Genomic DNA, 57,671 nt, shown 5'->3' with positions numbered 1-57,671 from the left:
GCTATACGGAGAAGCTTGCCACTCCGGACGTTTCCGTTGCAGATTTGATCGGAGACGTAGACCCCATCAAAGCTGCTACCCTGAAGCTGTCTTACAACGAAGAGCGTGTCATCCACTTTGGGTTGGTGCCCAGATCTCATCGGTCCATTTTTGTGATCAACGAACTGCCCGACTTACAGGCAAGGATCCAGGTAGCCCTTTTTAACATCCTTCAGGAAGGGGATATACAGATCCGGGGATTTAAGCTCCGGTTGCCCTTGGATATACAATTTGTATTTACTGCCAACCCGGAGGACTATACCAACCGGGGCAGTATCGTGACACCACTGAAAGACAGAATTGAAAGTCAGATCATTACCCATTATCCAAAGACCATCGCGATCGGTCGGAAAATTACGGAACAGGAAGCGCGCCTGAGTCACCGACCTATGGATCGCATCCACGTGCCCGAGTTGATGAAGGATCTCATAGAACAGATTGCAGTCGAAGCGCGTAGTAGTGAATTTGTAGATGAGAAAAGTGGGGTGTCTGCTCGACTGACCATATCTGCTTACGAAAATTTGATTTCCACGGCGGAGCGTAGGCTTTACCGAAACGGAGAAACAGATACCGTGGTTCGCATCGTGGATTTGATTGGCGTGATTCCCGCTATCACCGGCAAGGTGGAGTTGGTATACGAAGGGGAGCAAGAGGGTGCCGGCCTAGTGGCGTATAACCTGATCGGCAAGGCCATCAGATCCCTTTTTGTGTCCTATTTTCCCTCACCCGAGCAAATAAAGAAAGCCAAGGAAGGAAACCCCTATGTGCTTCCCTTATCCTGGTTTGGAGAAGGAAATACGCTGGATCTTTTGGCCACAGACTCTGACAAGGAATACAAAACAGCCCTTCAGGGCGTGCCCGGTTTGGAGAAAGTGGTGACGGATAATGTCAAGCAATTGCCGGAACGGGAAAAAGAGTTTTTCATGGAATTTGCGCTCCACGGCTTGGCCGAGTATAGCCAACTGAGCAAAAAACTGGTGGATACCGGGATGCAGTTTAAGGACCTTTTCAGCAGCATGTTTGACATGGGTGCTGGAGGAGATATGGAAGAAGACGAGGACGAGGAGGGTTTCAATTGACGAAAGAGTGGTTTCTTCCAGCACTCGTTTTGCGCGACTTTGATATTGTCAATGAGTTGACTATATTGGTGTTATGAATCAAAAAGATCCATTTAAGTCCATGGATACGGTCGAAGGAAACCGAAAGGAGGACTCCCCGTCGGTGGCAAAGGAACCCTTTACCGAGTACGGTACGTATTCGTATGCCGATTACCTTTCCTGGGAAATGGAGGAAATGGTAGAATTGATCAAGGGAAAGGTTTTTCGTGCTGCGGCCGCACCCCGCAGAGTCCACCAAGAAGTATTTGGAAATGTGTTCTCCAAATTGCATAACTACCTGTCAGGACATCCCTGCATGGTCTATGGAGCGCCCTTTGATGTGCGCCTGCCAGTCCGGTCCAGAAAGCATGAAGATATAGACACGGTGGTGCAGCCGGATATCTGTGTAGTCTGCGACAGGGGTAAATTGGACGAGCTAGGTTGTGTGGGAGCACCGGATCTGATTGTGGAAATACTTTCTCCCGGAAACAACCGAAAGGAACTACGGAACAAATACGAGGTATACGAGGAGTCCGGGGTGAAGGAATACTGGATCATCCACCCCAACGAGCAAACCCTGCTGGTCTACTTTCTGGAACAGGGGAAGTATGTGCCATCCAGACTTTTTACCGTTGGTGACGTAGTGGCCTCAAGGGCTGTAAGTGGGTTTGAGATCTCCTTGACGGAGGTATTTGAGGGTTTGGTTTAAAAGAACCGTATGCCGACCGTGGGAATAATCGTTTTGGCATTCTCAGTAAAAATTAGGCCAGCGTTTAGTTGGATATTCCCTCTAACATGGGATCGATAGGCAATTCTGAATGTATTGTCCGAGAATATGGGACCAGCGCTTTTTAGCAAGTAACCTGCTTGAATAGTGCTTTTGGCTCTTTTGTATGGATTTATATCAAATTCCGCATTGATGAAAGGGTTATGGTGAACGATCACCCCTCCTTCAGGTTTTTCAGTAAAGAAGTTCGTATTTGTAATGGAGGCCCCTACACCGAACTTCTTCAAGCCAGCCACTATTCGAAGACCCATCTCGGGAGCGAGTCTGCCCCCCACGAAATCTAAACCAACGGGTATACCCAACGTGTACCCGACTTTATGCACAGCATACTTTTGGTTTATATCATTGGTAACATAGTCCAATTGGCTCTCCCAAAAATTTGGATTCAGGTAGTAGTTTCTGACTTCGTTGTCTGATATTTTAACCGCATGTTTGAGTGATTCGGACATTTTACTCTCGATCACATCTGACTGAAAGTCCTGTGGATTAAAATATACCATTACTGTTGCCGCATTTGGAAGAATGAACTCCAGCGTGTCGCTAAAGTACTGGGGGTTATACTCTACAAAACGCTTGAATGCATTTATATAGTTGGGCGTGTTACTTTTGATTTGTGCGTGTGTAATTTGTGTTGTGGTACATAGGAGGACAAGAGTAAGTAGTTTCTTCATTAGATATGTTTTTTGTTGTTGAACAATCCCCTTAGGTACGAATAAATGGTTCCTACTAGTATTTTTCATAAAGCCGTGCGGTTATTGAATTTACTTGAATGCTGAGTTTGCCTTTTTTTCTGTTCTCAAATTCTTGGATAGCCGACAGTTCCTTTTCAGACAGTTCGATTTCAAATCCTTCAATTTTTACCTTCCGAATGGGTTCATCCCACTGGACTATTACGGTTTTCTTACTTCCAAACAAGGGTTCCTTCCTGTTTTCAGGTACCACTGTTTTGGGTTCTTCCAACTTTATGCTGTCAAAACTTATATTTGGAATTTCAATTTCTAAGTGCAATTCCAAGGCCTTAGGTGTTTTGTCGGGAACGGGCACGGGTTTCACGTCATTTTGTTGCGTCAAAGATTGCCTGGGGTCTGGCGAGACCAATTGACGCGTAAGGGGCATTGGGGCAATAGTTTGGTCGCTGGAAAGTTGAGTTACCAGAAAATCCTCCCAGTTGGAAGTCTTCCGATTTGAAAGCCATCCGATTCCCCAAATCCCGAATATCAACAGTGCGGCAGCCGATATTCGGACAAATGCTACGAATCGTTTTTTTCGCACAAGTTCTTTTTGAATTCCTAACCAAAGGCCCTCTTTGGGTTGATGCATGGGCAACTTCTCTTTTAGAAGAGAGATTTGCTTTTGCATGGACCTGGTCTCCAATATGCGTTCCCAATTCTTTTCATCCGGAAGGTGCTTCGGCAGGAGGTTTTGCCATGGAATGTTTTTAGGGTCCTTCATTTGAAGTAATAATTTTTGCTAAGACTTTTTTGTAGGCATTTCTTTGCATAATGTAGCTGCGATTTAGAGGTGCCTTCACTTACCTTTAACATTTGGGCAATCTCCCTGTGGGAGTAACCTTCAATTTCATACAAAACAAAAACCGTTCTGCAGGATTCCGGGAGTCTTCTGATTGCCAAATCCAGCATTTCGGCGTCTATCCACTGGTCGATCATCAAATCATTTGATTGGATTTGTTCATCCAATTCCTCAAAACGGTATGCAGAACGGAGTTCTTTCAATACTTTTCGTATCATGATCCGTTTGATCCATGCACCTAGCGTTGATTCCCGACGGAAGTTTTTGATGTTTTTAAAGACTTCAATAAAGCCTTCTTGCAATTGATCGTTGGAACTATCGTAGTCGTTACATATTCTAAAGATCAGATTGAACATGGCCACCTTGTATTTCTCGAAAAGGGCAAACTGGGCATGTGTATCCTGTTCAATACACGCTTTAACCAGTTCGTTTTCGTTAGAGTAGTCTTTTGCCATATTCAGATTAAAGAGTCTATTATGCGTTCAAAGGTTGGAAACCGTTGAAAGAAAAGTTATGCCTTGCCCTATCTAATTGGAAAATTTTTATCGTCGGGTAGTCTTTTAGCCGCATTTGCTAGGTATTACTATGACACTTCAACAGAGATTTCTATGCAAATTAACTGCTTTTCGGCAATTTTGATGCTTGCTGGTTTTGCCTTGCCGGGCTTGGCACAGGATACAGCTAAGGGCTATGTATACCACGATCTTAACGGCAATGGTATTCGTGAAGCAAATGAACCGGGTATTTCCGGTGTGCTGATATCCAATGGAGAAAGGGTCGTGCGATCCGATGACCAGGGTTTTTACGAGCTTTCTTTGCAGGCCACAGGAGAGCTGTTTGCCATCAAACCCAGCGGCTATGCAGTTCCCCACAATGCAGACAAACTCCCGCAATACTATTACTGGCATATGCCCTCAGGTTCACCATCCACCGAGGTTCCCGGGGTTGCAGCCAGTGGTCCCTTACCCCAAGAGGTAAACTTCGCACTCGTGCAGCAGGAGGAAAGCGATTCCTTCCAGGTGCTGCTCTTTGGGGACCCGCAGGCTAGGGGTCTCAAAGAAGTCAATTACGTCAGCCACGACGTAGTGGAGGAGTGCATAGGGACAGACGCGGCTTTTGGTATCACGTTGGGAGATATAGTTGCCGACGATTCGGCGCTATTTACGGAGGTGAGCCAGTCCATTGCCCAGATTGGTATCCCTTGGTATTACGTATTCGGCAACCACGACCATAACCGGGATGTGACCAATGACGAGGATCGGGATGGTACCTTTAAGCGCGTTTTTGGCCCCAGCACCTATGCCTTTGAGTATGGAAAGGCCGTATTTGTCGTGGTGCGGGATATCCACTATGCAGAGGACGGAAAGTACACCTCTTCCTTTACTGATCGACAGTTGGCCTTTGTGGGCAATTTCCTGGCCGAAATCCCTAAAGATAGATTGGTGGTATTTATACAGCATGCCCCGCTGATACGTACGCAGGGAAGGGAGGCCATTTACCGGGTCCTGGAGCAGTTTCCGCATTCCCTTTCCATCTCAGGCCATACCCACACGATGAACCATGTGTTTGTGGATGAAGAGATGGGCTGGCAGGGAGATACACCCCACCACCATTTTATCAATGCCACGGTCAGCGGCAGTTGGTGGTGCGGGCTAAAGGATGAGACAGGCATACCCCACGCTACCATGAACGACGGGGCACCAAATGGCTATACCTTTTTACACATCGACGGTTCAGAGTACGCCCTGCGTTTCAAGGCTGCCCGTCGCCCGGCGGATTACCAAATGAATATCTACTTGGCAGATGACATTCCCGCCGATAAGTTGACCGATTCGGAGGTGGTGGTCAACGTCTTTTCGGGCTCACAGCGATCTACCGTCGAAATGCGGGTTTCGGGTCAGAAAGAATGGCTTCCCATGGATTTTACTCCCATGCCGGATCCCTACAATGCATGGATGCACAGCTTAAGTCCCTTTTTGGACCTGCGACTGTCGGGAGGTGAACGCGCGGATGAGGCCTTGGGCTGGAAGATGGATCTTCCCCGAAACTCCTTTCATATATGGTCGGCCAAATTACCCGAAGGCCTAGCGCCCGGCACCCACTACCTGGAGGTCAGGACCACCGATATGTTTGGTCAGGAATGGTCTGGTAAGCGGATATTTAGGGTGAGGTGAGTAGGAAAGTCTTTTTGGTCTTGCATAGGCACAATGGAAAACTGCTACCAGAAATGGGTCAGGCGTTTACCGAATTTCTATAAAAATGTATCGCCGAAAAAGTGAAAGAAAGGGCCACAAAACCGAATAGGATTAGAGATATCTCTCCAATCAAGACCAAGACGACAGAAAGGGAGAGAAGCATCGTGCATAGAGATACCAGCAGCTTGTTCATTTTTGCCATTTTCTTATAGGTTTTAACTTACGCCAATTAGGAGGGAATGAATCCAGTAATTCTTTGTGAATCATCCCTTGCCGATGAATTATTCTTGACAAATTTACCTGTCCTGACTGAAAAAATATTTCAGTCAGGATTTTTTTACCTGCTTCAAAAGAAATTCTGGCCACCCCTCGCTGCAATGCCCTAGGCCGAAGGAGGGACATGCCTGACTCGGATGTGTGGAAGTAAGATCTTTTTACTTATTCCAATAGGACTGTAGCGATTTCACAAAATCAATAGTACCTCCCCATCATAGGGTGGTCTACAATCTTCCGCCTGAGATCCAGCGGGTCGATGGTGCCGGGAATGCGTTCATACACCGTTCCGCCGGGTTCAATCAGCAGCGTCAAGGGCAGGCTGCCGTCCCAGTCATTCTTTACCACATCGATAATGGCATACTTATCATCGTTGTCAACCAGGTAATTATTTGTCGCGGAGTACTTGTTTTTGAGGAATTTCAACGCTTTGTCAAAGGAATCGGGATTGTCCAGACTCACCGAGGCAAATTCAAAGTCCCGGTCTCCGTACATGCGCTGAATTTCAATAAATTCTGGGTATTCCACGATACAAGGACCGCACCAAGTAGCCCAAAAGTTGACCAACAGCAGATTGTCGCTGGGGTTTTCAAGCAGCTTGCTCAGGCCATCCAGTGTCAGCCTTTCCAATGTTACCTCTTTCTTTTTCCAGTCTTCGTTTACCTTGATGGTCCATTCGTTTTTCCAGGCCCATTTGATAGAGCAGCCAAAGGCAGGCGTAATGGCCCGGTCTGCAGGAAGCGTACTGCCGGCCAGCGTTTGTTCAATGGCAAACTTCAAATCCTCGGATTGTCCCGTTCCCGGTTTTTCGGAGGCGTCTATCCTGCCTTGGTAGGTAAGCTTTCGGTTTTTGTCAAAGACAAAGACGTGTGGGGTAGCGGTGGGTCCGTATAGGGTAGAAAAATGGTGCTCGTCCCCATCGTAAAGGTAAGGGAAGCGGTAGTCCATATCTTTTGCCCGGATTTTCATGGCCTCGAAGTCATCGTTCAGGTCCGTGTAGCCCAGTTCCTCTGGAAGTACAGCGATGGGGCTGTTGGGAGAAATGGCAAGAAAGTCCACTCCTTTGGAGCTATAGTCGGCTACCAGCTTGTTGAACCGCTCCTCGTAGGCCTGTGCGGTAGGGCAATGGTTGCAGGTGAAGTTGATGACCAGTACGTCACCGTCAAAGTCGGCCAGGGTATAGTTTCTGCCATCGATGCCCGGTAGGTCAAAATCCGGTGCTTGGTCTCCAGGCTTTAGCGTGGCGATGGGTTTTTCGGCCACCACTTTGGGATTTGGCTCAAAGGTTTGAGAGCCTGTCGTTGAGATATCTTGTGGTCGGTTTGGGTTACAGGCTTGTATAGCCAGCATAAGCGCCATCAGTGATCCAGCGACAGCATGGTATCGGAACTTATTAGTCATTTGGCCCTTGGGTTAATGGGTTAGATGATTGAATATAGGTAGATATTTTGACAAAATAAAGACCCAGGCTTGGAAAAGGAGCAGTAGGAACCCAGTCTCCCTACTACCTGCAAAGGAAAGGACTTCTCAGATTTCCTCTACCTGAAACTGTTTGACTGTAAAAAAGATAACCGCATTGGTTTCGTAGATTCGGTTGGTATGCGTGCGGGCCTTGATCGTTTTTCCCTCTTCGTCTTGGATTTTCAGGAGTTGGTGGTCGCCAAAATAGGTGCTTTTCACCAACCGCCCTGACATGGATTGATTTTCGTCTTTCTCCACACGAACATTTTCCGGTCGAAAGCATAAGCGGACTTGGCTATTGAATAGTTTGGAGCGTTCGTCGGGGATGAACCCAAAACCTGAGTAAAAGCCCTCCTTGGTAGGGGTAGCCAGCAACTCGTTTCGTTTTCCAAAAAAATTGGCCACATACCCATTTACCGGAAATTCGTACAGGTTTCTGGGAGTATCGATCTGCTGAAGGTACCCCTTGTGCAGGATGGCGACCCGGTCGGAAGTGGATAAGGCATCCCGGGTGTCGTGCGTTACAAAGATGGCCGTCACACCGGTATTTTTGATGATCTGCCGGATCTCTTCCCGCACTTGGTCTTTTAGAATGGTGTCTAGGTTGCTGAAGGGTTCGTCCATCAACAGAATGGTAGGACTAGGGGCGATCGCCCTAGCTAAGGCTACGCGTTGTTGCTGACCACCGGAAAGCTGATGGGGGTATTTCTTGAAGTTTTCGGTAAGCCCGACCAGAGCAAGGGTATCCTTTGCGAGTTTGTCGGGATCTGGCACCTTGCCTTTCAATCCGAACTTCACATTGTCCAGCAGTGATAAGTGGGGAAAAAGTGCGTAGTCCTGAAATACCATGCCTACGTTACGTTTGTTGGCAGGCACAGACTTTTTTCCCTCCACGATTTTTTGGCCCTCCAGGGAGATGTATCCGCTATCGGGATGTTCCAGACCGGCTATCAAGCGGAGCAAAGTCGTCTTTCCGGATCCACTTTCTCCAACCAACGACACGATCTCTCCTTTTCTTACCTGGAACGAGACGTCGTTTACAGCGAACTGATCGGTTTGTAAATATTTCTTATGAACGCGATGAAGCTCTAATATGGTCATTCAGAATAGCCCTCTTTTCCTTATAAATTTTTGCTTCTGATCAGCCTGTTAAGAAAAATGATGGGAACAATTCCCGTCAAGATGATGATCAGTGAAGCATTTGCCGATTCTGCTATCATTTCGTTGGTAGCCATATCAAAGGCTTTGGTTGCCAAGGTATGATAGTTGAACGGACGAAGGATCAAAGTTAAGGGTAATTCTTTTAAAACATCCACAAAGACTAGTAATATGCCACTAACCAGGCTGGTTTTGATCAAGGGAAGATCCACTTTCCAGAGCGTTTTTCCCGTCCCCTTGCCCAATAACCTACTGGCTTCGTTGACATGAATGCCGATCTTCTGGAATCCGGAATCAATCGGGTTGTACCCTACTGCCATAAAACGGACCACATAAGCAAAGACCAATGCGAAAAGGGTTCCTGAAATCACCAGACCGGTGCGGCTGGACGACAGTTGGTCGATGATCCAATGGTCCATGGCGATGAGAGGGATCATGATACCTACCGCGATCACCGCCCCGGGGATCGCATAGCCTAAGGTAGAGATGCGGGTGATATTTTTCAGCCACTTAAAGGGGCTCAGCCGCAGGCTATACAGGAGGATCACCGAGAGTATGGCGATGATCATACCAGCACCGGTCGCCAGGCTGAAGCTTCGAAACACCAACAGTAGAAAGTTCCAATCCATCACCTTGGCATGGGTAAGGTATACCCAGTGTATGATCTGCATCAGGGGGATGAAAAAACTGACCATAAATACCAGTGAGCAGATGGACATAAACGCCCATTTTTGAAATCCTTTGGCCTGTAGCCGTACCAAAGGCTTGCTCATCCCATTTCCCTGTGCGTACCTTCGGTTTCCCCGTTGCAGGCTTTCCACAAAGAGGATGACAAATACCATGGTCATAAGAATTGCCGCCAAGTAGATGGCCGTGGAGGCATCGCCCATCGAAAACCAAGCCCGAAATATCCCGGTAGTAAAGGTGTTCACGCCAAAATATTTGACGGTGCCGTAGTCGTTGAGTACTTCCATGGAGGCCAAGGCGATACCGCCTACGATGGCCGGACGCGCCATAGGCAAGGCTACCCGGATAAACGTGTGAAAGTTGCCTTTTCCCAACAGGTAAGAGGCCTCCTGAAGGGTTTTGGATTGCTGTAGAAAAGAAGCCCGGGTCAGCAGGAAAACGTACGGAAACAGCGTAATGGAAAGGATGAAAATCGCACCGGGAATATTCATCAGGTCTAGTAGGCTGCCGGTGACATGAATGTCTAAGGTGTTGCGAAGAAAGGTCTGTATGGGGCCGGAATAATCCAGCAGCCCCACATAGGTGTAGGCCATGATGTAGCCTGGGAATCCCAAGGGAAGGATCAACAGCCATTCGAAGTACCTCCTTCCGGGAAACTGGTAATTGGTGAGGATCCAGGCACAACTTACGCCTAACAAAAATGTGCAGCAGGCAACGCCTACCAAAATCAAGAGGGTATTGGCAAAGTATCCAAACAGCAGGGTTTCGGACAGGTGTGACCAGGTACTCCCGGGTGGCTCAAATATCTTGACAAAGATAGTCAGCAGCGGGGTGGCTATTAGTAGCAGGATTAGGATGGATCCCAGAATCCAATAATTCCACCAATAATAGTTTTGTCGGTACGTCTGCAAGATATTTTTGGGTGTTTAAGAGGACCCGGGACAGGGAGTATCCCGTCCCGGATTCTTTAATTGGGTTTTACTTGATTTATTTCCAGCCGACTTGATCGAAGATCATGACAGCGCTGCGGTTATTTTGCCCCAGCAGGGCAAGGTTGATATCATCGGATTTAAAATCTCCCCATGACTTTAACAGCGGAGATTTGTCTACTTTTTCGTTTACCGGGTATTCGTAATTGATGTTTGCCAAGAAGCGCTGCGATTCTTCGCCGCTTAGAAACTCAAGTAATTTGATCGCATTTTCCCGGTTTGGTGCGTATCGGGTTACGCCCGCTCCGGAAATATTGATGTGGGTGCCCCGGTCGGCTTGGTTTGGAAAGAAGATACCAACTTGTTCAGCGGCTTTGACTTCCTCCGGATTGGAATCGTTTAACATAATGCCGATATAGTAGCTATTTACAATCGCCACATCTCCCTCACCGGCGGCTACTGCCTTTACCTGATCCCGATCCGAGCCCTTTGGGCTTCGGGCCATGTTTGCCAGCAGGTTGCCTGCCCACTCCTGCGCTGTAGCTTCCCCATGTGCCGCGATGATGGACGCCAGCAGGGATTGATTGTAGATGTTTTCGGAGGAGCGGGTCAATACCCTACCTTTCCATTTTTCGTCTGTCAGACTTTCGTAGCTTTCCAGTTCGGCAGGATCTACCCGGTCTTTGTGGTAAGCCAAGATTCTGGCCCGGTAGGTAAGCCCAAACCAATGTCCGCTAGCCTCCCGGTATTTTGCAGGGATGTTTGCGTTCAAAACTTCGGAATCGATTGCCTGAAGCAGCTCTTTCTCCTGTGCACGGTGTAGTCGTCCCGCATCCACCGTAATTAGGACGTCTGCGGGTGAACCCTTGCCTTCCAGTTCCAGTTTTTGGATCAGCTCATCGGCACTTGCGCTGACTACATTCACTTTGATGCCAGTCTGTTCGGAAAATTTATCGAACAACTGCTGGTCAGCCTCGTAATGGCGGTGGGTGTAGACGTTTACAATCTCTTCGCTACTTTCACCGCAGGAAAAGAACGTCCCTACTAACCCTGCAAATAGAATGGTTTGAATCAGTTTCTTCATTGGTTGATTAATGTTGTTAGCTTACCTAATTTGTCCTGAAGTGATGGCTGGCATGTGCCTGTGTACTACTAACCGGAAAGGCGACTGCCTTATTGTGTAGTGCTTTTTCGCCGCCCGATTTCATTCCAGGTCAAATTACGGGTCAAAATTAATCATTATTTAAATCAAATCTAAATAAAAAGAAAAAACAATTGTACCTTTGTTTTGGTAATACGCAAGGGATCTAATCCGTTGTTAAAACGAAGCTAATCCATGACCATTCAGCAGTTAGAATACATCATAGCTGTAGACAGGTACCGACATTTTGGCCAAGCAGCCGAGGCCTGCTTTGTCACCCAACCTACCCTAAGCGCACAGGTGAGCAAGCTGGAAAAGGAGCTGGGTGTGATATTTTTTGACCGGTCCAAAATGCCGGTCATACCTACAGAAACCGGAGAGATCCTGATCGCACAAGCCAGGCGGGTGGTGGCAGAGAGCAAGGCCATTTATGAGACGGTCGCACAGCTGAAGGGCGAAGTGGGAGGGCTGTTAAAGCTGGGAATTATCCCAACGCTGGCACCTTACCTTTTGCCGCTGTTTATCAAAGGTTTTATCCGGAAGTATCCCAACGTGAAGCTTCAGGTGCAGGAATTGGTGACTGAAGATATTCTCAAACGGCTGAAAAGTGACGAGCTTGATATCGGGATTGTGGTCACTCCGTTGGGGGAATCGGGTATTTTGGAGAAACCCATTTTTTACGAGAAATTCTATGCTTACCTCTCGGTAAATCATCTTCAGTTGCGTAAGGAAAAGGTGCGGATTGCGGATATCCTCGGTGAAGATCTTTGGGTGTTGCAGCAGGGGCATTGTTTTAGGGATCAAGTACTATCGCTATGTGAGCCCTCCAAATTTCAGCGCATGAATTTCCAATACGAAAGTGGTTCTTTGGAGGGGTTGAAAAATCTGGTCAACAAATACGACGGCATCACACTCCTGCCCGAGTTGGCGACTTTGGGCCTTTCGGAAGAAGAAAAAACCCGTGTACGCCCCTTCGAAGGAGAGCAGCCGGTCAGGGAAGTTAGTTTGGTGCTGACCAGAAATTACCTGAAAAAAAAGCAGGTGGAACTGTTGTATCATGAAATCGCCGGAGCCATACCCCAGCACATGACCTCCAAGAGCCACGGCAAAGTGGTAAAATTCAGATAAACCGTTGCTTTTGGCCAAAATGCCGTATTTTTGGAGTCTTAACAACTCCAATGATATGTCTGTAAATGCGTTTATTGCCTCCCATAAAGATCGATTTTTGAATGAACTCCTCGACCTCTTGCGGATTCCCTCCGTAAGTGCTGACCCCAAGTTCAAAGAGGACGTATTTCGTGCCGCCGAATTTGTAAAAGCCTCTTTGGAAAAGGCCGGAGTAGACCATGCGGAAATATGCCCAACTGCTGGCTATCCGATCGTGTACGGTGAGAAAGTCATCGATCCTTCTGCGCCCACCGTATTGGTGTACGGACACTACGATGTTCAGCCAGCCGATCCGTATGAACTGTGGGATTCACCGCCGTTTGAGCCGGTTATCAAGCAAACCGAAGAACATCCGGACGGCGCCATCTATGCCAGGGGTTCGGCCGACGATAAAGGACAGTTTTACATGCACGTAAAGGCCTTTGAGGCCATGCTCGCATCGGGTAAGCTGGCCTGCAACGTAAAGTTTATGATCGAAGGAGAGGAAGAAGTGGGTTCGGAGAATCTAGACCTATTCGTACAGCAAAACAAAGAGAAACTTCAAGCCGACGTGGTATTGATTTCCGACACCAGCATGCTATCCATGGATACGCCCTCGGTGACTGTGGGCCTACGGGGTCTTGCTTATATGCAGGTGGAGGTGACTGGACCTAACCGGGACCTGCACAGCGGAACCTATGGCGGGGCTGTGGCAAATCCCATCAATACCTTGTGTAAAATGATCGCTTCGCTGCACGACGAGGAAAACCGGATCACCATCCCCGGATTCTACGACCGAGTGGAGACATACACTGCGGCCTACAGGGAGCAACTAAACAAAGCCCCTTTTGATGAAAACGACTACAAGCGTAAGTTGGCCATCGAAGAGGTTTGGGGAGAAAAGGGCTATACCACCATAGAACGTGTTGGTATCCGACCTACTCTCGACGTGAACGGGATTTGGGGTGGCTACACCGGAGAGGGGGCTAAAACGGTGTTGCCTTCCAAGGCCTATGCCAAGATATCCATGCGGTTAGTGCCCAATCAGGATCACAAAGAGATTGCCCGCCTGTTTGAGGAGCATTTGAAGGCCATCGCGCCTGCGTCTGTAAAGGTGAAGGTAGTTCCCCATCATGGAGGGCAGGCCGCCGTAGTACCCACCGACTCCGTGGGATACCATGCGGCAGAAGCAGCCATTCAGGAGGCTTTTGGCAAGCAGGCAATCCCTACCCGGGAAGGGGGCTCTATACCGATCACCAGTCTCTTTCAGCAGGCTTTGGGACTGGACCCCATCCTTATGGGTTTTGGTCTGGACACCGACGCCATTCACTCCCCCAATGAGCATTATGGAGTAAAAAACTATTTCATGGGTATCGAAACCATCGCATTGTTTTTCCAACATTTTGCAAGAATGCACCCCAAGGGCTAATGTGACCAATGTTACATAAGTGGTGAAAAATGGGGTGGGGGGAACTAATGACCGCCCACCCTTCTTACTATATAGTTAAAAAGGTCTGAAAGTATAGTTAATGAAAAGCTGGACATCGTATTTCTATAGTATCGTTTTTGCCTTATTGGTTTCTGTTGGAGCCTCTGCCCAGGTGATTTCTCCGCCGGATTGGGACATTTCCCTTTCTTCAGGAGAAATAGAACCGGGCCAGGAAGTGGAGTTGGTGTTGAAGGTTAGCATCCCCAATGGCTGGTATGTATATACCAACGATTTCGACGAGGACTTGGGGCCGCTACTGACCATCCTAAAACTGGAGGCTGATGAGAAGGTGACCTTGCAGGGTACCCTGCGGGCCATTGACCACAAAACAAAATACGACGAAGTCTGGGAGGGCGACGTAAACTACTTCGACAAGCAGGGTGAATACCGACAGACTTTGCTAATCGAAGGTTCTGTAGGCGTATTGAAAGGAACGGTGGAGTATCAGATGTGTTCCGACGTTACCAATCAGTGTATCAGTTACGACGAGGACTTTGAAATTGTCATTGATGCCGCTGCATTGCAGGCTGCTGGTCCCGAGGATCAGGAAAGTGGCTTTACCGCCTTCCTCCCAGAGGACGAAGAAGAAAAACAATCCCTCCTAGGGTTTATGGTGGTGGCCTTTTTGGCCGGATTGGCGGCATTGCTGACTCCTTGCGTGTTTCCCATGATTCCCATGACCGTCACGTTTTTTACGGGAAGGGGAACATCCAAAGTAGCCAGTATTCGAAATGCATTTATTTACGGATTCTCCATCATCGCTATCTACACGATTGCCGGTACCGCCGTCGCTGCCATCCAAGGGCCCGAATTTGCCAACTGGCTCAGTACCCATTGGATTCCGAATATTTTCTTTACGCTCGTATTTATTTTCTTTGCCTTTGCGTTTTTAGGACTGTTCGAGATCAATCTCCCTACTGGTTTTGTGAATAAAATAGATGCTAAGGCAGACAAAGGAGGCTTAACAGGCATTTTTTTCATGGCCTTCACGTTGGTGTTGGTATCCTTTAGCTGCACCGGCCCCATTGTAGGCTCCATATTGATTAGCTCTGCTGGCGGGGAATTGCTCAAGCCCATTGCAGGGATGTTTGCTTTTTCGCTGGCCTTTGCACTTCCGTTTACATTATTTGCGATCTTCCCAGAGTGGCTAAACTCCCTACCTAAGTCAGGTGGTTGGCTAAACTCTGTGAAAGTAGTATTGGGCTTTTTAGAACTTGCCCTTGCGTTCAAGTTCCTCAGCATTGCCGATCAGGTGTATCACTGGGGCATATTGGATAGAGAGATCTACCTGGCCATTTGGATTGTCATTTTCTCCTTGATGGGTCTATACCTGCTGGGCAAGATCCGGCTGCGCCACGACAGTCCCTTGGAGTACTTAGGGGTACCCCGGCTAATGCTGGCTATTGCCACCTTTGTATTTGTGGTGTACCTGATTCCAGGGATGTGGGGCGCACCACTTAAAGGACTTAGCGGATACCTGCCCCCCATGTCTTCCCACGACTTTGATTTGGTAAGTTATTCCAGGCAGGGAGGAGAAACCAACGGAGCTAGCCTCGACGAGGTGCCCAAGTATGCTGATTTCCTGCACTTTCCCCATGGGATTCAGGGATATTTCGATTACGATCAGGCGTTGGCTGCGGCAAAGCGGCAGAACAAGCCGCTGTTCATTGACTTTACCGGTCACGGCTGTGTGAATTGTCGGGAAATGGAAGCACGGGTTTGGTCTGACCCCGGCGTCCTTAAGCGCCTCAAGGAGGATTTTGTCGTCGTTGCCCTGTACATCGATGAGCGGTATGAGCTACCCGAGTCCCAGTGGTATACTTCCAGCTACGACGGTAAGGTAAAAAAGACCATTGGCAAGCAAAATGCGGATTTTCAGATTACACGTTTTGACAACAACGCCCAGCCTTATTACGTCATCCTGGATCACGGGGAAGTTCCATTGGCCAAACCAAGGGCCTACGACACTTCAATTACCCGGTTTATTGAGTTTTTGGACGGAGCCAAAGCGGCGTTTGAGCGAAAGATGTAAGGTTGGGATCGAAGCGATTCGGATTTTTTTCGGGGCTTTGCTACCTTGAGGGACTGATTGATTCCTTAATTTTCCAGCTATGAACCGAAAATTGCCCCTTTTACAAATAGCTCCCACCAAGCGTCACCTAATCACTTCAGAGGGAGCGCCGTTTTTTTGGTTGGGAGATACCGCCTGGGAATTGTTTCACCGCTTGAATAAGCAAGAGGTGGTCCGGTACCTCGATGACCGGGCTAGTAAAGGCTACACCATTATCCAAGCGGTCATTCTCGCCGAACTTGAGGGTCTGACGGTGCCCAATGCCTTGGGTGATTTACCTCTACTGGAGTTGGATCCCACCCGGCCCAATGAGCCCTACTTTGCCTTTGTGGATTTTGTTTTGGAGGAGGCCGCACAGCGGGGCATCTACATCGGGCTTTTGCCTACCTGGGGGGATAAGTACAACAAGGCTTGGGGAGTAGGTCCAGAGATCTTCACACCGGACAATGCTTTTCAGTACGGGAAATTCTTGGGAGAGCGATACAAGGAAGTGCCGAATATTGTATGGGTAATGGGTGGAGACCGTCTGCCGGCAGACGAGGAAGATTACCGCGTCGTGTGCCGGATGTCGGAGGGGATTCGTGCCGGGGGAGCTCTCCACTTGATGACCATGCATCCCAAAGGTGGCCATATTTCCAGCCTGATCTATGGCAAGGAAGAATGGCTGCAGATAGATATGTTTCAGTCCCTGCACATGAAGGGCTGCAAAGAATATCGATATGTGCGTAAGGCGCGAAGGTCAATACCTCCCCGGCCCATAATTGACGGTGAACCGGGCTATGAAAATATTCCCAATTTTTTGAATAAATGGCAAAAGCACCGACTGAATGATTTCGATGTCAGGCGTGCGGCCTACTGGAGCATGCTGAGCGGTGCAGCGGGGCATACCTACGGATGCAACGAGATTTGGCAGATGCATGCAGCAGGACGTGAACCCCAACACCGTGCCGATCGCTCTTGGGCAGCCGCGATGCAGCTTCCCGGAGCCGCACAGATGGGATATATGAAGTCCTTCTTCGAGCGGCTTCCATGGCAGCGACTCCTGCCCGATCAGACATTTTTGGGAGGCTTTAATTGGCCAACCGGGGGATACCGGGTAGCTATGGTGGATGAAAAGCGTCTCTTTGCGATTGTCTATACGCCGGAGGGAAAACCCATTGACGCAAAGCTTGGAACCCTAAAAGCTCAAAAAATTAAGGCTTATTGGTTTGACCCCGCAACAGGCACATACCTGAAAGCTGGTGAGTCCCTCCCTCCGAAGAAACACCGTTTTCGACCCAACCTATCCGGATCGGCAAGCCCCGATCGGGTATTGTTGTTGATGGAAGAGGATTTTGCCTCCCAATGCGGATTTTAGGGGGCTAGTTCGCCTTTTTGTTTTGGAAGCCGGTTTTTGGATGTGGATAATTTTGTGGAAAACTACCCAAAAACCGGTTCAACCACCTGTGGTGCAGTGGTCTTTGAGGCTCAGACCTTGCCAAATGCCGACAATACCAGCCGGCGGCTTCCGCCATGGTCCCTGAACTCCCCGAGGTAGATGCCCTGCCAAGTTCCGAGGTTTAATCGCCCTGTTGTGATGGGAAGCTGTACAGAGCAACCAAAAATACTGCTTTTAATGTGTGCAGGCATATCATCCGGGCCTTCGTAGGTATGGATAAAATGAGGGTAGCTCTCCGGTACCAAGTCGTTGGTGAATCGGTTGAAGTCTTTGCGGACGGTGGGGTCTGCATTTTCATTGATCGTCAGCCCGGCGGAGGTATGTTGGATAAAGACCTGTAGGGTTCCCATCTTCAGGTTTTTGATTTCGGGAAAGTTATCCACAATCTGATCGGTTATCAGGTGAAAGCCTCTCGGAAAAGGCGGCAATCGGAGTTCGCGTTGGTAAAATTCCATGGAGATCTGTTTACTTCAAGTCGATAACATACAGCGTTACCGCAAATTTAATTATCTTTAACAGAACAAATTTTTGCAAACTAACACAAAAACCCATGATCAGAAAAACTATGATTCTCGGATCGCTGATGATCCTCGCGTTGATCACCGGTTTCAATCCGGTTCAGGCCCAAACGGTGCCCGTATTGTCATTGGCCGACGCACAGAAAATCTCCGATGCGGCTGAGGCGAGGGCAAGGCAGGACAACTGGAATGTTGTCATCGCTATCCTAGATGCAGGAGGGCACTTGGTCGCCTTGCGTAGAATGGATGGAACACAGATAGGAAGTGTGGATGTAGCCCAGAAAAAGGCTGAAACCGCCGTTAAGTTCAAGCGAGCTACGAAAGTTTTTGAGGAATCGGTAAAAGCCGGCAATGTACACATCTTGGCGCTGGGAGTGACGCCGGTAGAGGGTGGAGTTCCCATCATGCGGGACGGGCACGTCATTGGCTCCATTGGAGTAAGTGGTGTCACCTCGGTTCAGGACGGCATCATTGCCGCGGCTGGGCTAGACGCCATCAAATAGCCACCGCCATTTCGGCTTCCTAGGCCCGGTTTTGTTTTAAACTCTGGCCACCTGTTCTATGTTGGTTTTATACCTAAGCAAAAGGGTATGCTGTCCCAAAAGGTTCCTTCTGGCCTGAGGGACAGCTTCCATTTACTCCTATCTATGATTACAAACAAAGAGATCCCCTCTAAACTCCCCTATGCGGGCACAACCATTTTTACGGTGATGTCCAAGCTCGCGACCGATGAAAAAGCACTTAACCTATCGCAGGGCTTCCCTAGTTTCGACTGTGCACCCCAATTGACCGATTTGGTGGCCGATTACATGCGCAGGGGCTTCAATCAGTACGCTCCGATGAGTGGGGTCCCCGCCCTCAAGGAGCAACTCGCAGAAAAGACCTCCCGGGTATATGGTGTAGATTATCATCCCGAGGAGGAGGTGACCATCGTGTCCGGTGCTACTGAGGCGATTTTCTGTGCCGTTACTGCCGTGGTTCAGCCTGGGGATGAGGTGATTCTCTTTGAACCGGCCTACGACAGTTACCGCCCGGCGATTGACCTAAGCGGAGGTGTTCCGGTGTATATCCGTTTACAAGCACCGGATTTTCAGATAGACTGGGAGGAGGTTCGGGCAAAAATCACCGATAAAACCAAGGCGATTATGGTCAACACGCCGCACAACCCCGTGGGAACGGTCTTCAGTAGACAGGATCTGGATCAATTGGCCAATTTGGTCCAAGACAGGGAGATTTACATCGTTAGCGATGAAGTGTATGAACACATCGTCTTTGATGGGGAGAAGCACCATTCCATGATGACCCATCCGGTTTTGAAGGAGCGTAGTTTTGTGTGCGGATCCTTTGGTAAAACGTACCACGTCACGGGGTGGAAGATTGGTTATTGCCTGGCCCCCAAATCTCTGTCGGCCGAGTTTCGGAGGATCCATCAGTTTATCACTTTTAGCACACCGACACCGCTACAATATGCGCTTGCAGACTTTTTAAAGTTCCCGGAGCACTACGAGGAGCTTTCAGCTTTTTACCAACGAAAAAGGGATCGCTTCAACGCAGCGATAGCGGCATCCCGGTTTACGTTTCAACCCTCTAAGGGTAGTTTTTTTCAGATAGTATCCTACGAAAAGATCACAGAGGAGCACGATTATGATTTGGCCGTTCGATTGACCAAAGAAATCAAAGTTGCTTCCATTCCCGTTTCGGTTTTTTATCAAGACCGGAGAGACGATAAGTTGCTGCGGTTTTGCTTCGCAAAAGACGACGACATGTTGGATAGGGCCGGGGAGATACTTTGTAAATTGTAAGATTTCCGTTAACTTTATCCTTCAAATTATAAGCTTTAGGGGTGTCCCAAACCGGGGCTGAGATCATACCCTTTGAACCTGACACGGGTCATGCCGGCGAAGGAAAAAGTTTCTGCCTCCATGTGATGGGCAGCTCCTAAAGTTTTTTAACCTTATCTCAGGAGCTGATGAACAACCAACTTGAAAAATTACGCGAAACCGCACCCTTGGTGCACAGCATTACCAATTACGTGGTGATGAACAACACGGCCAATGCGTTGCTGGCTATCGGTGCGTCCCCCATTATGGCCCATGCCCAGAAGGAGGTGGCCGATATGGTACACATCGTTCATGCGTTGGTGGTGAACATAGGAACGCTGGATGAATATTGGGTGGAAAGCATGGCGCTTGCCTCACAGCGAGCCCTGGAACTGGGGAAGCCTTGGGTACTAGACCCAGTAGGTGCTGGAGCCACGCCTTACCGCAACGAAACACTGCGGCACTTGATCGGATTTAAGCCGACGGTAATACGCGGAAATGCCTCCGAGATTCTTTCTCTTGCTAACGTGGCCGTTGCCTCCCGTGGTGTAGATAGCGCCAATCAGTCCGAAGAAGCCTTGGAGGCGGGGAAGCAGCTGGCGACCCAATTGGGCTGCGTGGTATGTATTTCCGGCGCAACGGATTATATCATGGATGCTACCCGCGTGGCAAGTGTCGGAAACGGTCATGAGTGGATGCCGAAGATTACCGGTATGGGCTGCACCGCCTCGGTGATGGTAGGGGCCTTTCTGGGGGTAGAAAAGGATCCCTTTGAGGCCACCTTGGCTGCCATGACCGTTATGGGCGTAGCCGGAGAGCTAGCTGCGCAAGAGGCGGCTGGTCCCGGTAGTCTGCAAATGCATTTTTACGATGCCTTATTTTCCTTAACCGACAAGCAATTGGTAGACATGGCCAAGGTTACCCGAAATGCAACATCCTGATTTTCCCTACAGACTTTACCTGGTAACGGACGAGGCAGCGTGCTTGGGCAGGGATTTTTTCTGGGTGTTGGAGGAGTCGTTGAAAGGTGGCGTGCAGTTGGTTCAGCTCCGGGAGAAAAGTCTGGGCGTGCAGTCCTTTGTTGAAAAGGCACTGCGCACCAAAGAGATCTGCGAGAAGTACGGGGTCCCCCTTATTATCAACGACGCGGCAGATGTTGTTCGGGTGATTGGTGCTCACGGACTGCATTTGGGTCAGCAGGACCTCCCTGTGGAGCTGGCGATGCAGCGTCTGGGATCCCATTTGCCCATCGGTCTTTCGCTAGACCGCAAAGAAAATCTAACCGAACCGGGTGCAGATGAGGCTTGGTACTTTGGGGTAAGTCCCATTTATCCTACCCCAACCAAGCCGGATACCTACGATGCGTGGGGTTTGGAAGGACTGCGCTGGTTAAGAAATCACACGGCCAAGCCACTGGTGGCCATCGGCAATATCAAAACATCCAATGCAGCCAGTGTAATGGCCCATGGGGCAGATTGTCTCGCCGTGGTGTCAGGCATTTGCAGTGCCGAGAGTCCGGCAAAGGCCGCCGAATCATTTTTACGTGAGATCGAAAAAGGAATTAACGAATTGTAAATGGTAAAGAGATATAAAAGCGTTTTGACTATCGCCGGCTCCGATAGTGGAGGCGGCGCAGGTATACAAGCGGACATAAAGACGATTTCCGCGCTAGGCTGCTACGCAACGTCGGTGATCACCGCGGTGACTGCGCAAAATACGGTAGGAGTAAGAGCTATCCACCCCATACCCATTGACGTGATCAAGGCCCAGTTGGATGCGGTGATGGAGGATATTCTGCCGGATGCGATCAAGATTGGGATGTTAGATCGGCCGGCGGTTGTGCAGCTGGTAGCCGATTGCCTGGATGCTTATCCGGATATACCTGTAGTGCTGGATCCAGTGATGGTGGCTACCAGTGGTGACAGACTGATCGCCAAGGAAACGGTGTCGACGTTGGTTGACTTGCTTTTTCCCCGCGCAGCACTAGTCACGCCAAATTTGGATGAGGCGGCTTTGTTGATCAAACGACCTATTCGGGAGAAGAACGAATTGCTGGAGGCTGCTTTAGATATTTTTGATCAGGGAGCAAACGGGGTATTGGTGAAGGGAGGTCACCTCAAGGGCGAGGTGGCCGCTGACCTATTGCTCTGGGGATATAATCGGCACCGGCTGTTTGAGAAACCTTTTATCCAGACCCAAAACGGGCATGGTACCGGCTGTACCCTTTCCTCTGCTATTGCAGTGGAGTTGGCCCTAGGAGCCGATTTGGAGCTAGCAGTGGCCCAGGCTTCGGAATACGTCTGGCAGGCCTTGTATGCCGGAAAGGACGTGGTCACCGGAAGGGGCCAAGGGCCATTAAATCATTTTCACACACCTATCAAATTGACTAGTTATGAGTTGGACAGCTAGGGCTTGGGAGCAGGCAGCTCCGCTTTATGAAAAAATACTCGCCATGCCCTTTAATCAGGAGCTGATGAAAGGTACGTTGCCCTTAGAAAAATTCAAGTTTTACATGGCACAGGATGCCTTTTACCTAAGAGAATTTGGAAGAGCATTGGCCATTATAGGGGGGAGGCTTACCGAAAGGGAGCATACACTGGCTTTCAGCGAGTTTGCTTCCGGGGCTATTGTGGTCGAGCGTGCCTTGCATACCGGTTACTTCAAGACTTTTGGAGTGGATGAGAAAGGCATACAGCCCTCGCCCACCTGCATGCTGTATACCAGCTACTTGCTGTCCAAGGCAGCGATCGCACCGGTAGAGGAAGCAGTGGCGGCTGTGTTGCCCTGTTTTTGGATCTATCAAAAGGTGGGTGACCATATCTTCGCCCATCAGGATGCTAGTGGGAATAATCCGTATCGGGAGTGGATCGACACCTATGCGGGTGAGGCCTTTGCCACCTCGGTGAGGAAAGCACTGGCCATTTCAGACGAGCTGGCGGAGCTGGCCCCGTCGGCTAGACTGGTCGAGATGACCGAGGCGTTCTTGATGGCCACGAGGCTTGAATGGATGTTCTGGGATTCGGCCTACAGACTGGAAGCGTGGGAGCTATAAACCGAGCCAATCCAAATACCTTAAAAAAGTAGGGCGTTTCTGGGCTGCTAGCCGATATTTCCTTAATTTTAGCTACTACTAATACGAGAGAAAACAAGAATTACCTATGTTAAAGTTGGGATTTGTTAGCGCCATTCTGGCGGATAAAAGTTTTGAAGAAGTAATGGATTTTGCCTCCGAGCAGGGTTTTGGCTGCGTGGAGATGATGTGTTGGCCCAAAGGGAAGGCTGAGCGACGGTATGCTGGAGTCACCCATGTCGACGTGGATACCTTGGACGAAGAGGCTATCGCCCATATTCAGGCCGTACAGCGCAATAAAAAAGTCTTCATCTCCGGACTGGGATATTACCCCAATCCCATGGATCCTGATGAGGAAAAGGCCGCACTGGCCATCGAACACATCAAAAAGGTGATTACCGCTGCTGCCAAACTGGGCATTCCAGTGATGAACACCTTTGTGGGCCGAAACCCCTCGCGAAATATCCCCGACAACTTGGCTATGTTTGCCGAGCGTTTTCCGGAAATTGTAAAGCATGCCGGTGATCTGGGGGTTAAGGTGGCCATTGAAAACTGCCCCATGTTTTTCACCAACGACGAGTGGCCGGGAGGCAAAAACCTGGCGATTTCCCCAGCGGTTTGGGATCAACTATTTACCATTATTCCCGACGCCCATTTTGGCTTGAATTACGACCCTTCTCACTTGGTTTGGATGCAGATGGATCCCATCCGACCCATCTATGACTACAAGGAGCGGCTTCACCACATCCATTTGAAAGATGTAAAGGTTTACAAGGAAAAGCTGGATCGGGTAGGCATTTTGGCCAATCCCTTGGAGTACCACTCCCCCAAAATCCCCGGACTCGGAGATGTCAATTGGGGTCGTTTCATCGCTGCCCTGACCGATGTAGGGTATCGGGGTGCCTGCTGCATCGAAGTGGAAGATAAGGCCTTTGAAAAATCCCCCGAAGATGTCCGTATGGCCATTCTGACCGCTAGAAATTATTTGAGTCAGTATATCCCCTTGGGGTAGTTTGGTATTAATGAAGGATCCTATGGATAGGATACATGCTACAGATCATATGTCTTCAAATTAAGATTTCTTAACATCTTACTTCCATCCGGGCGTTAAACCAATGGTCATTGCGCTAGTCTAAGTAGTAGATTCAATAAAGGAATCCATACTACTTGCCGATCAGGGCCCGGTTGTGCAAGGAGGAAATAAACGAAGACCCTTAAACAAAAGAAATCATGAAAAAGGTATTGATCATATACGCACTAAGTCTGGGATTCATCGTGCAAAGCTATGCCCAGCAGGGAAACAGACCGGAAAGAACTCCCGAGAAGATGGCCGAACGAATGGCCAGCCAACTGGCTGAGAAACTCGAACTGCAAGATGCGCAAAAACAGCAGGTTTATGAGATCCAACTGCAACACGCAACCGCCCGGAAACAGCGGATGGAGGAAATGCGGAAAGAGATGCAGGCCAATCGGGAAGCCCATCAAGGGCAAATCTCTGCTGTCCTGACTCCACAGCAAAGAGAGAAATGGGAAGAAATGATGCAGCAGCGCAAAGATCGCGCAGACGCTTGGAGAGACCGAGGTGGAGATAGACGGGGCGGACAGCCCATGCACCGAAAGCGAGGCGTTGAAAACGGTCCGAGACGGGGAGGACCACGCGGAAACTCCTAGCAAACTTACCCTTCCGGGACCAAGCAACTGGTCCCGGTTTTTTTTGCCCAGGTATGAAATGAGTAAGCACCGAATCATCGGCAGGTTTTCACAGTAAGTGTGACACCCTATCCGATTTGTTCAATTTTCTGTAACTTTGCCCCATGAAGCAAGCCGTGATTGTCTTTCAGCGGACTCCCGAGCACGGAAAAGTGAAAACCCGCCTCGCAGTAGATATCGGTGAGGAAGATGCCTTGCGTGTATATAAATTTTTGCTTCGGCATACCCACCGTGTGCTGGAAAGCCTCTCGGCCGATATTCATGTTTTTGTGACCGGCGCATGCAGCGACGATTCTTCATCGCCGCCACCTAATTACTATTTTCACAGGCAACAGGGTATAGACTTGGGTGCCCGCATGAACGCTGCTTTTGTCAAGGTTCTTACACTCGGCTACGAGCGGGTAATGATTATCGGTACGGATTGCTACGAGCTATCCTCTGAAATTCTGCGGCAGGCATTCGTCGAGCTTGCCCACAAAGACTTGGTGATAGGTCCCGCCCAGGATGGCGGCTATTACCTGCTGGGATTGACCAAACCCACCCCCCATTTGTTTACAGAAATTCCATGGAGCACCTCCTCGGTTTGCAGTGATACCCTGCGCCGGGCAAAAGAATTGGGCCTGACATGTGGTCTGTTGCCAGTATTGCGCGATGTGGACACGGCCGAAGACCTGGGGGTACTTCGCCAACTGCTTGACCTTGGTAAAAAAATTACTAATTTCGAAAAGTAAACTAAGGGTAAATCCCGCCATGCATGTCATGAAGGAAACGGAAACATTTTCAAGACATGCAAAAGCACTATATCCTCTTTCTTTTTGTGGGTATCCAACTTCTCCAACAGGTCCTTGCAGGTACTGCCTTATGGGCACAGGATACCCAACCGGCACATATTGGTTTGCTCTATCCGCTCAGTACCCAGGGCACGATGTCGCCGAGATACATCAATCGGTTTAGCTTGCACGCCTTAACCGGTGTATCCGGGGGCGAGTCCGGATTTGCTGCCTACGGCCTCACGGGGCTGGTAAAGGGGGATGCTGCCGGCGTACAGATTGCAGGCTTGGTGAATCTCTCCCAGGGGAATCTCCGCGGTGTACAGGTTTCTGGAATATCCAGCCTGGCAGGTACCTGTACTTCCTGCACACAACTAAGCGGGATTGCCAGTATCAACCGGGGACAGTCCACGGTACAGGTATCGGGCATCTACAATCATACCGATTCTGTGGAAGCTTCGCAAATCGCCGGATTGGTCAACGTGGCCACCAAGGTAGATGGCCTACAGGCGGCAGGCATAGCCAACTATGCAGACGCCATTCAGGGTGTGCAGATTGGTGGCCTGCTGAATGTCGCAGATCAGGTACACGGCAGTCAAATCTCTGGGTTGATCAATCGGGCCGGAACGGTAAAAGGTGTCCAAATCGCGGGTCTCATCAATATCGCAGATAGCAGCGCGCATCCCATAGGCATCCTCAATCTCATAAAAAACGGAGAAAAGCGCCTCGGGTGGAGCATCGATGAAAACCTCACCACTGTGGCAAGCTTTCGGTCCGGGGGCCGAAAAACATACGGCATCATCGGCTTGGGCACAAGCTTACAGCACCCGGATCTATCGGTTGCCATAGAGGCAGGGTTAGGCATTACGTTGGCACGGCAAGGGGCGTTCCGGCTAGATGCGGAGGTAAGTAACCTCTACAGCACCAACTTCGCAGGGAGCGAATTTTCCAAAACCGGTATACGGCTGCTGCCTGCCGTTTTGCTTGGCAAGCGGCTACAGGTATATGGAGGCCCAAGCCTCAGCTATACCCATGTGAAGACGTCCCGTAGCTTTGACAGCGGTAGTATATCCCTGTGGAGTAGGACAGGCTACAGAGCGGAACACTCCGTAGATTTAGGTATGACCATCGGTGTTCAGTTTATCTTGTAGCCTTGAGAACTAAAAAAACGTACCTTTCATGCATCTTTGCACATCTCTGAAGGAAGCGTACCCCTTTGGGCAGCTAAAGCAAAATACCTTGGAAGAAAACAGTCCATACGACCCGAGACCGGTATCTATGTTGGATGAGCAAGCCTTTGAAGCTAGCTTTAAGGCACACTTTGGTGCACTACATGCCTATGCCACAACGATCTTAAAGGATTCAGAAGCCGCTGAGGAGGTAGTACAGACCGTTTTTCTGAAATTATGGGAAAAACGAACGGAGCTACAGATTACCGTATCGGTGAAATCCTATCTCTATAAATCCGTTTACTACGACAGTCTCAATGTCCTAAAACACCAGAAAGTACGCCAGCGGCATATGGAAAACAGCCTTCAGGATCAGAAAAACTCCCTTTCATCGGGGCCGTACGGACAAACCCCCGGACAGGAGTCCGAGCTGATGCAGCGAATCCAGGCAGTCTTGGATGACCTCCCCGAAAAGTGTCGGTACGTTTTTCACCTCAGCCGATTTGAAGAGCTCAAATACCACGAAATTGCCGAGCGTTTGGATATATCCATCAAAACGGTGGAAGCTCATATGGGCAAAGCGCTCAAGTCCCTACGGATGGGTCTGAGGGAATTTCTTCCCACGCTTCTTTTAGTACTAAACGCATTGGCTATCCTATGGAAACTGTGAACGAAGAAATCCTGATAAAATACCTGCTGGGCGAATGCGAACCGGAAGAGGAGCAGCGCATTCGGCGCTGGTTGGATCAAGGACCTGAGAACCGGCAAAAATTGGAGACCATCCATTGGATCTGGCGGCAAAGCGAGTCGCTAAAAAACCGCAGCAAGATCGATCCGGAACAGGCCTGGCAACGGTTTTTAGAGCGAAAGGCAGCGGTGAAAACACCCGTTACCCGTTTTATTTGGCGGGGTTCTTGGGCGCGGGTGGCTGCCTCAGTGTGCTTGGCTCTGGGGTTACTGTGGGCCTCAAGCTATTTACTACCCCATCAAGGCAAGGCCTATTTCGGGCAAGTCGCCCTAGAGGCACCGGGCGCTGCCCTCGAAGAGGTGCTTCTCGATGGTTCGAAGGTAACCCTAAATACCGGCGCAAAACTGGCTTATTCCCAACCGTTATTTTCCCGGGAACGGAAGGTTTGGCTGCTGAAAGGCGAGGCCTATTTTGACGTTGCACATGCCGCCGACCGGCCCTTTGTGGTTCACGGCAACAACCTAAGCATCCGGGTGTTAGGTACGGAATTCCACGTGCGTATTGCTGATGGCGACGAGGAGGTTATTCTCGACCGCGGATCGGTACAAGTAGAAAGTGGCGAGAATAAGCTGTTGCTGGAGCCGGGAGAAACAGCCCGTATGGTTGCAGGTCAGACGCTACAGAAAAGCCGCACGATCAGTCAGCTACACAAGTATTATGTCACTAAACATTTTGTAGCAGAGGGTACGCCACTTGCTGATCTGGTAGCCACGATGTCGCAAGCCTATGGACAGGCCATTCGAATCCGAGGAACCGAGCTTGAGCAAACCCCTATTTCCACCACGCTCCCATTTGAATCGCTGCAACAAAACCTAGAGGTACTTAAAGAAACGCTAGGCCTGGAAATCCTGAAAGAGGGAAACCTGATTATCCTCCAATAAGCGTTACTTTTGCAACTCAATAGTACGTTTGTTGGCAATGAGAAATGTTCTCCTATTTCCCAAATTTCAAATGCAGATCATGCTGGGCATTTTCTGGCTTTTTTCCGCGTCCTCTTGGGGACAGGGTTATTTGGACTTGGAGGTTACCGTACGATGGGAACAACACGGATCGATGGCGGAGGTACTCGATCAACTGGAACGGCAGCACGGCTTCTTTTTTTCCTATCCCAGTGCGGCTTTGCCCCCCGAGTTTATTCAAGACTCGGAGCCGTTCTCAGGAAAAATGTACAGGTTGCTTGAATCGGTATTTGGAAGTGAATACGAGTTCAAGGAAATGCCGGGGTATGTCATCGTCCGTTTCGCACCGAAGCGATTGCAGGTGGATACCGAAATAGATCAACGGGGCGGCCAAGCGATAGTAACCGGAACGATCACTCGACAGGATAACGGTGAGCCAGTACAATACGCCAGTGTATACGAACGAAACCAACTTACTTCTACCCTTAGCGACGAAATAGGGAGCTTCGAGCTAAAACTCCGTAGACCTGGGCAAACCATCTGGATCACGCTTAGCAAAGAAGGGTTTCGCGACACTAGCTTCGTGGTATTGCCAACGGTGGACATCAGCGCCCACGCAAAGGGCGGCAGATTACGTTTCCGGCCCGAGAGTGACGCCTCCACAGACCTAGAGCAAAGCCTTTTTGGGCGCTTATTTATTGGGATGCGGCAGCGTCTACAGCGTATCAATTTGGGGGGATTCTTTGGAGAGAGTCCTTACCAAATGTCGCTGGTGCCGGGTATTGGATCTCAGGGGGTATTCGGTAGTCAGATGGTCAATAAATTTTCGCTGAACCTGATCGGGGGCTATTCAGCAGGTACCGAGGGTTTCGAAACAGCCGGTATTTTCAACATCAACCGACTGGATATGAAAGGCGCTCAAATTGCCGGGATCGCGAATCTGGTCGGGGGATCGGTAAGCGGATTTCAAGTAGCCGGTATTCATAACCGGGTATATGGGCAACAAACGGGTTTGCAAGTTTCCGGTATCCACAACCGCTCATATAACCACGCAAGGGGCATTCAGATCGCTGGAGTTATCAACCATTCCGACAGCCTGGTGCAGCATCAACTTGCAGGAATCGCCAATCGAGGCGGACAGGCCACCGGTACCCAAGTAGCCGGAATTGTCAATACGACCGAAGCCCATGGCAGCGTTCAGGTATCCGGAATATCCAATCGAGCCAAGGGGACTGCTAAGGCACAAGTTAGCGGAATCGTAAACCGCGCCACGACAGTAAGCAACTTACAGCTGGGGTTGATCAATATTGCCGACAGCTCCGCCTATCCCATCGGATTGGTCAACTGGGTAAAAACAGGGAGTAAAAGCCTAGCCGTAGGTGTCGATGAGATGGGAGCAGCCCAGTTGACTCTCCGAACAGGCGGAACAAAGCTTTACGGCCTACTGGGGTATGCCCATTTAATCGGAAATCCATATACTCCCCACGCTTACGATATAGGATTTGGGGTTTACTTACTGGAAGCAGGCAACGTGGGGTTGGACATGGAGTGGGTGCATCGAACAGCCACCGACTTCAAGACCGTAACCAATCACTACTCCAGCATGCGGGCCATTCCCCGCCTACGCCTGAACTCCCGGACGACGGTATTTTTAGCCCCTTCGCTGAGCCTCGCGGTACTGGATGATGGGGCTTTCGACCGGTTGAGGGGATGGACCTTTCAGGAATACCACGGCAACACCAACAGCTATTTCCTGTACGCGGGATTATCCGGCGGCTTGATGATCTATTTTTAGGACGATTGCTCTGATCGAAAATAGGTGCCCGCAGTTGCCCAATAATTTCGTGAATCCTTGTAAATTCAGGTGCTCAAACCATCGTGCCTGCATCGTGAAAGCCAAGACCAGTATATTTCTTCTTTTGTTATTTTTCCAATTCCATGCGCTCTGTTTTGGACAGCAAATCAATCCGTTTCATCCCTATACGTTGATTGCCCACCGAGGCGGGGTGGTTGGGCCGGATGCTCCAGAAAATAGCTTGGCTGCACTGGAAACGGCCATCGAACGGGGTTATCAAATGGTGGAAATTGACCTGCGGCTGACGAAAGATAGCGTGTTGATTACCCAGCACGATGCGCATTTTAGAAGGTACTTTAACGTGGACCGGCTGGTCAGTGAGATGACCTGGGAGGAAATACGCCAACTGGAGCATCCTTCCGGATACCGCGTATTGAGGCTGGAGGAAGCCCTCGCCGTATGTGCAGGCAGTATTGACGTCATGCTTGATAATAAGATTTCCGGTTTTGATGAGGGAATTTTCAGGGAGGTTGTGGATTTGCTGGATACCTATAGCCTACGCAAAAATGCCTTGATGATAGGTAGCAGTGAATCCACCGAGTTTTTTACCGGGAAAGTACGGCTAAGCTGTTCGAGGGCCCAACTAGAAGCCAACCGCTCACGGGCTGATTACCGGCCAGACCACTATTATCTTTTCTCCAGGGATATTTCCGCTGACGATGTCGTTTGGGCTGATGAGGAAGGCATCATGGCTGTAGCGGCAATCAATGCCTTTCTATACCCCGAAGCCTCACTCATGGTGACTGCCTTGGAAAAAACAACTGGCATGAAACAGAACGGAGTTCGAATTTTTCAAATCGACGGAATCTTTGAGGAATTTTTCCGGGAGTAACATGTATTCCGCTTAGTAGCGGGGTGATTTTCCTTTTGGTACACTGAGGCTTTGCCAAGGGGTTTCCGAGAGGATCTTTGCCAAGTAAACAATCTGTCCGATATGGGCCGCGTAGTGCGCCAGTTGACGGCTGATTGCGTCTACCACAGTGTGGTCTTTGTGCCCAATCCGCACTATTTTCACCAGGTCTGCCTCCTGAAGCGGTTCTACTGCTGCAAAAAAACAAGCCCATCCTTCCTCCCACTTTTCCCACATCTTGGCTTCAGAATCGAGAAATGGCTCAAATTCGGCATCTCGTTCCCTCCAGGGCTTTTCACCATTGCTTTGCAAAAAATCTGTCCAACGGGACAGCATATTGCCGTTGAGGTGGTTGACTAGCATAGCCACGGAATTGCTATCCTCATTGAACTGGTAGAATAGCTTCTCGGATGGAATTTGGCTCATGGCTTTTTCTCCCATGGCTTTATAATCTCTAAATAGCTGGATGGTGCTTTCCAAATAGGTACCTGTAGTTGACATAGATGTGCGTTTTTCTAAGATCCTTGGTCGATTCGGACGGTGATGCCTGTAGCCTAGAAAAACAACTTTCACCGACCATTCGTTTGGATCTTTGGCAAATACAGGCTAATTCCTTGCTTGTTATGAATGAAAACTTAGTGCGGAACGAGTGGTGAACGATGCCAAAAGAACTGGGTGGAGGTACCATGTACCGGCGTGGTAATAGGATCGAACTGTATCAACTGGAGCAGGGCATAGGACTCTGTGCAAATTTTTAACCGATTGTATTTCATTTTGTTGCGGGGACGGCTTGACCCACGAAGCGGGTTTTCAGTTATTCATAAATAATTCACGTTTTTTAACACCTTAACAAAACAAAACACACTTTTTTTTCGTCTAAGGAACAACTAAACCAAACATTAACTATGAAAAATATCAAGGCACTGCGCAAAGCTATCAGGGTTTTTGAATCCTATGGCATTCCCTTGACCGGAAAACGTAAGGGCGCAAATTTTTACAATGACCTCAAGATGGACAAGGTATTTGTATCTGGTTTGATTTATGAATTGGAGTCCGAATTAAAAAGAGAGTTGGAAGACGAAAAGATCGCCAAAATACAAACCCCCTCTGAGCTTATCGAAACGTTGCTCAGGGCGTCTTGACACCGCGCAGTAGGAATGCCTGTAAAAGACTTAGTGAATGAAACGAAACTATTTTTTCCTATCGATAATCTCCATAGTGGTGATTGGGACCATTCCTTTTATGGGCAGTAAACGAAACGCTGACGAAGTCGGGTATGTCTATAACGAACAGCTACGGACAGTAAACGACCTTCCTGAATGGAAAGGTACACCCAAGGGATCGGATGGCAAATTCCGTAATTTGTACCAACCCTTTGATTCCCGATTTTCAGATTTGCTGAAATGGAAACTATCCCCTAACCCACAGCGAGAAGCGAAAAAGTCTGACAATCGGAAGCTGTCGGTGGAGGCTGCCCATGAGTTGATAAAAGACACAGGAGACTATCTAATTTGGCTGGGTCATGCCAGTTTTTTGATGAAAAAGCAAGGGGTGACTTTTTTGATAGATCCCATCTTGATCGACAATTTTTTCCTGAAAAGGCAATCCGAGATGCCTCTATCCCTATCCGAATTGCCGGAAATCGACTACCTGCTTGTTTCCCACAATCACCGCGACCATTGCGATCAATCTACCGTGGAATACCTTGCATCCCAAAATCCGAAAATGGTGGTGCTTACTGGCCTTGGGATTGGCGAAGTGCTAAGGCCCTGGCTGGAGAGTCATAAGATTCAAGAGGCCGGTTGGTTCCAACAATACGATCTCCCAGACGCTTCCATTCAGGTAGTTTACGTGCCCACGCGGCACTGGTCAAGACGGGGATTGATGGATGAAAACGAAAGTCTTTGGGGTGGATTCTTTTTCCGATTTGCGGATACCTCAGTGTATTTTATGGGAGACAGTGGCTACGGACCTCATTTTAGGGATATCCAAGCAGTGATGGGCAGTCCGGAATATGCACTTATGGGAGTAGGTGCCTTCAAGCCGGAATGGTTTATGCACCAATCCCATATCAGCCCTACAGATGCCATTCGGGTGTTTAATGAGCTAGGGGCAGGGCATTTTTTTCCGATGCATTTTGGCACCTTCGATTTGTCAGATGAACCCCTGATGGAGCCACTGGACATCCTTCTCGAAAATGAAGACAAAATTAGTGGTAAGCTCATTTTTCCTACCATCGGAAAAAATATTTGGTAAAGTTCCGTTAACTTGCGTGCCAGCATACGTTGGTCTGCCAATGCCACGATGTGAATACTTCAACGTCCCATTGGGAATATTTCTTTTACCTCATCTATTTTCACCTTAAAAATCTATTTTAGCATGAGTCAGCTAGTCATCGACAGTTACGAGGGTTTCTTAGCCTACGTAGGCCAAGATTTAGGCGTATCGGAATACCATAAAGTCACACAAGAGCAAGTTAACTTATTCGCGGACGCTACGCTGGATCATCAGTGGATTCACATCGATCCCAAACGGGCCAAGGAGGAAGGCGCATTCGGGGGAACCATTGCACATGGCTACCTCACCCTGTCACTAGTACCTTACTTATGGGATCAGATTGTGACGGTGAAAAACCTCAAGATGATGGTCAACTATGGCATCGAAAACCTGCGGTTTGCCAACCCCGTCAAAGTGAACGACGAAATCCGGATGCACGCCTCACTAGCCAATATCAGTGATCTGCGGGGCACCATCAAAACGGAAATGAAGGTCAAAATTGAAATAAAAGGCGAGAAAAAACCTGCTCTCGCGGCAAACTTGATATTTCTGTACCACTTTCTATAACCTGAAAATCGCCTGTCCCATCGAAGGAACAGGCGATTGTCTTTCCCGCCACCGGTTAGTCTAATCGGTTTCGTTCTTCTGCACTTCCACTTCGCTGCGACACCCTGAAATTTTCTCCCTGCGAAAATTTCCACCGAATTCCCAGACGTACGGACTGTATATTATTGTATTGGGCCACATCTGTATTGATCTGGTCAAACAGAATATTTCCGGTAAATCTTTGGCTTCTAAGCAGGTCCGTTCCGTTTAGGCTGACACTCCACTGATCGTCTTTGAAGCTTTTGGTCACACCGGCATCCAGCCAGGCCACCGGGTTTAGCACCATCTGACCAAAGCGGTTTTTGCTTAAGTACATGCCCACTACTTCCACTTTCCAGCCCTTGGTAAGTGACAGGTTGTGCTGTGTTCTAGCCATCAGTGACACCTGACTTACGTCCAGCATTTCACTTCCCAATTGAGACTGAAACGTGTTGTTACTGACTTGCAGCGTATGATTGGTTGTGTACCATGGCGCGAATTCTACAGGTACGATCAGCCGGAGATTCAGGTTGGTCGTCACGTCCAGGTTTTGGATCTGAATGGCCGTTCTGCGGGTTTCGTCATCCTGTACCATGATCTGCCCAAAGGCATTTTCCGTCCTCGAGTATCCCAAGCTGACCTGATACATGCCTTTGATCGTATGGTTCATCTCCAGGTTGGTCGCATACTGAGGGGTCAGATTGGGGTTTCCCTGCTCCACGGTCAATGGGTCTATGTAAAAGATAAACGGATTCAACAAACGGTAGTTTGGACGCGTAATCCGCCTATTGACGGTGTAACCAATCTGGTAGTTATCGCTTACCTTCTGTTGCAAGCTGACACTGGGGAAGAAGTCCAGGTATTGCTGTGCATTTTTTCGGTTCATGGTAACACTGTTACCCAGGATATCGGAGTATTCCATCCTAAGACCTGCCTGAAGGTCCAGTTTGCTTCCTACCTTAGTTTTGTAATTGCCATACCCCGCCAATACCTGCTCGTGATAGATAAATCGATTGCTGTTGGGATCCGGTTCGAAGCCGCCTTCTTCTTCACTCTTGGCAATCTGCAGGTCATTGTCTGACTTTACCCAGCTACCCTTTACCCCCAACTCAAGCGTACGCCCCTTTTTCAACGGCTTGGTAAAATCTACTTTGGAAGTCAAGATGGTATAGGTCATCTCGTTGCCGGTCAAAATCCGATTCAAATTGCCTGATTCAAACTGATCGTCTGTCCAGTAACGATTGGTCAATAGACTGAGGCTGCCTGCGTCCATAAGCGTAAAATCCAGGTCGGAAGTCAGCTTGGTACCCAAGGTGTCCAGTGCACCTACGTAGTGTAGGTTTACAAAGTACCTGGAATTATCCGAGTGGCTGTCATTGATGGCTCTTAGGTGCTGAATGGCTGAATTCGTGGGGTTGGAAATCGCCGTATTGGACAAGCCGTCCTCTGTCCCGTCCTGCCTGGAGGCCTGCAAATTTACCCCAACGCTATGCTGCGCATTAATCTGATAATCCGCTCCTCCGTTAAAAAACAGGTTTTTCCGTACCAGCTTTAACCTTGCTACTTGGTCAAATGCAGAAACTCCCTCTGTAACCTGAAACCTTCGAAGGATTTCCAGGTCATTGTACTGCGCCCACTCGTTGTAGTTCAGGTTGCTATTGGTCGTCCACTTTCCTTTCTTCAGGTTAAGGCTTCCGCCCAGATTGGGTGCATAAATCCCGTTGTATCTGCTACCCGCCGTAAGGTTTCCGTGCATGCCGTTCAGATCGTTTTTCTTTAGTCGAAGGTTGATGACACCCGCAGCACCTTCCGCGTCAAATCGAGACGAAGGATTGTTGATCACTTCGATGCTTTTGATATTTTCCGCAGGCATGGCCCGCAGAAAGTTAGCCAAGTCTTCTGCACTCATATAGGTTTGTCGGTCATCGATGAGCACGACTACTCCGCTTCGGCCATTTAGGTTAATGTTGCCATCGCTATCCACAAACACTCCAGGAGATCTTCCGATTACATCTAGGGCGGTGTTTCCCTCTGCTAGGGGTGAACCCTCTACGTTCACGACCGTTTTATCTGCGTCGAACACTACTTGAGCGCGTAGGCCGCTTACGGTCACTTCCGAGAGGGAAGAAAGCTCTTCCTCCAATTTGATAGCTCCCATATCCCGCTTTGCTGTACCATCCAGCGACAGGACTTCGGACTGGAATGTCAGGTATCCGATGCTCGATATCTCCAAATAGGCTTCCCCGGTAAACCCTGCATTCAGGAGGAAGTAGCCCTCTCCATCGGTCACCGTTCCCGTAATCAGGTTATGGGTTGATTTTTCCTTTAAGGCTACATTGACAAACGGAAGAACCTCCCCGTCCACGGTGACCACGGTACCGGTTAAGCTATTGCGGGGTGCCTGTGCAGCGGATTCGCTTAGGCCAAGTAAGTAGGCCAAAAGAGTAAAAAAGAACAATGCAGAAAATTTCATAGTAATGTTGTTAATACATGATTGTTGACCCACCCCTTGAAAAAGCGATGCCAAAACCGAAAAATAGCCGAATGATACTGAAAAACAGCAAGTTAAAAAACAGATCGAAATTTAGACTGTCTCAAAAACGGACAGTATTATTGTCCGATATCAAAAAAAATCCCCTTGACGGAAAGTCAAGGGGACCAGTTATCTTTCATAAACAGTTGATTATTTCGCGGCAGCGTATCGCTTGCTCACTTCTTCCCAATTTACTACAGACCAAAAGGCGCTAATGTAGTCAGGTCTTCTGTTTTGATAATTCAGGTAATACGCGTGTTCCCACACGTCCAATCCCAAAATGGGTGTGCCCTTCACATCGGCGACATCCATCAGCGGGTTGTCTTGGTTCGGTGTAGAGCTAACCTGAAGCTCTCCGGAAGCATCTACACTCAGCCATGCCCAACCGGAACCGAATCGGGTAGCAGCGGCCTTGTTGAATTCTTCTTTTAATTTGTCAAAAGATCCGAACTTCGCATCTATGGCTTTGGCCAGGTCACCGGAGGGGGTGCCACCACCGTTCGGAGAGAGAACTGTCCAAAATAGGGAGTGATTGTAGTGACCACCACCGTTGTTTCGTACTGCTGGAGAAGCGGAAGAAATGCTTTTCATGATGTCCTCCAGGCTCTTATTTGCCAAGTCGGTGCCTTCTACAGCTCCGTTCAGGTTGGTTACGTATGCGTTGTGGTGCTTACCATGGTGGATTTCCATGGTCTTTGCATCGATATGCGGTTCTAGCGCATTAAAGTCGTAGGGTAATGCAGGAAGTTCAAAAGCCATTTTTTTGTTAAAATTTAAGGTGAAACATTGAGTTAATGTGATGGTTGCTAGGTGTACAAAAACCTACTAAGCCAACCACAAATCCTGAAAAATGGTTCTAAAAAGGCTAGGAATCTCTAATTTCTAAGCGATTTGAAAAAGTCCTGCAGCAATTTCTGGGATTCTGCCTCGCACAAGCCACTGCTCACGACCGTCTTAGGATGCAGTACCGGTTCATCCAGCCTGCCATATCCTCTTTTTGGATCCGTTGCTGCATAGTGCAGCTCGCCGAGCTGTGACCAAAAGATAGCCCCCGCACACATCACACACGGTTCCAAGGTCACAAAGAGTCTGCATTCTGGCAGGTATTTAGACCCCAAGGCGCTAAAACCAGCTGTCAACGCCAAGATCTCTGCATGAGCGGTGACGTCTGTAAGGCGCTCTGTTTGGTTATAAGCCCTGGCGATGATCCGGTTTTTACAGACGAGCACTGCTCCTACGGGGACTTCACCTTCCTCAAGGGCGATCTGGGCCTGCTTCAGCGCCTCTCTCATGAAATAGTCATTGGTATAGAGGTCCATACTTCTTCTCAAACGGGGATCTACCAACCTGTAAACAAGGCGAAGATTTCTTTTCTTACGCCTTCATTAATGATCAGGGCCAATATCAGAGATACCAGTAGACCAATACCTGCCTTCACGATGTCATTTTTTGCAAGGCGGTAGGCACGCACCAGCCTCGCCTGTCGCTTCTTCAGCTTCCTGGATTTGGCAAGGGCAATGGCCAGTTCCCGACCGCCTAGCAATCCGATAAATACCCAAGTGGTACTCATCGGCATATTGCTGTACCCCTTGAAGTAGAAAAGGATCACAGCGTAAACCAAATCCACAATAGTAGCTGCCCGTACGTCTGTGACTTTTGTTTTTTCGTTGACGATACCTTGTATTTTATCTCCTTTCAGGTAAAAAAGAAAGCCGAGGCCAAGAAATACAAATCCAGTATAGGCGATAAACTCCCATACGCCCAATGTTCTGGGTAAAAATACGGCGATATTCGCCGCGTCCTGCATGATCCAAACCGCCCATAGCGCGCCGGAAGTAATCCACTGCAAAACATACCAAAATGGCCTGGGCTTTCCCTTCAGGTAGTTTTCCACAAACTTCTCAAGAACAAACCAAACCACGATCGCTCCTACAAAAGCAACCAAGTAGCCGATAAAGCTTTTTTGCATTACACCGATGATCGTACCTGCCTTGTAGGTGAACACGTTGAGCAGTAGGAAGGTAGTAGAAACCGGCATGCGCAGCCTGGTCATCAGTAGCAATACAATAGGGGCTGCAAGCTGCAAGAAAACGAAGTTCTCCGGTGCGCGGTCCAAGCCTTCTACCCGAAGACGCTGATAACTAACATCCCCATCGTACACAATCCAACTGTAGGAGACCGTTCCTACAAATATCAACCCCATAAAAAGCCATAAATAATACCACTTTCGGTTTTGGTTGGAAGCGATAAAGGTTCCAATGGTCTGAATACTGTCGTTGGCAATGGCGGAATATGCAGCAAGGGCAAACCCGAACCACATTGCAGCGTAGGTATAGGGGGTGATGATGCCCGCTATGGACACCAGGATACACATAATCAGTAAGAAGGATTTTTCTTTTTTGCTGAAATCAAAAAGTGAATAGGCGGCCTTTGAGAGGGCATCCTGATTGATATTTTGATCCTTCAATTTGACCATGGCATCGATTGGGGTGGTAGAACGCAGCCACAAAGGTACGTAAGTTTGTAAGAGCTCAATGTTAACAAATTGTTAAGAAAAACAGGAGATCCCAGCTAAAGAACGGGGTCTTTGGCGTCAAAGCAACGAATTTTTATTCCTCGGTTAAAGGTAATGGTTTTTTTTGGGTACCTAAATACCCTACTATCAACAATTTTCGTCCATTCGGACAACACTCAAATTAACATAACCTTCATCTAAAAAAGGTTCATTTGACTTTTTTCTGACGGAAATTTGCGCAAATTTTACCATTTGAATCATTCAACTGCGCAGCATGCTTGTTAAGGAAACCGTTAGACCAAACCTCTTACTGATTGTATTGGCTTCGCTCGGTCTCCTACTGTTTATGTTTTCCATCGACTTGATGACTTTTTCGGCGGGCAAGCTGAACAGCGAGGTGGCCAACAATATCTTTACCGCTACCGAGAACCCCTTCGTGGGTCTGTTTATTGGTATCCTGATGACTGCTTTGATTCAGTCCAGCTCTACCATCTCGGCCATGGTAGTAGCCGTAGTGGCTTCGGGCAGTTTAAGTCTCACCCAGGCAGTGCCACTGATTATGGGTGCCAACATCGGTACCACACTTACCTCCAACCTGGTCTCCCTAAGCTTTATCACCCAAAAGAAGCCCTTCAAAAAGGCTTTGTCGGCGGCGGTGCTGCATGATTTTTTCAACATAATCACGACCGCCTTATTGTTTCCCTTGGAAGTATATTTTGGGTTTTTGAGCAAAATGGCAAGTTTTCTAGCCGGTCTTTTTGTTCAATCGGGGGGTGCACAGCGCTCTCAGGAATTTGCCCCCTATCGTTTTTTCCTTCGGCCGGTGACTGAACTGGTTTCCGGATGGTTGGACTGGCCGCTATTCTGGTTAATAGTCGGCATCGTTCTGTTGTTTGCTTCCATCAAGGTCCTTTCCAACTTGGCGTTTGAATCCATCCTTTCGCCAAAGTACAAAAAAGCCAGCAAACATCTGTTCAAGCAGCCCTACAGGGCCTTTGGATATGGGGTGTTCTCAACCGCTGCTGTCCAATCCAGTACCATAACTACCTCCCTGATTGTCACGGTGGTGGCTACTGGAAAAGCTGCCTTGGACAAAGTGTTTCCATTCATCATAGGCGCCAATATCGGCACGACGATTACCGCTGCCATCGCCGCGCTATACAAGACGGAGGCCGCCATTAGCATTGCGTTGGTGCATTTTTTATTCAATCTGATCGGAGCACTTATCTTCCTGCCCTTTCCTCCTATCCGCAGAATTCCGCCTAGACTGGCATCTCTGTTTGGGAAGCAGATCGTAAAATCACGCCTCATTGGATTGGCTTATATCTTACTCACATTTTTTGTGATACCGTTTCTGCTGATTTATTTCAATAGGAACTAAGCGATTAGCGGCTCAGTCCGTGTAGGAAGCGAAGGGATATTTCGTTGAATTGCAGGGGCTTGTCTACATTGACTACGTGTCCGCAGTCAGGTATTACTGTTAGGCGGGCAGAAGGATGATTTTTTACCAGGCGGGAGATCGTTGGCAAAAACATATAGTCCTCCTGACCCATCACGTAAAGCGTGGGAATATTAACATCCTTGATCCTAAAAAATGATAGCAGGGGATTGACTTGGGATACCAGTGTAAACCACCGGATAAATTCTTTTTGGTAGAGCTTTTTGGCTTCTTCGATAAACAGGTACCGTGACTCCCGGTGCTTTTTTCGAGGCATAATCACAAAGGCAAAAAGCTTGTACAGCAAAAGGTAAGGAATGAGCGATTTGAGCAGTACACCCATGCGCATCAAAAGTTGACCCCGCAAATTGAGCTTCATGACCGCTCCTGCCAAAATCAAGCTTTGAACCCGTTCCGGGTACCGTTCGCTGATCTCCCGGATGATAATCGTGCCAAGGGAAATACCGATGAAGTGGGTTTTTTGAATGTGCAGATGATCCAATACCTCGATCACTTCGTCTCCGATGATATCGAAGGTATATTTTTTCAGGTGCTCGTATTCCGCCTTCTTGGAACGCCCATGGCCCCGCAAGTCAACCAATAGCACATTATAGGATTTGCTGAAATCACGGAGCTGCTTGTACCATATCGCACTGCTGCCACCTGCACCATGTACGAAGGTGACCCACTCGGTGCTATCCGCATGTATGAATGTGCTGTAATGTAACATAAAGATAAAACCGATAGTAGTGTATAAAAGTTTGAAAGCTACCGAAACAACGCGTCAAGAAGTAAATAAACCGCTATTCAACACCAACGAACGGATGGAGATCATTCCCAGGTATTCGCCATCCTCCTCCACGGGCACCTGCTTGATACGTAGATCCACCATCAGTTTGGCTACATATTTGACATCCAAGGTGCTGGATACCGTCACCACAGGCTTGGACATGATTTCGAACACATTTACAGACTGGGGGTCTTTACCCGCGACCACTACAGCCTCTAACAGGTCCTGGGTCACAACAATGCCATAGGCGTCATATTGATTCCGTTTTTCGACAATAAGGGCATCTACCCCCTCTTTCTTTAGCAGGGCGACTGCCTCTGCGGCGGTAGCCATGCCATCTACCTTCACGATTTTCGAATCCATGACATCCTTTGCAGGTATGTACTTTCTAGTTTCCATGTAGTTGAATGTTTATTTTTTGTTTTTCAAAGGTCAGATGGAATCCCGCATGTTTGCCCCGATATCGGGGCATCCCAGTGTGTGCCGCTTGCGTCATGCTCGATTTCTTAGAAGTAGCTGTCTCTAGCTTGGTCGCGAAGTTTTTGAAGCTGCGAATCCAGGCCGATCACCTGATCCACCGGGAGCACAAACGCGATTCCGTTTCCGGGTTCGTCGAAAGGAATCACCTTTTTGAGAGAGTCTAACAGGGTGGACACGGTATTTTCCTCCGAAAGGACCAGAATCAGTTCGTTTTGCCCTTCAATGTTTAATCCGAGGAACGTCTTTACTTCCCGCATACCGGAGCCTCTTGCCCGGATGATGGTGTCTCCCGTTGCCCCTGCTTTTCGCATTACCGAGACTGCCTCGTCGGTCTTTTCCGGCCGAACCAGCACCATGATTAGTTTGAATTTCATGTGTCTATAATTTTCTTTTACATACTGGTATGTCTAACTCCATTGTTTACCCGCTTCCCGTTGATTGCACATATTTTTTTCGAAGTGCCGCCAGTTGTGCGTATCCCAGCACGGCAATGATCGGAAAGACACTCGCAAAGGCGATCAGTCCGAAGCCATCCACGGCTGGATTTCGACCTGGTACTGCCTGTGACAGTCCCAAGCCCAGTGCTGCTACGATCGGCACCGTCACCGTCGAGGTGGTCACCCCTCCGGAATCGTACGCCAACGGGATCAGCTCCTTCGGGGCAAATATAGTTTGCACAATCACGATCAGGTATCCCACCATAATGTATACATGCAACGGCGTGCCGCTGATAATACGGTAAGTGCCTAAGGTCAGCGCAAGTGCCACTCCGAAAGCGACGGTAATGCGCAGTCCCAATTTACTGATACCCCCCGAGGAAACTTCGTCTGCTTTGATGGCAACAGCGATCAACGAAGGCTCCGCGATCGTCGTTGCAAAACCGATACAGGCTGCGAAAATATAGATCCAATAATAGGCTGTCCAGGGCGCAACTTCACCTTCGGCTATCCCCAGAAACCCTGGATTGGTCAGTTGCTCTGCCATCAGGTTGCCCAGTGGAAACAGTGCCATTTCCAATCCCATCAGGAACAGGGCCAAACCAAGCACCACATAGACTGAGCCAATCAAAACCTTCCTCAATTGTGGTATGGGCCTTTTTAATACGAAAAGCTGAAATCCCAAGATGAGGCCGGTAATAGGCAAAACGTCGAGAATCGTGTCCAAGAAAACTGCCAGAAGTCCCATACTCATATTCCTTATTTACCAAACCAAAACATGCCATACATCAGAATGGAAACGATGGGCGCCATCGCAGCCAGTGCAATCATTCCAAATCCATCCAAAAGCGGACTGCGCCCCTGAATGGTCTTTGCCAAGCCCACGCCCAAGGCGGTCACCAGTGGTACCGTCACCGTGGAGGTGGTCACTCCACCGATGTCATAGGCCAGGCCGATAATTTCTTTGGGCGAAATGTAGGTCATTGCCATGATCAACAGGTATCCTCCAATCACTAGGTAATAAAGGGGCCAGCCCTTCAGGATTCGTATTACGCCGATAAATATGGCCAGCCCTACGGAAACCGCTACGCAAATCCGCAAGCCCAAGGTATAACGGCGCACGGTATCTCCGTCATCCGGTAAGAGCCCTGCGATTACTGCGATGTTACCCGCTTCTTCGGCCACTGCAATCAGTGCAGGCTCAGCTATAGCGGTAGAAAACCCCAGCAAAAAACCGAAAAGCAGCAACCAGGCCAGGCTTCCCTTCCGGGCCAAGGCATTCGCCATATTCTCCCCAATCGGGAACAGGCTCATCTCTAAACCCTCGATGAAAAGTAGCAGCCCAGCCGCCACCAATAAACTGCCGTACACTACTTCACCTACATGCGGTAGGGGCAGACGGATCACAAACAACTGAAAGAAAGCCACTACCACGATGATCGGCAGTAGGTCCAACAGGGTACGCTTGACTTTTTTAGCTATGTGAGTAAGGATCGCTTTCAACTTCCAGATTTCCTGTCAACTACTGCATGCATTTTTAGTTGGATTCCGGAATCATCAGTAATAACTGATCTTGGTTGTCAGCCAAAAATTCGCTGAATGAACCCTTAAACATGGAGTCCCATATGGATTTTCGTTTTGGAAATGCTACAATCAACTGGTCGGGGGCTTTTGCCCGTATTGTGACCTCTTCCTTCGATTCCAGCAGGTAGATGTTTTCCATTTTGGCCAAGAGCTCCGCAGGAAGTGACTCCACCAACGATTTCTCCAGTGCTGCATCGTCGGGCTGCTTTCCTTCCGTCGCATACACCAAATCCCAACGCACCTTAAACACAGCAAGCAGTGCCTCTACCAAGTCGAAACGGTCTTCCTCCAACTTAGAATTTAAGTCAAGGGTTAGCATCAGCTTTGAAACGCTCAGCGGGCCGGAATCCGGCGAAACCAAGAGCATGGGAGTTCGAATAGTGCCCCGGCGAAGTAAATTTGTCAGACTGCTTCCGACAAAAACCCGCTCCAATGCCGAACGCTTCTTTTTCCCAAACACCAAGAGGCAGTTCGGAGACCTTTGCACCAGTTGCTCTACAGCTTCTTCAAAACGAACGTTTGAAGCCAGCGAGGAAGATATCCATGTGCCAGGATGCCTTTCTTCTAAACCTTTTACATAGTTCCGTAGTGACTCTTGGGCCTCACGCTCTACGACCTCGAGTATCTCGCTTCTCATATCTGAGCCAGCCATAGAAGGAATGGGAGGGACCGGTGTTACATGGAAAATCTCCAAGGGTTTCTTAAGCAGCTTGGCGAGCTCGGTGGCGCGCTCCACCGCCTGCTCGGAGGAAACTGAAAAATCAGTCAGCGCTACAATTTTATCGGGAAGTCCGTGAATCATCTCTATCAATTATAGGGGTAAGGTTGTACGTCGGAATGGAAATATAACGAATTTTACCGGTAAAATGGCACCAAGGCCACATTCTCTGTCTGAGCAGTGCCTGCCTTAGGGAGACTAGTTGTCAAGGGCCTGCTTGTAGATTTTCCCATCCTTCATGATCACCAAAAACGTATCCGACGGATTGGCCACCAGCGAAATATCTGCTAGCGGATTCCCATCCACCAGGATCAAATCGGCCAAAGCCCCCTCTTCCACTACCCCCAACCTGCCCTGATAGGGACTGCGCAGACCGGAAAGCTGCAAGAGCTGCGCATTGTCGTGCGTGATCATTTTTAGGATTTCAGCGGGCGTAAACCACTCGGTAAGCCGCAAGATAAATTCGTTTTGCTGTTCGTTAAGCTCCGGCTCGAAGAGAAAATCGGTCCCCCATGCCAAGTTTACCTTTAGCTGTTTGGCCAGTGGCCATATTCTGGCCTGACCTTCCAGCACCGGCTTGCGCTTCTCTCGCCTGGCAGGATCCATATCCGGGGTATCCTCCACCAGATTTTGAAGGCTCAGCCATACCCCCTTCTTGGCCATCATTCGCAAGGTCTTTTTTTCCAGAAGCTGTCCATGTTCCACGCATTTTACACCGGCTGCGATGGCTTTCTGAACAGCTCTTTCCGTGTAGGCATGCACGGTAATATAGGTTCCCCAATCCGCGGCAGCCTCTACGGCAGCCTTCATCTCGTCTAGGGTGTATTGGGTGACATCCACCGGGTCGTAGGCTGAGGAGGTACCGCCCCCCGCCATTAGCTTGATCTGACTGGCACCAAAGCGGAGGTTTTCCCGCACAGCCGTCAAGACCTCGGCGGTTCCGTCTGCGATAAAGGTGGCGTTGTACCGCTCCGCACGGGATACCTCGCCAAAAAACTTTCTGGACCGTTCATCGGGAGTGCGGAAATCGCCGTGACCGGCTGTCTGGCTTATGGTGGCACCGGAAGGCCAAACCCTGGGCCCTACAACTTTTTCGCTGTCGATGGCTGCCTTAAGCGGAAAAATAGGACCGCCGACATCCCTGACCGCCGTAAACCCACGCAGCAGCATACTCTCCGCGCTTTGCGAGGCTTTTTCAAAAATCAATCGTTCGGACAGCATGGGCGACATCATCTCCCGCATCGTCAAAGCACCAAACACCATATGAACATGCACGTCGATTAAGCCAGGCATCAGCGTACGGCCCCCACCGGGAATCACCTGAACCGACTCTCCCACGGTGATGCTGCCACCGCTGATCTGTCGAATCTGATTTCCCTCCACCAACACATTGACCGGGCCGCTGAGACTGGAAGAGCGCCCATCAAATACCCGTACGTCCTGAAACAATACCTGGGAAGCAGCCTGCTGCGTAGGCAATGAAACTGCAAAAAAGAGCAACAAACAGCATGGTACAAAAGAAAGGATCAATCGATTCATGGAAACGCATTTAGTGGAGACTAAAAATAAGGAATCCCGCCAATAATGCGAACAGTCTATAGATTTATCTTTACCCTACTAAAAAGAAGCTCCCGCGATTGCGGGAGCTGCGTAGGGTTGGTACCCAATATATTTCTTTGCCTTTTTGTCCGATCAATCCAGCGCTTTCAGCCATTGGATGCAACTATCCATCCACCCCTTTTGGGTGCCCTCCACATTAATGGAAAGCGAAAACCCATGCCCCCCGGTAGGATACACATGCATCTCAGCCGGAACCTTGTGCTGTGTAAGTGCTTCAAAAAACCGGATACTGTGACTCACTGGCACGGTGGCGTCGTCCTGCGCATGAAACAGAAAAGAAGGAGGGGTATCTTCGGTCACCTGACGTTCATTGGAGAAATACTCCACCCATTTGGGTTCCGGGTTTTGGCCTATCAGATTATTCCGAGACCCAATATGTGTATAGGAGGGATCAAAGGATATCACCGGGTAGGCCAAGATAGCAAAGTCGGGACGGCTGCTCTGCCTTTCGACCGCGTCGGACGAAGCGGTATTGCCCTTATCAAAATGCGTGGCCAACGAGGAAGCCAAATGGCCGCCTGCCGAAAAACCCATGACTCCGATTTTTTCGGGGTCTATGTTCCATTCGGCAGCTTTGGAACGGACCAGGCGCATTGCCCGCTGAGCATCGGTCAGCGGTACCAGGTGGGGTGCGGTTTGGCTTTCGGAGGATGGCAATCGGTATTTCAGTACGATTCCTGCGATCCCGTGGCTATTGAGCCACTTGGCAATGTCCAACCCCTCCCAATCATAGGCCAGCACACCATAGCCTCCTCCCGGGCATATGACCACTGCCTGACCGGTGGCATTTCGCTTGGCAGGCAAAAATACCTGCACCATGGGTTCCTGGACGGTCCTGACCACCATAATATCGTTAACCTGTACCTCTTCCTGCTGTGTGGAGGCTTTCCTGTACGGAATCTCTCCCTCATACAGGGGCAGGTTGATAGGTTCGTATTGGGCGTAGGCTACAAGCATGTGAGAAGACAACACGATTAATAAGATCAATTTTTGCATATAACGATACATCTTTTTTAGCGGTCTGAAGGCCGAGGTAAAGTAGGACTGGATTTCATCATCTTTACGGATATTTCACCGGTGGTATTCGGGAGGTATTCCACCCTACTTCAGCATCAGCGCTGCACCGTAGGCAGATCCCAAGGGAAAATCGGAAAACTGGAGCTCAAAACCCGGAAGCAGCTCTTCCAGCATACGGATAAACAGTCTGTTGTGTACAAAGCCTCCGTCAATATACACCTTTTTTATGTCCGAATCGCCAAGTGCCAACTTTAGGGAAGCGACTTGCATGCGGGCCAGACCCCAGATCACCTGATGGTAGGCCTGCTCAAAACTCTCGTATTGTGCCGGATCCCAGCGATTATCGGAAAAAACCTCTTCTACCAACGGAGTAGCGGCCATGGTTTCGGGATGAAACGTGGCCGGAATATCTTCAAACACGATTCCTTGAAGAATCCCTTCATCACAGGGCACATCCTTGTAGTATTTTGGCATCTTGTGGAAGAGCGTATTCAGCTTCTCCACCTGATGGTCCAACTCGTACCCGAGAAAAAACCGGCTGGCCTTTACCGTTGTCCCGTGTATGGAGAGAAAGTTCAGGCAATCGTTTTGCAGTTCCTCGAAGGTGAGGTTGCCGACGGGGTAGGGATTCAACGTAATGGACCAGGTGCCCGTAGAAATCAGCACGAAGGGTTCGTCAATTTTCAGCAGGTAGGAAGCCAATGCAGAGGAACTATCGTGTATGCCTACGCCGACCTTCACCGGTTTTCCACCGATCTTCTTGGTGAAATAGTGGGTGGTGGGAACGATCTGAGGCAGCTTCTCCGCCACTCCCTCCTCATACACCCATTGGTGGTAGTCCTTTTTGGGAAAATCCCACATCTTGGTGTGACACCCAATGGAGGTAGGTTCGGCGACCGCTTCGCCGGTAAATAGGTAGGAAATATACTGGGGAAGGTGCAACGCGTACTTGATTCGCTTAAAAACCTCGGGCCGTTTCTTTTTTATCCAGTACAACTGTAGGCCAGAGTTTAGCATGCCGAGCGTAGGGGATGCGGTGATCCGGTTGATTTCCTCCTCGGGATAGGCCCCGTAAAACTCCGCATGAAGGTCTTCTGGAAATGCTTTTAGGTAATTGTATATAGGAGTCACTGGCTTCCCGTCCACGCCAATGGATACAAAGGATGCGCCGTAGGTAGAAAAATTCAGTGCTTTCAGCTCGTAGTCGGGGTTATCACAGAGTTCCCTAACTTTCTCTTTCGCCCAGGAGGAAATTTTCTCCAGATCGTCACATTCCTCTCCGTCTTCGTCCTCAATGGTAGGAAACTTGACGTATTCTTCACTGATTTCGTTTAACTCCTCGTCAAAGAGGAAGAACTTCTTGTTTGTTTTGCCTATATCAAATATTGCGATGACAGGTCTGGCCATGGGTCTGGTTTAGATTGACAATAGAAATAAAAAGGGAAGGGCGGCACGAAATGCACCGCCATCCCTTGCATCATAATCCGGTGGAGATGGCTTTCGCACCTCTTTCCTGAATCAATTGCTTGCGTACTTCCAATGAACGGAAGGCTTCGATGGGACGCAGTGCCGCACCAGAGCGTAGCCTCGCTTCCGCGATAAGCGGTCTCACATCGGTGCGGTAGGCATCCTGGAGAATCTCCTGGGCCAACGTCGGATCATTGGACTCCCGGGCTGATTCCAAGACCTTCCGGTCAATTAGCAGGGCTTGTGCATAGGCCATTTGAATGGCTTCTACCGACTGCAACAGATCCTCTAGTGGATCCTTGAGGTTGTGGCTTGCGTCGATCATCCAGGCGGGAGCAGGGTTTATACCTTCCGGGTCTTCCATGCCTTCTACGAGTTCGTTGAAGATCAGAAATAGCTGATAGGGCTTCAAAGCGCCCACTGTCAAATCGTCGTCTCCAAACTTGGAATCGTTGAAATGAAAGCCTCCAAGCTTACCGCGCATCATCAGTGTGGCTACAATCTGCTCGATATTGGTGTTGGGCAGGTGATGGCCCAAATCTACGAGCGTAAACGCCCGCTCGCCCAGTTCCGTGGCCAAGAGGTGGGACGTACCCCAGTCCTGAATCACAGTGGAATAGAAGTAGGGCTCGTAGGGCTTGTATTCTACAAACAACTTCCAATCCTCGGGCATTCCCGCGTAGATCTGCCGCAAGGAATCCAATGTTCGCTGCAAGGCTTTACGGAAATTCGTTTGACCGGGAAAGGATGATCCATCGGCCAGCCAAACGGTCAACGCCTTGGATCCCAGTGCTACCCCGTGGCGGATTACCTCGAGGTTGTGCTCAATGGCCTGCTGGCGCACCGCCTCTGAGGTATGGCATAGTGAGCCAAACTTGTAGGAGTGCGCCTGATCGGGCTGATCTTGGAAGGTATTTGAATTAACCGCATCAAAAGCCAGGCCGTGAGAGGCAGCATGGGCCTTGATAGCTGCCACATCCGATGGAATATCCCATGGTATATGCAGGGATATGGCACCGGAAGCTTTGTTCAACGCATGAAGGAGGCCCACGTCGTCCATCTTTTCCTCCAGTGAACGGGGCTCTCCGCCACCGGGGAATCGCCCAAAGCGGGTTCCTCCCGTGCCCAGTGCCCAGCTCGGAATGGCTATCTGAAAACCCTGGATCTTATCGATCAGCCGGTCTACATCCAATGCTCTCTTTTCCAGTTTGCCGCATAAATAGGTAAAACTCTCCCGGTGATCCGAAAGAGTTTTACCATTATGCGTCTGGATGAATGCTTCATCAATACGCATGTTACGTAGATTATCGTACGAATGCTGCGGCTACTCCACCGTCCACATTCAATATATTTCCTGTACTCTTGCTTAGGTCACCACCCACGAAGGCGAATACGGCTGCGGCGATATCTGCCGTGCTGATGATCTCGTTCATGATGGTACGCTTGGCGTAAAATGATGGTAGCTCCTCCACGCTGATGCCATACGCTTTGGCACGTCCAGCTGCCCAAGCGCCTTCCCATATTTTACTGCCTTCGATTACGGCATCCGGATTCACCACATTTACGCGTATCTTGTCAGGACCCAATTCAGCGGCCAACAGTCTACTCATGTGCACTTGTGCCGCTTTTGCGGTACCATAGCCCACATTGTTCGGTCCAGATACCAGGGCATTTTTACTGGCAATGTTGATGATATCGCCTCCCTTGTTCTGTGCGCGCAAAATGGCTACGGCGGCTTTGGAAACGGCAAACTGTCCTTTTACCAATACATCCTGTAGGAGATCCCACTCCTTCTCAGAGGTTTGGTCTATGGGCTTGGAAATCGCCAATCCGGCGCAGTTAACCACCACATCCACACCACCGAATTTCAGGATGGTCTCCTTCAGTGCACGCTCGATGTCCTCCATATTGGTCACATCCATCAGGGTACCTGCACCGGTGTCACGGCTATACGTGGCCATCGCAGCATCCAAATTATCCTTGTTGATATCGGTGATGAATACACAGGCGCCTTCAGCTGCCAGGCGGTCAGCAATGGCTTTCCCAATTCCTCCGGCTCCTCCGGTTACGAAGGCGATTTTTCGGGACATGGGCTTTTCCTTCGGCATACGCTGAAGCTTGGCTTCTTCCAACAACCAATATTCAATATCGAAAGCCTCCTGTAGCGGCAAGGCCACGTATTCCGAAATGGCCTCTGCACCCTTCATCACGTTGATGGCATTGATGTAGAATTCACTGGCTACCCGAGAGGTTTGCTTGTCTTTTGCATAGGAAAACATACCTACACCCGGCCAAATGATGATCACGGGATTGGAATCCCGGATACCGGGGCTGTTGGGATGCTTGTGATCTTCGTAATATTTGGTGTAGTACTCACGGTATTTTTGGAATTCCACTTCCAACTTTTCCTTCAGGGCTGCCCCATCACTCAAGTCCTGGTATGCGGGAATATCCAGCACCAATGGCCGGATCTTTGTCCGCAGGAAGTGGTCCGGACAGCTCGTTCCTAGTGGAGCCAACTTATCCAAATCATGGCTATTGGCAAATTCCAACACCCTGGCGTCATCGGTAAAAGTACCCACCATGCGGTTGTAGCTGGAGGCTAGACCTCTCAAGATGGGAGCGATCTTTGCCGCCTGATCCTTTCGTTGATCTTCGGGCAGGGATTCTAGGCGTTGACCGCCAAATACGGGCCGCTTTTTGCCGTAGTTATCTTCCAGGTACTGGGAAGCTTTCTCAATGACCTCCAAGCTATTGACGTAACATTCGTAGGCAGTATCGGCCCAAGTGAACAAGCCGTGTCCACCCAACATGATGCCGCGAATGCCCGGATTGTCCTGTACTGCTTTTTCTAGCTTCAGGGCGATGTCAAAGCCTGGTCGTTGCCAGGGCACCCAGGCGATCTGCCCTTCAAATAACTCCTCGGTGATCTTCTCCCCGTCCTTCGATGCAGCGATGGCAATGGCTGCATCGGGATGCAGGTGGTCGATGTGCTTAAAGGGCAAAAAGGCGTGCAGCGGGGTATCGATAGAGGGCGCCTTGGAGTCCAGGTCATAGATGCAATGGTTAAATAAACCTACCATCTCGTCTTCGAACTCCAGTCCGCGGTACACGTTTTTGAGGGAATGAAGTTTCTCCTGATACAATCCGGCCAAGCCACTTCGTTTTAGGGTTCCGATATCGCCTCCAGACCCTTTGATCCACATCACCTCGGTCTCCTTTTTGGTGAGCGGATCGATCTCCATGGTCTTGCAACTGGTATTGCCGCCACCGTAATTGGTAATTCTCAAATCTGAACCTAAAATGTTGGATCGGTACAGTAGCAAGGCCACTTGATCGTCTCCCAGTTCTTTTTCCTTCTCCTTATCCCAAAGGTAGTTTACGTGTTTAAAGTTCTTCTCTAAAACTGACATATTAAATTTAAGTTGTTTGAATGCATAGTTTGAAATCAAGCGAATATAAACGATAGGTTTTGTTTAACTATCCTGTTCTGTGCTGTTACTCCGGGCAATTTCATCACAAGACGTAAAAAAAGCAGCAAAAAACCGCTCGAATACGTTTTTTTTGGTGAAATTTTTGAGAAAAAGCACGCTATTTCTGTCAAGCCAGCCACTTTATGTATATGGGGAAGGGCTGACCGATGTCCAGCCGCCATCGATGACCAAGCTTTGCCCGGTGATGTGGCGGGCTTTTTCCGATACCAGAAATCCCACGGCATGCGCGATGTCTTCGGGGCTAGCCGGCCTCCCCATGGGTGTGATGGAAGACCAAATGCTGACAAAATCATCCTGCTCTAGGGTACGTTCGGTGACGGTGGCGCCAGGTGCCACGGCGTTGACATTGATCCCGTATTCCGACACTTCCACCACCAAGCCTTTGGCCAACATTTCCAAGCCCGCCTTGGTCATGCCGTAGGGGACTAGATTTTTATGGGCCTGATGGCCTGTGACGGATGACATAAACAAGATGGAACCACCCCGGCCCTGTTTGATCATCTGTTTGGAGGCCGCTTGGGCCAGAAAGAAAGAACCTCCCAAATTAAGCTGAAGCACTTTCTGAAAATCCTCGGGCCGGTAGTGGAGGAATTCACCGTAGATGGTAATGCCTGCATTGGCGATCGCCACATTTAACTGCCCAAACTCCGCTACGGCGGTGGACACCAATTGCTCGATGAAGGAGGGGTCGGATGCATCTCCGGCCAACCCCAAGCAGGCTCCCGGAAACGCAACATTAACCCGTTCAGCCGCCTGCTCGGTCAGCTCCTCTTCCAAATCATTTAACAATACTTTGGTTCCCGATTTGGCCAGCTCCATCGCAATGGCCAAACCGATGCCCACCCCGGCGCCCGTTACAATGGCCACCGGGGATTGTTTGCTTTCCGTTACTTGCATGAAAAATAAGTTGGTTGGTAGATATCCATGTTTCTAGTAGCCAAGACCCTACGCCTTCCTCAGTGCGAGTCTTTGGATACCTCGGAGCCCGAGCTGCCCTTCAGAAAATCCAGATCCGCGCCGAGGTTTGCTTGCTCCACATGCTTGATGTAAAGCCCCACATAGCCCCGATCCGTGATAGGTGTTGGTTTGTTCCAAGTTGCTTTTCTGGCGGCGAGCTCCTCGTCAGATACCAGCACATTCAGCTTTCGGGCGAGTACGTCCAGTTCGATCACGTCGCCGGTCTGCACGACAGCAAAGTTGCCGCCCTCCGCCGCTTCGGGGGTGGCGTGGAGTACCACGGTGCCAAACCCCGTCCCACTCATGCGGCCATCCGAGATGCGGACCATGTCTGTGATGCCCTTGGCGAGCACTTTGGGAGGAAGTCCCATGTTGCCAACTTCCGGCATGCCGGGGTAGCCTTTTGGACCCACGTTTTTCAAAATCATCACGGAGTTTTCGTCGATGTCCAAGTCGGGGTCATCGATTTTGTTTTTGTAATCGTCAATGTCCTCAAAGACCACCGCTTTGCCCGTATGTTTCATCAGGTGGGGACTAGCTGCCGAAGGCTTGATGATCGCTCCCGTTTCGCAGAGATTGCCCTGCAGTACCACAATACCAGAGGTGGGATTAAACGGCTTGTCAAAGGAGGCGATGACCTCCTCGTTGTAGTTTTTAAAGGCCGCATTTACCTCTCCTATGGGTAGACCGGTCACGGTAATGGCCTCGCTGTTCAGGTGATCTCTTAACTGATGGATGATCGGCGGGAGTCCGCCGGCATAATAGAAGTCTTCCATAAAGTACTTGCCGGAAGGCTGCAGGTTGGCCATGAGGGGAATATTTGCCGAGAAGCGGTCAAAATCCTCCAAGGTCAGGTCCACGCCTATCCTTCCCGCGATGGCAAGTAGGTGTATGACAAAGTTGGTAGAGCCGCCTATGGCTGCGTTGACCATGATGGCGTTTTCGAAGGCCTGCCGGGTGAGGATGTCGCTCGGCTTGAGGTCCTTTTCGACCATTTTCACGATCTCCATTCCAGAAAGGTGCGCCAGGATGCGTCTGCCGGAGTCGGGAGCCGGAATGGCAGCGTTGCCGGGGAGGGTAAGGCCCAGTGACTCTACCATGCAGGCCATGGTGGATGCCGTGCCCATCACGCCACAGTGTCCATCGCTACGGCAAAGACCTCGCTCTGCTTCGTACAGTTCCTCCTGATTCATCGCTCCGGATCTGGATGCCTCGCTAAAGCGCCAAATGTCACTGGTGCTGATCTGACTGCCCCGGTACCTGCCCGTGAGCATGGGTCCACCGGATACCACGATCGTGGGAATATCCACGCTGCATGCTCCCATCACCAGGGAAGGTGTGGTCTTATCGCATCCGCATAGCAATACGACGCCATCCAACGGATTGGCACGAATGGATTCCTCTGTATCCATGCTGGCCAGGTTGCGGAAAAGCATGGCCGTGGGCTTCATCACGGTTTCGCCCAGGGACATCACGGGAAACTCCACCGGAAAGCCCCCCGCCTCCAGGATTCCCTTTTTGACGAATTCGGCCAGATCCCGAAAATGGGAGTTGCAGGGAGTAAGCTCCGACCAAGTGTTGCAAATACCGATTATGGGCTTGCCCGCCATTTCATGGGTAGGGATGCCTTGTTTCTGAAACCAAGAGCGATAAATCAATCCATCCTTTCCAGTTTTTCCAAACCAGCCTTGACTTCTACGTTTTGAATCTTGCATAGGTGTTAGGTTATTTTTCTTTTGTTGGTGCACAATTTACCATCCTGTCGGCAAATGCCGACGCCTGTTGCCAAAATATTCCTTTCCTTACCGAAAAAGCATGGCCTGTTTACAAATTTGGCAGTATAAGGTTAGCAAAAGTTTATCCGAAATTAAAGGATTATTTGATAAATAACCGAAACTTCGATTTGGGATACTTGCTTCTTTGCTATATTAGGAGCCTAAAGTGAGCAAAACAATAGACCATTAAGATAATTACACATGAGCTTTGAAATCAAATCATCCCCCGACCTATATGACGCGATCATCGTTGGTTCCGGTGCCGGCGGGGGCATGGCTGCCAAAATTCTCTCCGAAGCCGGACTGAGCGTGGCAGTAGTGGAAGCGGGCAGTGACTTTGACCCTGCACTCGAAGAGTACCGCACGCAGATGCGCTTTCCCTGGGAGTCTCCCCGGCGAGGTGCCAGTACCGTGCGCGACTTTGGCGACTTTGACGCGGCCTATGGGGGCTGGGAAATTGAAGGAGAACCCTATACCCGTAAAGACGGCACCCAGTTTGACTGGTTTAGGTCGCGTATGCTGGGGGGGCGTACCAACCACTGGGGGAGGATTTCCCTGCGCTTCGGACCGGATGATTTCAAGCGAAAAAGCATCGATGGCCTGGGTGATGACTGGCCGATTTCCTACGACGACGTCAAACCCTTTTACGACCGGGTGGATCGGCTAATAGGCGTGTTCGGCACCAAAGAAGGCATCCCCAACGAGCCCGACGGTCACTTTCTTCCCCCTCCAAAGCCCCGGCTGCATGAATTGGCTTTTATGAAGGGCGGTAAGAAAATCAACATCCCTGTCATCCCTTCCCGTATTTCCGTGCTTACCCGTCCGGTAAACAACGAGCGGGGGGCCTGTTTCTTCTGTGCCCAGTGCAACCGGGCCTGTCAGGTATACGGGGACTTCTCTGCCGGCACCGTGCTGGTAAAGCCCGCGATGAAAAAAGGGCACGTAGACTTATATACCTATGCGATGGTGCGCAAGGTCACCACCAACGAGCAGGGAGAAGCCACGGGCGTTTCCTACGTGAGCAAAGTGGATATGCAGGAATACAAACTCAAGGGCCGTGTGGTCGTGTTGGGAGCCTCCGCCTGCGAGACGGCGCGGATCATGATGAACTCCAAATCTTCCCGGCATCCCAATGGCATTTCCAACAGCAGCGGAACATTGGGCAGGTACCTGCACGACTCCACCGGAGCGAGCAGGTCCGCACTGGTGCCGGAGTTTCTGGGCCGGGACAAATACAACGAAGACGGCGTGGGATCCATGCACGTATATACACCCTGGTGGCTGGACAATAAAAAACTGGACTTCCCGCGGGGCTATCACCTCGAATTTGGTGGGGGCATGCGCATGCCAAACTACGGGTTTGGCTTCGGCATGGAAAGCATGCGTCAGCACATCAAGGATGAGTTTGGCAATCCCAGCCCGAATGGGGGCTACGGCGCCGGGCTCAAAAAGGACATCCGCAGCTTGTATGGTGCTACCATCGGCATCGCGGGAAGGGGCGAGAGTGTGCCGCAGTACGACAACTACTGCGAGATAGACCCCAATGTGGTAGATAAGTTTGGCATTCCGGTGCTACGCTTCCACTACAAATGGACCGACCACGAAGTAAAGCAGGCCAAACACATGCAGGACACCTTTGAAGAGATCTTCACGGCCATGGGCGCCAAGATTCTGGGTACCAAGCCGGGGGCTGAAACCCAATACGGACTGGCTGCACCCGGTAGGATCATCCACGAGGTGGGCACCTCCCGCATGGGCAATGATCCCAAGACCTCCGTGCTCAACAGCTATTCACAAGCCCATGAGTGTAAAAACCTGTTTGTGGTAGATGCGGGGTCCTTTGTATCCCAAGCGGACAAAAACCCCACTTGGACCATCTTGGCGCTATCCATGCGCACCTCCGAATACATCATTGATCAGCTGAACAAGAAGAATATCGGATAGAACACGGCGATCCGGTCGCGTCACCCGGTGCCATCTGCGGCAATATCTGTTACCGTGGGTGGCACCGTTTTTTTTTAGCGGGCCTAGGGTGGGAGATGCGCATCGACCAGGGAGGTTTTGGGAGTTCCTTGAAGACGCCCTGTAGTTACCGGGAACCTGCATCCCCCATTCAATGGGACTCGATGTAGCGCAACGGTAGCCCAAGGGATTGCTTTTGGACCCCTCATGCTATCCCTTCAAGTAAAATGTTTGCCTTATTCGTTTGAAAAATGGTGGAAATGCGGTATTTTCAGGCGTTTACTTTCTTTTTTTGATGTCATGAAGAAAACCATTGTTTTAAAGAACGATTCTTTCGGAAAGAATCCAGTACTTCGGCTGGAGTTTCCCTTTGATTTCGACTTAAAGGAATTGGATCCGGAGATTATCCGGCGTCCAAGGAATGCAAAGCCACTACCTCAAGTGCTAAGCAAAGAGGACGTAAAGGCCATTTTGGAGGCCCATAAAAATATAAAACACCGAACGATGCTAAGTCTTTTATATGCTTGTGGATTGAGGCGTAGTGAGCTTTTGAATTTGAAGCCACAGGATATAGATGCGCGCCGCAGAATGCTGCGCGTAAACCGAGGCAAGGGGGCGAAAGACAGACTAATCCCGATCAGTGAACGGGTATTGGAGCTTATAGAGGCGTATTATCACTGCGAAAAACCTGTAACGTACTTGTTTGAGGGGCAATATACCGGAAAAAAGTATAGTGCACGCAGCTTTCAGCAGGTACTCAAAGATGCACTAAAAAAGGCAAAAATCGATAAACCGGTAACCCTGCACTGGCTTAGGCACAGCTATGCAACCCATCTATTGGAGGGTGGCACGGGATTGCGATTTATTCAGGAGCTTCTGGGCCACAAATCCAGTAAGACTACCGAGATCTATACCCATGTAAGTCAAAAGAGTCTGCAACGGATACGCAGTCCATTTGATGACTTGTAGAAATAGGCGCAACCGAGTAGCGCCTATGCAACCAAATTTGGACATATAGGCGCAACTGGGTGGCGCCAATAAATAAGTTGAACAAAACCTCCTACGTCGGTAGTTTTTGACTTTTCATCTATTAACGTTCTTATTTTTAGATAAATAGCTTATTTTTATTTCATGTACAATCTTTAAACTCTATTAATCATGGAAAAAAAAGC

54 protein-coding genes and 1 riboswitch (1 of these 55 running past the window's edge) are annotated in these 57,671 nt (G+C 49.5%); of the genes, 27 read left to right on the top strand and 27 right to left on the bottom strand.

The features are described from left to right. Both JJU34_RS08520 and JJU34_RS08515 read left to right on the top strand, forming a co-directional pair. Nucleotides 1-1,118: the 3' portion of a magnesium chelatase gene (locus JJU34_RS08520; RefSeq protein WP_228691925.1), read on the top strand. 415 nt of this gene lie to the left of the window's left edge; 1,118 of the gene's 1,533 nt are visible here — the last part of the coding sequence; its start codon lies off the left edge, out of view; the stop codon is at nt 1,116-1,118. A gap of 100 nt (nt 1,119-1,218) precedes the next feature. Beyond that, nucleotides 1,219-1,845: a Uma2 family endonuclease gene (locus JJU34_RS08515; RefSeq protein WP_228692057.1), complete on the top strand. Its 627-nt coding sequence runs from the start codon at nt 1,219-1,221 to the stop codon at nt 1,843-1,845. Here the strand turns inward: JJU34_RS08515 and JJU34_RS08510 are convergent. Genes JJU34_RS08510 through JJU34_RS08500 form a run of 3 tightly spaced genes read right to left on the bottom strand, consistent with a single transcriptional unit; the run spans nt 1,842 to nt 3,908 of the window. Continuing rightward, nucleotides 1,842-2,594, bottom strand: a complete 753-nt coding sequence (locus tag JJU34_RS08510) for a hypothetical protein (protein WP_228691924.1) — start codon at nt 2,592-2,594, stop codon at nt 1,842-1,844. The two genes, JJU34_RS08515 and JJU34_RS08510, sit on opposite strands and share 4 nt — an antisense overlap. Before the next feature lie 55 nt (nt 2,595-2,649). Then, the gene (locus JJU34_RS08505) at nt 2,650-3,375 is read right to left on the bottom strand and encodes a hypothetical protein (protein WP_228691923.1); all 726 of its coding nucleotides are present in this window, start codon (nt 3,373-3,375) and stop codon (nt 2,650-2,652) included. After that, complete coding sequence (locus JJU34_RS08500; RefSeq protein WP_228691922.1) at nt 3,372-3,908, bottom strand: sigma-70 family RNA polymerase sigma factor; 537 nt, start codon at nt 3,906-3,908, stop codon at nt 3,372-3,374. Before JJU34_RS08500 ends, JJU34_RS08505 begins: the two co-directional genes overlap by 4 nt. Before the next feature lie 153 nt (nt 3,909-4,061). Here JJU34_RS08500 and JJU34_RS08495 point away from each other — a divergent pair, with 153 nt between their 5' ends. Further along, nucleotides 4,062-5,627, top strand: coding sequence for a calcineurin-like phosphoesterase C-terminal domain-containing protein (locus tag JJU34_RS08495; RefSeq protein WP_228691921.1), 1,566 nt, complete (start codon nt 4,062-4,064; stop codon nt 5,625-5,627). Between the two features lie 58 nt (nt 5,628-5,685). Here the strand turns inward: JJU34_RS08495 and JJU34_RS08490 are convergent, their stop codons facing one another. From JJU34_RS08490 to JJU34_RS08470, 5 genes are all read right to left on the bottom strand, one after another. Beyond that, a complete protein-coding gene (locus tag JJU34_RS08490; protein ID WP_228691920.1) occupies nt 5,686-5,850 on the bottom strand; it encodes a hypothetical protein in 165 nt (54 codons plus the stop codon). A gap of 269 nt (nt 5,851-6,119) precedes the next feature. Continuing rightward, nucleotides 6,120-7,322, bottom strand: a complete 1,203-nt coding sequence (locus tag JJU34_RS08485) for a redoxin domain-containing protein (protein ID WP_228691919.1) — start codon at nt 7,320-7,322, stop codon at nt 6,120-6,122. Between the two features lie 126 nt (nt 7,323-7,448). Continuing rightward, entirely contained in the window at nt 7,449-8,483 is a 1,035-nt protein-coding gene (locus JJU34_RS08480; RefSeq protein ID WP_228691918.1) for an ABC transporter ATP-binding protein, read from the bottom strand. A gap of 20 nt (nt 8,484-8,503) precedes the next feature. Further along, nucleotides 8,504-10,138: an iron ABC transporter permease gene (locus JJU34_RS08475; protein WP_228691917.1), complete on the bottom strand. Its 1,635-nt coding sequence runs from the start codon at nt 10,136-10,138 to the stop codon at nt 8,504-8,506. 76 nt (nt 10,139-10,214) lie between these two features. Continuing rightward, nucleotides 10,215-11,240: a Fe(3+) ABC transporter substrate-binding protein gene (locus JJU34_RS08470; RefSeq protein WP_228691916.1), complete on the bottom strand. Its 1,026-nt coding sequence runs from the start codon at nt 11,238-11,240 to the stop codon at nt 10,215-10,217. Nucleotides 11,241-11,492: 252 nt separating this feature from the next. Between JJU34_RS08470 and JJU34_RS08465 the strand changes: the two genes are divergently transcribed. The 4 genes from JJU34_RS08465 to JJU34_RS08450 all read left to right on the top strand — a co-directional run bounded on the left by JJU34_RS08465 (nt 11,493) and on the right by JJU34_RS08450 (nt 17,360). Continuing rightward, the gene (locus tag JJU34_RS08465; protein ID WP_228691915.1) at nt 11,493-12,425 is read left to right on the top strand and encodes a hydrogen peroxide-inducible genes activator; all 933 of its coding nucleotides are present in this window, start codon (nt 11,493-11,495) and stop codon (nt 12,423-12,425) included. A 55-nt stretch (nt 12,426-12,480) separates the two neighbouring features. Beyond that, nucleotides 12,481-13,872: a dipeptidase gene (locus JJU34_RS08460; RefSeq protein WP_228691914.1), complete on the top strand. Its 1,392-nt coding sequence runs from the start codon at nt 12,481-12,483 to the stop codon at nt 13,870-13,872. Nucleotides 13,873-13,972: 100 nt separating this feature from the next. Beyond that, nucleotides 13,973-15,964, top strand: coding sequence for a cytochrome c biogenesis protein CcdA (locus tag JJU34_RS08455; protein WP_228691913.1), 1,992 nt, complete (start codon nt 13,973-13,975; stop codon nt 15,962-15,964). A gap of 79 nt (nt 15,965-16,043) precedes the next feature. Beyond that, nucleotides 16,044-17,360: a DUF4038 domain-containing protein gene (locus JJU34_RS08450; protein ID WP_228691912.1), complete on the top strand. Its 1,317-nt coding sequence runs from the start codon at nt 16,044-16,046 to the stop codon at nt 17,358-17,360. A 110-nt stretch (nt 17,361-17,470) separates the two neighbouring features. Here JJU34_RS08450 and JJU34_RS08445 read toward each other — a convergent pair whose 3' ends face one another. Further along, entirely contained in the window at nt 17,471-17,896 is a 426-nt protein-coding gene (locus JJU34_RS08445; RefSeq protein ID WP_228691911.1) for a secondary thiamine-phosphate synthase enzyme YjbQ, read from the bottom strand. 95 nt (nt 17,897-17,991) lie between these two features. On the opposite strand from JJU34_RS08445, the gene JJU34_RS08440 reads away from it, so the two are divergent. The 14 genes from JJU34_RS08440 (at nt 17,992) to JJU34_RS08375 (ending at nt 30,832) form a co-directional block, all read left to right on the top strand. Beyond that, the gene (locus JJU34_RS08440) at nt 17,992-18,462 is read left to right on the top strand and encodes a heme-binding protein (protein WP_228691910.1); all 471 of its coding nucleotides are present in this window, start codon (nt 17,992-17,994) and stop codon (nt 18,460-18,462) included. 144 nt (nt 18,463-18,606) lie between these two features. Continuing rightward, nucleotides 18,607-19,761 carry a methionine aminotransferase gene (locus tag JJU34_RS08435; RefSeq protein ID WP_228691909.1) on the top strand — a complete coding sequence of 385 codons (1,155 nt, stop codon included), beginning with the start codon at nt 18,607-18,609 and terminating at the stop codon, nt 19,759-19,761. Nucleotides 19,762-19,788: 27 nt separating this feature from the next. Continuing rightward, nucleotides 19,789-19,883: riboswitch (TPP riboswitch) on the top strand. A 45-nt stretch (nt 19,884-19,928) separates the two neighbouring features. Next, the gene (gene thiM / locus JJU34_RS08430; RefSeq protein ID WP_228691908.1) at nt 19,929-20,720 is read left to right on the top strand and encodes a hydroxyethylthiazole kinase; all 792 of its coding nucleotides are present in this window, start codon (nt 19,929-19,931) and stop codon (nt 20,718-20,720) included. Further along, nucleotides 20,707-21,354 carry a thiamine phosphate synthase gene (gene thiE / locus JJU34_RS08425; protein ID WP_228691907.1) on the top strand — a complete coding sequence of 216 codons (648 nt, stop codon included), beginning with the start codon at nt 20,707-20,709 and terminating at the stop codon, nt 21,352-21,354. Before thiM ends, thiE begins: the two co-directional genes overlap by 14 nt. After that, the gene (gene thiD, locus JJU34_RS08420) at nt 21,355-22,188 is read left to right on the top strand and encodes a bifunctional hydroxymethylpyrimidine kinase/phosphomethylpyrimidine kinase (RefSeq protein ID WP_228691906.1); all 834 of its coding nucleotides are present in this window, start codon (nt 21,355-21,357) and stop codon (nt 22,186-22,188) included. After that, entirely contained in the window at nt 22,172-22,831 is a 660-nt protein-coding gene (gene tenA, locus JJU34_RS08415; protein WP_228691905.1) for a thiaminase II, read from the top strand. Before thiD ends, tenA begins: the two co-directional genes overlap by 17 nt. Nucleotides 22,832-22,937: 106 nt before the next feature. Further along, nucleotides 22,938-23,861: a sugar phosphate isomerase/epimerase gene (locus JJU34_RS08410; protein ID WP_228691904.1), complete on the top strand. Its 924-nt coding sequence runs from the start codon at nt 22,938-22,940 to the stop codon at nt 23,859-23,861. Between the two features lie 218 nt (nt 23,862-24,079). Then, nucleotides 24,080-24,520 (top strand): DUF4890 domain-containing protein, encoded by a 441-nt coding sequence (locus JJU34_RS08405; protein WP_228691903.1) that lies wholly within the window; start codon nt 24,080-24,082, stop codon nt 24,518-24,520. A gap of 143 nt (nt 24,521-24,663) precedes the next feature. After that, nucleotides 24,664-25,290, top strand: a complete 627-nt coding sequence (locus JJU34_RS08400) for a TIGR04282 family arsenosugar biosynthesis glycosyltransferase (RefSeq protein ID WP_228691902.1) — start codon at nt 24,664-24,666, stop codon at nt 25,288-25,290. A 56-nt stretch (nt 25,291-25,346) separates the two neighbouring features. Further along, nucleotides 25,347-26,480 carry a hypothetical protein gene (locus tag JJU34_RS08395; protein WP_228691901.1) on the top strand — a complete coding sequence of 378 codons (1,134 nt, stop codon included), beginning with the start codon at nt 25,347-25,349 and terminating at the stop codon, nt 26,478-26,480. A gap of 28 nt (nt 26,481-26,508) precedes the next feature. Beyond that, nucleotides 26,509-27,168, top strand: a complete 660-nt coding sequence (locus tag JJU34_RS08390; protein ID WP_228691900.1) for an RNA polymerase sigma-70 factor — start codon at nt 26,509-26,511, stop codon at nt 27,166-27,168. Beyond that, the gene (locus tag JJU34_RS08385) at nt 27,156-28,127 is read left to right on the top strand and encodes a FecR domain-containing protein (protein WP_228691899.1); all 972 of its coding nucleotides are present in this window, start codon (nt 27,156-27,158) and stop codon (nt 28,125-28,127) included. Before JJU34_RS08390 ends, JJU34_RS08385 begins: the two co-directional genes overlap by 13 nt. A 37-nt stretch (nt 28,128-28,164) precedes the next feature. After that, on the top strand, nt 28,165-29,940 hold the full coding sequence (locus tag JJU34_RS08380; protein ID WP_228691898.1) for a carboxypeptidase-like regulatory domain-containing protein: 1,776 nt from the start codon (nt 28,165-28,167) through the stop codon (nt 29,938-29,940). Nucleotides 29,941-30,034: 94 nt separating this feature from the next. Beyond that, nucleotides 30,035-30,832 carry a glycerophosphodiester phosphodiesterase family protein gene (locus tag JJU34_RS08375; RefSeq protein WP_228691897.1) on the top strand — a complete coding sequence of 266 codons (798 nt, stop codon included), beginning with the start codon at nt 30,035-30,037 and terminating at the stop codon, nt 30,830-30,832. Between the two features lie 12 nt (nt 30,833-30,844). Here the strand turns inward: JJU34_RS08375 and JJU34_RS08370 are convergent, their stop codons facing one another. Further along, nucleotides 30,845-31,351 carry a DUF1572 family protein gene (locus tag JJU34_RS08370; protein ID WP_228691896.1) on the bottom strand — a complete coding sequence of 169 codons (507 nt, stop codon included), beginning with the start codon at nt 31,349-31,351 and terminating at the stop codon, nt 30,845-30,847. A 404-nt stretch (nt 31,352-31,755) separates the two neighbouring features. On the opposite strand from JJU34_RS08370, the gene JJU34_RS08365 reads away from it, so the two are divergent. The 3 genes from JJU34_RS08365 (at nt 31,756) to JJU34_RS08355 (ending at nt 33,694) form a co-directional block, all read left to right on the top strand. Continuing rightward, nucleotides 31,756-31,992: an acyl carrier protein gene (locus tag JJU34_RS08365; protein WP_228691895.1), complete on the top strand. Its 237-nt coding sequence runs from the start codon at nt 31,756-31,758 to the stop codon at nt 31,990-31,992. Nucleotides 31,993-32,029: 37 nt separating this feature from the next. Next, nucleotides 32,030-33,106 (top strand): MBL fold metallo-hydrolase, encoded by a 1,077-nt coding sequence (locus JJU34_RS08360; RefSeq protein WP_228691894.1) that lies wholly within the window; start codon nt 32,030-32,032, stop codon nt 33,104-33,106. 123 nt (nt 33,107-33,229) lie between these two features. Further along, nucleotides 33,230-33,694, top strand: a complete 465-nt coding sequence (locus JJU34_RS08355) for a MaoC family dehydratase (RefSeq protein ID WP_228691893.1) — start codon at nt 33,230-33,232, stop codon at nt 33,692-33,694. A 55-nt stretch (nt 33,695-33,749) separates the two neighbouring features. On the opposite strand, the gene JJU34_RS08350 is transcribed toward JJU34_RS08355, so the two are convergent. The 4 genes from JJU34_RS08350 to JJU34_RS08335 all read right to left on the bottom strand — a co-directional run bounded on the left by JJU34_RS08350 (nt 33,750) and on the right by JJU34_RS08335 (nt 38,721). Next, nucleotides 33,750-36,185 carry an outer membrane beta-barrel protein gene (locus JJU34_RS08350; RefSeq protein WP_228691892.1) on the bottom strand — a complete coding sequence of 812 codons (2,436 nt, stop codon included), beginning with the start codon at nt 36,183-36,185 and terminating at the stop codon, nt 33,750-33,752. 210 nt (nt 36,186-36,395) lie between these two features. Continuing rightward, nucleotides 36,396-37,004 carry a superoxide dismutase gene (locus tag JJU34_RS08345; RefSeq protein WP_228691891.1) on the bottom strand — a complete coding sequence of 203 codons (609 nt, stop codon included), beginning with the start codon at nt 37,002-37,004 and terminating at the stop codon, nt 36,396-36,398. 116 nt (nt 37,005-37,120) lie between these two features. After that, on the bottom strand, nt 37,121-37,564 hold the full coding sequence (locus JJU34_RS08340) for a nucleoside deaminase (RefSeq protein WP_228692056.1): 444 nt from the start codon (nt 37,562-37,564) through the stop codon (nt 37,121-37,123). A 20-nt stretch (nt 37,565-37,584) separates the two neighbouring features. Beyond that, nucleotides 37,585-38,721 carry a hypothetical protein gene (locus JJU34_RS08335; RefSeq protein ID WP_228691890.1) on the bottom strand — a complete coding sequence of 379 codons (1,137 nt, stop codon included), beginning with the start codon at nt 38,719-38,721 and terminating at the stop codon, nt 37,585-37,587. A 313-nt stretch (nt 38,722-39,034) separates the two neighbouring features. Between JJU34_RS08335 and JJU34_RS08330 the strand changes: the two genes are divergently transcribed. After that, the gene (locus JJU34_RS08330) at nt 39,035-40,141 is read left to right on the top strand and encodes a Na/Pi symporter (RefSeq protein WP_228691889.1); all 1,107 of its coding nucleotides are present in this window, start codon (nt 39,035-39,037) and stop codon (nt 40,139-40,141) included. Between the two features lie 4 nt (nt 40,142-40,145). On the opposite strand, the gene JJU34_RS08325 is transcribed toward JJU34_RS08330, so the two are convergent. From JJU34_RS08325 to JJU34_RS08265, 13 genes are all read right to left on the bottom strand, one after another. After that, nucleotides 40,146-40,928 carry an alpha/beta hydrolase gene (locus JJU34_RS08325; protein WP_228691888.1) on the bottom strand — a complete coding sequence of 261 codons (783 nt, stop codon included), beginning with the start codon at nt 40,926-40,928 and terminating at the stop codon, nt 40,146-40,148. Between the two features lie 54 nt (nt 40,929-40,982). Continuing rightward, nucleotides 40,983-41,387, bottom strand: coding sequence for a CBS domain-containing protein (locus JJU34_RS08320; RefSeq protein WP_228691887.1), 405 nt, complete (start codon nt 41,385-41,387; stop codon nt 40,983-40,985). 107 nt (nt 41,388-41,494) lie between these two features. Then, the gene (locus JJU34_RS08315; protein ID WP_228691886.1) at nt 41,495-41,842 is read right to left on the bottom strand and encodes a P-II family nitrogen regulator; all 348 of its coding nucleotides are present in this window, start codon (nt 41,840-41,842) and stop codon (nt 41,495-41,497) included. Nucleotides 41,843-41,888: 46 nt separating this feature from the next. Beyond that, nucleotides 41,889-42,659, bottom strand: coding sequence for a DUF1538 domain-containing protein (locus JJU34_RS08310; RefSeq protein WP_228691885.1), 771 nt, complete (start codon nt 42,657-42,659; stop codon nt 41,889-41,891). Between the two features lie 5 nt (nt 42,660-42,664). Beyond that, complete coding sequence (locus JJU34_RS08305; RefSeq protein ID WP_228691884.1) at nt 42,665-43,408, bottom strand: DUF1538 domain-containing protein; 744 nt, start codon at nt 43,406-43,408, stop codon at nt 42,665-42,667. A 34-nt stretch (nt 43,409-43,442) separates the two neighbouring features. Continuing rightward, nucleotides 43,443-44,291 carry a universal stress protein gene (locus JJU34_RS08300; RefSeq protein WP_228692055.1) on the bottom strand — a complete coding sequence of 283 codons (849 nt, stop codon included), beginning with the start codon at nt 44,289-44,291 and terminating at the stop codon, nt 43,443-43,445. A gap of 114 nt (nt 44,292-44,405) precedes the next feature. After that, a complete protein-coding gene (locus JJU34_RS08295) occupies nt 44,406-45,746 on the bottom strand; it encodes an amidohydrolase family protein (RefSeq protein WP_228691883.1) in 1,341 nt (446 codons plus the stop codon). 153 nt (nt 45,747-45,899) lie between these two features. After that, nucleotides 45,900-46,823 (bottom strand): alpha/beta hydrolase, encoded by a 924-nt coding sequence (locus JJU34_RS08290; protein ID WP_228691882.1) that lies wholly within the window; start codon nt 46,821-46,823, stop codon nt 45,900-45,902. A 105-nt stretch (nt 46,824-46,928) separates the two neighbouring features. After that, on the bottom strand, nt 46,929-48,251 hold the full coding sequence (locus JJU34_RS08285) for an FGGY family carbohydrate kinase (protein WP_228691881.1): 1,323 nt from the start codon (nt 48,249-48,251) through the stop codon (nt 46,929-46,931). A 70-nt stretch (nt 48,252-48,321) separates the two neighbouring features. Further along, nucleotides 48,322-49,605 carry a TIM barrel protein gene (locus tag JJU34_RS08280; RefSeq protein WP_228691880.1) on the bottom strand — a complete coding sequence of 428 codons (1,284 nt, stop codon included), beginning with the start codon at nt 49,603-49,605 and terminating at the stop codon, nt 48,322-48,324. A 10-nt stretch (nt 49,606-49,615) separates the two neighbouring features. Further along, on the bottom strand, nt 49,616-51,724 hold the full coding sequence (locus tag JJU34_RS08275) for a bifunctional aldolase/short-chain dehydrogenase (protein ID WP_228691879.1): 2,109 nt from the start codon (nt 51,722-51,724) through the stop codon (nt 49,616-49,618). Nucleotides 51,725-51,925: 201 nt separating this feature from the next. Then, a complete protein-coding gene (locus JJU34_RS08270; protein ID WP_228691878.1) occupies nt 51,926-52,702 on the bottom strand; it encodes an SDR family oxidoreductase in 777 nt (258 codons plus the stop codon). A gap of 59 nt (nt 52,703-52,761) precedes the next feature. Next, entirely contained in the window at nt 52,762-54,477 is a 1,716-nt protein-coding gene (locus JJU34_RS08265; RefSeq protein WP_228691877.1) for an IlvD/Edd family dehydratase, read from the bottom strand. A gap of 261 nt (nt 54,478-54,738) precedes the next feature. On the opposite strand from JJU34_RS08265, the gene JJU34_RS08260 reads away from it, so the two are divergent. After that, on the top strand, nt 54,739-56,481 hold the full coding sequence (locus JJU34_RS08260; RefSeq protein ID WP_228691876.1) for a GMC family oxidoreductase: 1,743 nt from the start codon (nt 54,739-54,741) through the stop codon (nt 56,479-56,481). 318 nt (nt 56,482-56,799) lie between these two features. Next, the gene (locus tag JJU34_RS08255; protein ID WP_228691875.1) at nt 56,800-57,468 is read left to right on the top strand and encodes a tyrosine-type recombinase/integrase; all 669 of its coding nucleotides are present in this window, start codon (nt 56,800-56,802) and stop codon (nt 57,466-57,468) included. The last annotated feature ends 203 nt before the right edge of the window (nt 57,469-57,671 follow it).

This window comes from Lunatimonas sp. (genome assembly GCF_020832325.1).
Taxonomy (GTDB): domain Bacteria; phylum Bacteroidota; class Bacteroidia; order Cytophagales; family Cyclobacteriaceae; genus Lunatimonas.
Note: the sequence above shows the minus strand (reverse complement) of the source record. Positions and strands in the feature narration are given on the sequence as shown.

Excerpts from the sequence above, each read along its gene's own strand:
- JJU34_RS08515 (WP_228692057.1), top strand. The coding sequence starts at position 1,219 with ATGGATACGGTCGAAGGAAACCGAAAGGAGGACTCCCCGTCGGTGGCA.
- JJU34_RS08510 (WP_228691924.1), bottom strand. The coding sequence starts at position 2,594 with ATGAAGAAACTACTTACTCTTGTCCTCCTATGTACCACAACACAAATT.
- JJU34_RS08505 (WP_228691923.1), bottom strand. The coding sequence starts at position 3,375 with ATGAAGGACCCTAAAAACATTCCATGGCAAAACCTCCTGCCGAAGCAC.
- JJU34_RS08500 (WP_228691922.1), bottom strand. The coding sequence starts at position 3,908 with ATGGCAAAAGACTACTCTAACGAAAACGAACTGGTTAAAGCGTGTATT.
- JJU34_RS08495 (WP_228691921.1), top strand. The coding sequence starts at position 4,062 with ATGCAAATTAACTGCTTTTCGGCAATTTTGATGCTTGCTGGTTTTGCC.
- JJU34_RS08490 (WP_228691920.1), bottom strand. The coding sequence starts at position 5,850 with ATGGCAAAAATGAACAAGCTGCTGGTATCTCTATGCACGATGCTTCTC.
- JJU34_RS08485 (WP_228691919.1), bottom strand. The coding sequence starts at position 7,322 with ATGACTAATAAGTTCCGATACCATGCTGTCGCTGGATCACTGATGGCG.
- JJU34_RS08480 (WP_228691918.1), bottom strand. The coding sequence starts at position 8,483 with ATGACCATATTAGAGCTTCATCGCGTTCATAAGAAATATTTACAAACC.
- JJU34_RS08470 (WP_228691916.1), bottom strand. The coding sequence starts at position 11,240 with ATGAAGAAACTGATTCAAACCATTCTATTTGCAGGGTTAGTAGGGACG.
- JJU34_RS08465 (WP_228691915.1), top strand. The coding sequence starts at position 11,493 with ATGACCATTCAGCAGTTAGAATACATCATAGCTGTAGACAGGTACCGA.
- JJU34_RS08460 (WP_228691914.1), top strand. The coding sequence starts at position 12,481 with ATGTCTGTAAATGCGTTTATTGCCTCCCATAAAGATCGATTTTTGAAT.
- JJU34_RS08455 (WP_228691913.1), top strand. The coding sequence starts at position 13,973 with ATGAAAAGCTGGACATCGTATTTCTATAGTATCGTTTTTGCCTTATTG.
- JJU34_RS08450 (WP_228691912.1), top strand. The coding sequence starts at position 16,044 with ATGAACCGAAAATTGCCCCTTTTACAAATAGCTCCCACCAAGCGTCAC.
- JJU34_RS08445 (WP_228691911.1), bottom strand. The coding sequence starts at position 17,896 with ATGGAATTTTACCAACGCGAACTCCGATTGCCGCCTTTTCCGAGAGGC.
- JJU34_RS08440 (WP_228691910.1), top strand. The coding sequence starts at position 17,992 with ATGATCAGAAAAACTATGATTCTCGGATCGCTGATGATCCTCGCGTTG.
- JJU34_RS08435 (WP_228691909.1), top strand. The coding sequence starts at position 18,607 with ATGATTACAAACAAAGAGATCCCCTCTAAACTCCCCTATGCGGGCACA.
- thiM (WP_228691908.1), top strand. The coding sequence starts at position 19,929 with ATGAACAACCAACTTGAAAAATTACGCGAAACCGCACCCTTGGTGCAC.
- thiE (WP_228691907.1), top strand. The coding sequence starts at position 20,707 with ATGCAACATCCTGATTTTCCCTACAGACTTTACCTGGTAACGGACGAG.
- thiD (WP_228691906.1), top strand. The coding sequence starts at position 21,355 with ATGGTAAAGAGATATAAAAGCGTTTTGACTATCGCCGGCTCCGATAGT.
- tenA (WP_228691905.1), top strand. The coding sequence starts at position 22,172 with ATGAGTTGGACAGCTAGGGCTTGGGAGCAGGCAGCTCCGCTTTATGAA.
- JJU34_RS08410 (WP_228691904.1), top strand. The coding sequence starts at position 22,938 with ATGTTAAAGTTGGGATTTGTTAGCGCCATTCTGGCGGATAAAAGTTTT.
- JJU34_RS08405 (WP_228691903.1), top strand. The coding sequence starts at position 24,080 with ATGAAAAAGGTATTGATCATATACGCACTAAGTCTGGGATTCATCGTG.
- JJU34_RS08400 (WP_228691902.1), top strand. The coding sequence starts at position 24,664 with ATGAAGCAAGCCGTGATTGTCTTTCAGCGGACTCCCGAGCACGGAAAA.
- JJU34_RS08395 (WP_228691901.1), top strand. The coding sequence starts at position 25,347 with ATGCAAAAGCACTATATCCTCTTTCTTTTTGTGGGTATCCAACTTCTC.
- JJU34_RS08390 (WP_228691900.1), top strand. The coding sequence starts at position 26,509 with ATGCATCTTTGCACATCTCTGAAGGAAGCGTACCCCTTTGGGCAGCTA.
- JJU34_RS08385 (WP_228691899.1), top strand. The coding sequence starts at position 27,156 with ATGGAAACTGTGAACGAAGAAATCCTGATAAAATACCTGCTGGGCGAA.
- JJU34_RS08380 (WP_228691898.1), top strand. The coding sequence starts at position 28,165 with ATGAGAAATGTTCTCCTATTTCCCAAATTTCAAATGCAGATCATGCTG.
- JJU34_RS08370 (WP_228691896.1), bottom strand. The coding sequence starts at position 31,351 with ATGTCAACTACAGGTACCTATTTGGAAAGCACCATCCAGCTATTTAGA.
- JJU34_RS08365 (WP_228691895.1), top strand. The coding sequence starts at position 31,756 with ATGAAAAATATCAAGGCACTGCGCAAAGCTATCAGGGTTTTTGAATCC.
- JJU34_RS08360 (WP_228691894.1), top strand. The coding sequence starts at position 32,030 with ATGAAACGAAACTATTTTTTCCTATCGATAATCTCCATAGTGGTGATT.
- JJU34_RS08355 (WP_228691893.1), top strand. The coding sequence starts at position 33,230 with ATGAGTCAGCTAGTCATCGACAGTTACGAGGGTTTCTTAGCCTACGTA.
- JJU34_RS08350 (WP_228691892.1), bottom strand. The coding sequence starts at position 36,185 with ATGAAATTTTCTGCATTGTTCTTTTTTACTCTTTTGGCCTACTTACTT.
- JJU34_RS08345 (WP_228691891.1), bottom strand. The coding sequence starts at position 37,004 with ATGGCTTTTGAACTTCCTGCATTACCCTACGACTTTAATGCGCTAGAA.
- JJU34_RS08340 (WP_228692056.1), bottom strand. The coding sequence starts at position 37,564 with ATGGACCTCTATACCAATGACTATTTCATGAGAGAGGCGCTGAAGCAG.
- JJU34_RS08335 (WP_228691890.1), bottom strand. The coding sequence starts at position 38,721 with ATGGTCAAATTGAAGGATCAAAATATCAATCAGGATGCCCTCTCAAAG.
- JJU34_RS08330 (WP_228691889.1), top strand. The coding sequence starts at position 39,035 with ATGCTTGTTAAGGAAACCGTTAGACCAAACCTCTTACTGATTGTATTG.
- JJU34_RS08325 (WP_228691888.1), bottom strand. The coding sequence starts at position 40,928 with ATGTTACATTACAGCACATTCATACATGCGGATAGCACCGAGTGGGTC.
- JJU34_RS08320 (WP_228691887.1), bottom strand. The coding sequence starts at position 41,387 with ATGGAAACTAGAAAGTACATACCTGCAAAGGATGTCATGGATTCGAAA.
- JJU34_RS08315 (WP_228691886.1), bottom strand. The coding sequence starts at position 41,842 with ATGAAATTCAAACTAATCATGGTGCTGGTTCGGCCGGAAAAGACCGAC.
- JJU34_RS08310 (WP_228691885.1), bottom strand. The coding sequence starts at position 42,659 with ATGAGTATGGGACTTCTGGCAGTTTTCTTGGACACGATTCTCGACGTT.
- JJU34_RS08300 (WP_228692055.1), bottom strand. The coding sequence starts at position 44,291 with ATGATTCACGGACTTCCCGATAAAATTGTAGCGCTGACTGATTTTTCA.
- JJU34_RS08295 (WP_228691883.1), bottom strand. The coding sequence starts at position 45,746 with ATGAATCGATTGATCCTTTCTTTTGTACCATGCTGTTTGTTGCTCTTT.
- JJU34_RS08290 (WP_228691882.1), bottom strand. The coding sequence starts at position 46,823 with ATGCAAAAATTGATCTTATTAATCGTGTTGTCTTCTCACATGCTTGTA.
- JJU34_RS08285 (WP_228691881.1), bottom strand. The coding sequence starts at position 48,251 with ATGGCCAGACCTGTCATCGCAATATTTGATATAGGCAAAACAAACAAG.
- JJU34_RS08280 (WP_228691880.1), bottom strand. The coding sequence starts at position 49,605 with ATGCGTATTGATGAAGCATTCATCCAGACGCATAATGGTAAAACTCTT.
- JJU34_RS08275 (WP_228691879.1), bottom strand. The coding sequence starts at position 51,724 with ATGTCAGTTTTAGAGAAGAACTTTAAACACGTAAACTACCTTTGGGAT.
- JJU34_RS08270 (WP_228691878.1), bottom strand. The coding sequence starts at position 52,702 with ATGCAAGTAACGGAAAGCAAACAATCCCCGGTGGCCATTGTAACGGGC.
- JJU34_RS08265 (WP_228691877.1), bottom strand. The coding sequence starts at position 54,477 with ATGCAAGATTCAAAACGTAGAAGTCAAGGCTGGTTTGGAAAAACTGGA.
- JJU34_RS08260 (WP_228691876.1), top strand. The coding sequence starts at position 54,739 with ATGAGCTTTGAAATCAAATCATCCCCCGACCTATATGACGCGATCATC.
- JJU34_RS08255 (WP_228691875.1), top strand. The coding sequence starts at position 56,800 with ATGAAGAAAACCATTGTTTTAAAGAACGATTCTTTCGGAAAGAATCCA.